The 54,650-nt window shown below is 47.5% G+C and carries 73 protein-coding genes (1 of these 73 running past the window's edge); 67 read left to right on the forward strand and 6 right to left on the reverse strand.

Translation table 11 applies throughout. The features are described 5' to 3' along the window. Positions 1–173: 173 nt before the first annotated feature. Complete coding sequence (locus tag MDMS009_RS15765) at positions 174–992, reverse strand: XRE family transcriptional regulator (RefSeq protein WP_008290350.1); 819 nt, start codon at positions 990–992, stop codon at positions 174–176. 105 nt (positions 993–1,097) lie between these two features. On the opposite strand from MDMS009_RS15765, the gene MDMS009_RS04955 reads away from it, so the two are divergent. Further along, positions 1,098–1,382, forward strand: coding sequence for a hypothetical protein (locus tag MDMS009_RS04955; protein ID WP_043887910.1), 285 nt, complete (start codon positions 1,098–1,100; stop codon positions 1,380–1,382). On the opposite strand, the gene MDMS009_RS04960 is transcribed toward MDMS009_RS04955, so the two are convergent. Then, positions 1,383–1,835 (reverse strand): hypothetical protein, encoded by a 453-nt coding sequence (locus MDMS009_RS04960; protein ID WP_008290335.1) that lies wholly within the window; start codon positions 1,833–1,835, stop codon positions 1,383–1,385. Between the two features lie 15 nt (positions 1,836–1,850). Here MDMS009_RS04960 and MDMS009_RS04965 point away from each other — a divergent pair, with 15 nt between their 5' ends. The 56 genes from MDMS009_RS04965 (at position 1,851) to rloA3 (ending at position 40,708) form a co-directional block, all read left to right on the forward strand. Beyond that, a complete protein-coding gene (locus tag MDMS009_RS04965; RefSeq protein ID WP_008290339.1) occupies positions 1,851–2,420 on the forward strand; it encodes a hypothetical protein in 570 nt (189 codons plus the stop codon). Beyond that, a complete protein-coding gene (locus MDMS009_RS04970) occupies positions 2,413–4,581 on the forward strand; it encodes a transposase domain-containing protein (RefSeq protein WP_008290354.1) in 2,169 nt (722 codons plus the stop codon). Before MDMS009_RS04965 ends, MDMS009_RS04970 begins: the two co-directional genes overlap by 8 nt. Positions 4,582–4,631: 50 nt before the next feature. Further along, positions 4,632–5,396 carry an AAA family ATPase gene (locus tag MDMS009_RS04975; protein WP_008290142.1) on the forward strand — a complete coding sequence of 255 codons (765 nt, stop codon included), beginning with the start codon at positions 4,632–4,634 and terminating at the stop codon, positions 5,394–5,396. Continuing rightward, positions 5,393–6,004 carry a hypothetical protein gene (locus MDMS009_RS04980; protein ID WP_008290358.1) on the forward strand — a complete coding sequence of 204 codons (612 nt, stop codon included), beginning with the start codon at positions 5,393–5,395 and terminating at the stop codon, positions 6,002–6,004. Before MDMS009_RS04975 ends, MDMS009_RS04980 begins: the two co-directional genes overlap by 4 nt. Then, positions 6,004–6,225, forward strand: coding sequence for a hypothetical protein (locus MDMS009_RS04985; RefSeq protein ID WP_008290147.1), 222 nt, complete (start codon positions 6,004–6,006; stop codon positions 6,223–6,225). The genes MDMS009_RS04980 and MDMS009_RS04985 overlap by 1 nt, the downstream gene beginning before the upstream one ends. Next, complete coding sequence (gene csrA, locus MDMS009_RS04990; RefSeq protein WP_043887800.1) at positions 6,225–6,404, forward strand: carbon storage regulator CsrA; 180 nt, start codon at positions 6,225–6,227, stop codon at positions 6,402–6,404. The genes MDMS009_RS04985 and csrA overlap by 1 nt, the downstream gene beginning before the upstream one ends. Next, positions 6,401–6,733, forward strand: a complete 333-nt coding sequence (locus MDMS009_RS04995) for a hypothetical protein (protein ID WP_043887799.1) — start codon at positions 6,401–6,403, stop codon at positions 6,731–6,733. The genes csrA and MDMS009_RS04995 overlap by 4 nt, the downstream gene beginning before the upstream one ends. 2 nt (positions 6,734–6,735) lie before the next feature. Beyond that, complete coding sequence (locus tag MDMS009_RS05000) at positions 6,736–7,005, forward strand: hypothetical protein (RefSeq protein ID WP_008290127.1); 270 nt, start codon at positions 6,736–6,738, stop codon at positions 7,003–7,005. 13 nt (positions 7,006–7,018) lie between these two features. Further along, a complete protein-coding gene (locus MDMS009_RS05005) occupies positions 7,019–7,636 on the forward strand; it encodes a DUF3164 family protein (protein ID WP_008290166.1) in 618 nt (205 codons plus the stop codon). A gap of 8 nt (positions 7,637–7,644) precedes the next feature. Beyond that, positions 7,645–7,869: a hypothetical protein gene (locus tag MDMS009_RS05010; protein ID WP_008290122.1), complete on the forward strand. Its 225-nt coding sequence runs from the start codon at positions 7,645–7,647 to the stop codon at positions 7,867–7,869. Positions 7,870–8,231: 362 nt separating this feature from the next. After that, positions 8,232–8,783 (forward strand): HD domain-containing protein, encoded by a 552-nt coding sequence (locus MDMS009_RS05015; RefSeq protein ID WP_237700449.1) that lies wholly within the window; start codon positions 8,232–8,234, stop codon positions 8,781–8,783. Further along, positions 8,780–9,388: a regulatory protein GemA gene (locus MDMS009_RS05020; RefSeq protein ID WP_008290338.1), complete on the forward strand. Its 609-nt coding sequence runs from the start codon at positions 8,780–8,782 to the stop codon at positions 9,386–9,388. The genes MDMS009_RS05015 and MDMS009_RS05020 overlap by 4 nt, the downstream gene beginning before the upstream one ends. A 16-nt stretch (positions 9,389–9,404) precedes the next feature. Next, a complete protein-coding gene (locus MDMS009_RS05025; protein WP_008290342.1) occupies positions 9,405–9,779 on the forward strand; it encodes a hypothetical protein in 375 nt (124 codons plus the stop codon). Next, positions 9,779–10,687 carry an AAA family ATPase gene (locus MDMS009_RS05030; protein ID WP_008290124.1) on the forward strand — a complete coding sequence of 303 codons (909 nt, stop codon included), beginning with the start codon at positions 9,779–9,781 and terminating at the stop codon, positions 10,685–10,687. The genes MDMS009_RS05025 and MDMS009_RS05030 overlap by 1 nt, the downstream gene beginning before the upstream one ends. A 75-nt stretch (positions 10,688–10,762) precedes the next feature. Then, the gene (locus tag MDMS009_RS05035; RefSeq protein ID WP_043887798.1) at positions 10,763–11,083 is read left to right on the forward strand and encodes a hypothetical protein; all 321 of its coding nucleotides are present in this window, start codon (positions 10,763–10,765) and stop codon (positions 11,081–11,083) included. A gap of 168 nt (positions 11,084–11,251) precedes the next feature. Continuing rightward, a complete protein-coding gene (locus MDMS009_RS05040; protein WP_008290134.1) occupies positions 11,252–11,797 on the forward strand; it encodes a glycoside hydrolase family 108 protein in 546 nt (181 codons plus the stop codon). Further along, entirely contained in the window at positions 11,784–12,362 is a 579-nt protein-coding gene (locus MDMS009_RS05045) for a 3TM-type holin (protein ID WP_008290135.1), read from the forward strand. Before MDMS009_RS05040 ends, MDMS009_RS05045 begins: the two co-directional genes overlap by 14 nt. A 2-nt stretch (positions 12,363–12,364) precedes the next feature. Next, complete coding sequence (locus MDMS009_RS05050) at positions 12,365–12,592, forward strand: TraR/DksA family transcriptional regulator (RefSeq protein ID WP_081443580.1); 228 nt, start codon at positions 12,365–12,367, stop codon at positions 12,590–12,592. Beyond that, positions 12,593–12,928: a DUF2730 family protein gene (locus MDMS009_RS05055; RefSeq protein WP_008290353.1), complete on the forward strand. Its 336-nt coding sequence runs from the start codon at positions 12,593–12,595 to the stop codon at positions 12,926–12,928. It abuts the gene before it with no gap. Then, positions 12,925–13,215 carry a VpaChn25_0724 family phage protein gene (locus tag MDMS009_RS05060; RefSeq protein ID WP_008290323.1) on the forward strand — a complete coding sequence of 97 codons (291 nt, stop codon included), beginning with the start codon at positions 12,925–12,927 and terminating at the stop codon, positions 13,213–13,215. The genes MDMS009_RS05055 and MDMS009_RS05060 overlap by 4 nt, the downstream gene beginning before the upstream one ends. Beyond that, the gene (locus MDMS009_RS16230; RefSeq protein WP_008290347.1) at positions 13,212–13,385 is read left to right on the forward strand and encodes a hypothetical protein; all 174 of its coding nucleotides are present in this window, start codon (positions 13,212–13,214) and stop codon (positions 13,383–13,385) included. Before MDMS009_RS05060 ends, MDMS009_RS16230 begins: the two co-directional genes overlap by 4 nt. Further along, a complete protein-coding gene (locus MDMS009_RS05065; RefSeq protein WP_008290117.1) occupies positions 13,385–13,933 on the forward strand; it encodes a DUF3486 family protein in 549 nt (182 codons plus the stop codon). Before MDMS009_RS16230 ends, MDMS009_RS05065 begins: the two co-directional genes overlap by 1 nt. A gap of 3 nt (positions 13,934–13,936) precedes the next feature. Then, positions 13,937–15,463, forward strand: a complete 1,527-nt coding sequence (locus tag MDMS009_RS05070) for a terminase large subunit domain-containing protein (protein WP_008290169.1) — start codon at positions 13,937–13,939, stop codon at positions 15,461–15,463. 2 nt (positions 15,464–15,465) lie between these two features. Beyond that, entirely contained in the window at positions 15,466–17,031 is a 1,566-nt protein-coding gene (locus MDMS009_RS05075) for a DUF935 domain-containing protein (protein WP_008290130.1), read from the forward strand. After that, a complete protein-coding gene (locus tag MDMS009_RS05080) occupies positions 17,024–17,320 on the forward strand; it encodes a Gp49 family protein (protein WP_008290712.1) in 297 nt (98 codons plus the stop codon). Before MDMS009_RS05075 ends, MDMS009_RS05080 begins: the two co-directional genes overlap by 8 nt. After that, complete coding sequence (locus MDMS009_RS05085; protein ID WP_008290145.1) at positions 17,321–18,538, forward strand: PBECR2 nuclease fold domain-containing protein; 1,218 nt, start codon at positions 17,321–17,323, stop codon at positions 18,536–18,538. 96 nt (positions 18,539–18,634) lie between these two features. After that, a complete protein-coding gene (locus MDMS009_RS05090) occupies positions 18,635–19,084 on the forward strand; it encodes a phage virion morphogenesis protein (RefSeq protein ID WP_008290150.1) in 450 nt (149 codons plus the stop codon). 230 nt (positions 19,085–19,314) lie between these two features. Beyond that, positions 19,315–19,767, forward strand: coding sequence for a hypothetical protein (locus tag MDMS009_RS05095; RefSeq protein WP_154646946.1), 453 nt, complete (start codon positions 19,315–19,317; stop codon positions 19,765–19,767). Then, a complete protein-coding gene (locus tag MDMS009_RS05100; protein WP_008290118.1) occupies positions 19,767–20,345 on the forward strand; it encodes a hypothetical protein in 579 nt (192 codons plus the stop codon). The genes MDMS009_RS05095 and MDMS009_RS05100 overlap by 1 nt, the downstream gene beginning before the upstream one ends. Positions 20,346–20,518: 173 nt before the next feature. Next, positions 20,519–21,613: a phage protease gene (locus MDMS009_RS05105; RefSeq protein WP_008290138.1), complete on the forward strand. Its 1,095-nt coding sequence runs from the start codon at positions 20,519–20,521 to the stop codon at positions 21,611–21,613. Then, a complete protein-coding gene (locus MDMS009_RS05110) occupies positions 21,613–22,014 on the forward strand; it encodes a hypothetical protein (protein ID WP_008290156.1) in 402 nt (133 codons plus the stop codon). The genes MDMS009_RS05105 and MDMS009_RS05110 overlap by 1 nt, the downstream gene beginning before the upstream one ends. A 37-nt stretch (positions 22,015–22,051) precedes the next feature. Beyond that, positions 22,052–23,122 carry a Mu-like prophage major head subunit gpT family protein gene (locus MDMS009_RS05115; RefSeq protein WP_008290173.1) on the forward strand — a complete coding sequence of 357 codons (1,071 nt, stop codon included), beginning with the start codon at positions 22,052–22,054 and terminating at the stop codon, positions 23,120–23,122. Between the two features lie 66 nt (positions 23,123–23,188). Next, entirely contained in the window at positions 23,189–23,611 is a 423-nt protein-coding gene (locus MDMS009_RS05120) for a hypothetical protein (RefSeq protein ID WP_008290141.1), read from the forward strand. A 15-nt stretch (positions 23,612–23,626) separates the two neighbouring features. Next, on the forward strand, positions 23,627–24,046 hold the full coding sequence (locus tag MDMS009_RS05125; protein WP_008290132.1) for a gp436 family protein: 420 nt from the start codon (positions 23,627–23,629) through the stop codon (positions 24,044–24,046). Next, complete coding sequence (locus MDMS009_RS05130) at positions 24,043–24,606, forward strand: phage protein Gp37 (protein ID WP_008290165.1); 564 nt, start codon at positions 24,043–24,045, stop codon at positions 24,604–24,606. Before MDMS009_RS05125 ends, MDMS009_RS05130 begins: the two co-directional genes overlap by 4 nt. A gap of 3 nt (positions 24,607–24,609) precedes the next feature. After that, positions 24,610–24,858 (forward strand): DUF2635 domain-containing protein, encoded by a 249-nt coding sequence (locus tag MDMS009_RS05135; RefSeq protein WP_008290139.1) that lies wholly within the window; start codon positions 24,610–24,612, stop codon positions 24,856–24,858. Between the two features lie 2 nt (positions 24,859–24,860). Next, the gene (locus MDMS009_RS05140) at positions 24,861–26,327 is read left to right on the forward strand and encodes a phage tail sheath subtilisin-like domain-containing protein (protein ID WP_008290164.1); all 1,467 of its coding nucleotides are present in this window, start codon (positions 24,861–24,863) and stop codon (positions 26,325–26,327) included. Between the two features lie 15 nt (positions 26,328–26,342). Next, the gene (locus tag MDMS009_RS05145; protein WP_008290154.1) at positions 26,343–26,693 is read left to right on the forward strand and encodes a phage tail tube protein; all 351 of its coding nucleotides are present in this window, start codon (positions 26,343–26,345) and stop codon (positions 26,691–26,693) included. A gap of 4 nt (positions 26,694–26,697) precedes the next feature. Further along, positions 26,698–27,078 (forward strand): phage tail assembly protein, encoded by a 381-nt coding sequence (locus MDMS009_RS05150; RefSeq protein WP_043887794.1) that lies wholly within the window; start codon positions 26,698–26,700, stop codon positions 27,076–27,078. An 81-nt stretch (positions 27,079–27,159) separates the two neighbouring features. Continuing rightward, the gene (locus tag MDMS009_RS05155; protein WP_008290161.1) at positions 27,160–28,932 is read left to right on the forward strand and encodes a phage tail tape measure protein; all 1,773 of its coding nucleotides are present in this window, start codon (positions 27,160–27,162) and stop codon (positions 28,930–28,932) included. Next, complete coding sequence (locus MDMS009_RS05160) at positions 28,932–30,059, forward strand: DNA circularization protein (RefSeq protein WP_008290153.1); 1,128 nt, start codon at positions 28,932–28,934, stop codon at positions 30,057–30,059. Before MDMS009_RS05155 ends, MDMS009_RS05160 begins: the two co-directional genes overlap by 1 nt. Then, on the forward strand, positions 30,052–31,074 hold the full coding sequence (locus MDMS009_RS05165; protein WP_008290121.1) for a phage baseplate assembly protein: 1,023 nt from the start codon (positions 30,052–30,054) through the stop codon (positions 31,072–31,074). Before MDMS009_RS05160 ends, MDMS009_RS05165 begins: the two co-directional genes overlap by 8 nt. Continuing rightward, positions 31,074–31,625, forward strand: coding sequence for a phage baseplate assembly protein V (locus tag MDMS009_RS05170; protein ID WP_008290167.1), 552 nt, complete (start codon positions 31,074–31,076; stop codon positions 31,623–31,625). The genes MDMS009_RS05165 and MDMS009_RS05170 overlap by 1 nt, the downstream gene beginning before the upstream one ends. Continuing rightward, positions 31,622–32,083, forward strand: a complete 462-nt coding sequence (locus tag MDMS009_RS05175) for a phage GP46 family protein (RefSeq protein WP_008290120.1) — start codon at positions 31,622–31,624, stop codon at positions 32,081–32,083. The genes MDMS009_RS05170 and MDMS009_RS05175 overlap by 4 nt, the downstream gene beginning before the upstream one ends. After that, on the forward strand, positions 32,073–33,137 hold the full coding sequence (locus tag MDMS009_RS05180) for a baseplate J/gp47 family protein (RefSeq protein WP_008290140.1): 1,065 nt from the start codon (positions 32,073–32,075) through the stop codon (positions 33,135–33,137). The genes MDMS009_RS05175 and MDMS009_RS05180 overlap by 11 nt, the downstream gene beginning before the upstream one ends. Then, on the forward strand, positions 33,128–33,715 hold the full coding sequence (locus MDMS009_RS05185; protein WP_008290129.1) for a YmfQ family protein: 588 nt from the start codon (positions 33,128–33,130) through the stop codon (positions 33,713–33,715). The genes MDMS009_RS05180 and MDMS009_RS05185 overlap by 10 nt, the downstream gene beginning before the upstream one ends. Positions 33,716–33,717: 2 nt before the next feature. Beyond that, the gene (locus MDMS009_RS15770; protein WP_008290149.1) at positions 33,718–34,665 is read left to right on the forward strand and encodes a hypothetical protein; all 948 of its coding nucleotides are present in this window, start codon (positions 33,718–33,720) and stop codon (positions 34,663–34,665) included. Continuing rightward, a complete protein-coding gene (locus MDMS009_RS05195) occupies positions 34,665–35,186 on the forward strand; it encodes a hypothetical protein (protein ID WP_008290664.1) in 522 nt (173 codons plus the stop codon). Before MDMS009_RS15770 ends, MDMS009_RS05195 begins: the two co-directional genes overlap by 1 nt. Beyond that, a complete protein-coding gene (locus MDMS009_RS05200; protein ID WP_008290144.1) occupies positions 35,186–35,548 on the forward strand; it encodes a hypothetical protein in 363 nt (120 codons plus the stop codon). Before MDMS009_RS05195 ends, MDMS009_RS05200 begins: the two co-directional genes overlap by 1 nt. 138 nt (positions 35,549–35,686) lie before the next feature. Further along, positions 35,687–35,881, forward strand: a complete 195-nt coding sequence (locus tag MDMS009_RS16705; protein WP_081443579.1) for a Com family DNA-binding transcriptional regulator — start codon at positions 35,687–35,689, stop codon at positions 35,879–35,881. Then, positions 35,847–36,608 carry a DNA adenine methylase gene (locus tag MDMS009_RS05205; protein ID WP_008290345.1) on the forward strand — a complete coding sequence of 254 codons (762 nt, stop codon included), beginning with the start codon at positions 35,847–35,849 and terminating at the stop codon, positions 36,606–36,608. Before MDMS009_RS16705 ends, MDMS009_RS05205 begins: the two co-directional genes overlap by 35 nt. A 31-nt stretch (positions 36,609–36,639) precedes the next feature. Next, positions 36,640–37,530, forward strand: a complete 891-nt coding sequence (locus tag MDMS009_RS05210) for a hypothetical protein (protein WP_008290170.1) — start codon at positions 36,640–36,642, stop codon at positions 37,528–37,530. Positions 37,531–37,565: 35 nt separating this feature from the next. Further along, on the forward strand, positions 37,566–37,781 hold the full coding sequence (locus MDMS009_RS05215) for a hypothetical protein (RefSeq protein WP_008290137.1): 216 nt from the start codon (positions 37,566–37,568) through the stop codon (positions 37,779–37,781). Between the two features lie 102 nt (positions 37,782–37,883). Then, a complete protein-coding gene (locus tag MDMS009_RS15775; protein ID WP_052298146.1) occupies positions 37,884–38,702 on the forward strand; it encodes a flagellar hook-length control protein FliK in 819 nt (272 codons plus the stop codon). Positions 38,703–38,785: 83 nt separating this feature from the next. After that, positions 38,786–39,943, forward strand: coding sequence for a methyl-accepting chemotaxis protein (locus MDMS009_RS05225; RefSeq protein WP_036311847.1), 1,158 nt, complete (start codon positions 38,786–38,788; stop codon positions 39,941–39,943). 198 nt (positions 39,944–40,141) lie between these two features. Beyond that, positions 40,142–40,708: a retropepsin-like aspartic peptidase RloA3 gene (gene rloA3 / locus MDMS009_RS05230; protein ID WP_008290701.1), complete on the forward strand. Its 567-nt coding sequence runs from the start codon at positions 40,142–40,144 to the stop codon at positions 40,706–40,708. 23 nt (positions 40,709–40,731) lie between these two features. Here the strand turns inward: rloA3 and pyrF are convergent, their stop codons facing one another. Beyond that, positions 40,732–41,427 (reverse strand): orotidine-5'-phosphate decarboxylase, encoded by a 696-nt coding sequence (gene pyrF, locus MDMS009_RS05235; RefSeq protein WP_008290690.1) that lies wholly within the window; start codon positions 41,425–41,427, stop codon positions 40,732–40,734. 122 nt (positions 41,428–41,549) lie between these two features. Here pyrF and tgt point away from each other — a divergent pair, with 122 nt between their 5' ends. The 4 genes from tgt to secF all read left to right on the forward strand — a co-directional run bounded on the left by tgt (position 41,550) and on the right by secF (position 45,943). Continuing rightward, positions 41,550–42,656, forward strand: coding sequence for a tRNA guanosine(34) transglycosylase Tgt (gene tgt / locus MDMS009_RS05240; RefSeq protein ID WP_008290709.1), 1,107 nt, complete (start codon positions 41,550–41,552; stop codon positions 42,654–42,656). An 80-nt stretch (positions 42,657–42,736) separates the two neighbouring features. After that, positions 42,737–43,075: a preprotein translocase subunit YajC gene (gene yajC / locus MDMS009_RS05245; RefSeq protein WP_008290704.1), complete on the forward strand. Its 339-nt coding sequence runs from the start codon at positions 42,737–42,739 to the stop codon at positions 43,073–43,075. A gap of 52 nt (positions 43,076–43,127) precedes the next feature. After that, the gene (secD, locus tag MDMS009_RS05250) at positions 43,128–44,981 is read left to right on the forward strand and encodes a protein translocase subunit SecD (RefSeq protein ID WP_043887956.1); all 1,854 of its coding nucleotides are present in this window, start codon (positions 43,128–43,130) and stop codon (positions 44,979–44,981) included. Positions 44,982–44,992: 11 nt separating this feature from the next. Beyond that, a complete protein-coding gene (gene secF, locus MDMS009_RS05255; protein ID WP_008290717.1) occupies positions 44,993–45,943 on the forward strand; it encodes a protein translocase subunit SecF in 951 nt (316 codons plus the stop codon). A gap of 30 nt (positions 45,944–45,973) precedes the next feature. Here secF and MDMS009_RS05260 read toward each other — a convergent pair whose 3' ends face one another. Further along, on the reverse strand, positions 45,974–46,228 hold the full coding sequence (locus MDMS009_RS05260; protein WP_008290697.1) for a hypothetical protein: 255 nt from the start codon (positions 46,226–46,228) through the stop codon (positions 45,974–45,976). A 280-nt stretch (positions 46,229–46,508) separates the two neighbouring features. Here MDMS009_RS05260 and MDMS009_RS05265 point away from each other — a divergent pair, with 280 nt between their 5' ends. The 6 genes from MDMS009_RS05265 (at position 46,509) to MDMS009_RS05290 (ending at position 52,611) form a co-directional block, all read left to right on the forward strand. Beyond that, positions 46,509–47,312 carry an ABC transporter substrate-binding protein gene (locus MDMS009_RS05265; RefSeq protein WP_008290698.1) on the forward strand — a complete coding sequence of 268 codons (804 nt, stop codon included), beginning with the start codon at positions 46,509–46,511 and terminating at the stop codon, positions 47,310–47,312. Positions 47,313–47,335: 23 nt separating this feature from the next. Next, positions 47,336–48,289: a PQQ-dependent catabolism-associated beta-propeller protein gene (locus MDMS009_RS05270; RefSeq protein WP_008290694.1), complete on the forward strand. Its 954-nt coding sequence runs from the start codon at positions 47,336–47,338 to the stop codon at positions 48,287–48,289. 115 nt (positions 48,290–48,404) lie between these two features. Beyond that, positions 48,405–48,917, forward strand: coding sequence for a hypothetical protein (locus tag MDMS009_RS05275; RefSeq protein ID WP_043887958.1), 513 nt, complete (start codon positions 48,405–48,407; stop codon positions 48,915–48,917). After that, positions 48,918–50,267 (forward strand): UDP-N-acetylmuramate:L-alanyl-gamma-D-glutamyl-meso-diaminopimelate ligase, encoded by a 1,350-nt coding sequence (gene mpl / locus MDMS009_RS05280; RefSeq protein WP_008290696.1) that lies wholly within the window; start codon positions 48,918–48,920, stop codon positions 50,265–50,267. Next, positions 50,264–50,872 (forward strand): UbiX family flavin prenyltransferase, encoded by a 609-nt coding sequence (locus MDMS009_RS05285; RefSeq protein WP_008290716.1) that lies wholly within the window; start codon positions 50,264–50,266, stop codon positions 50,870–50,872. Before mpl ends, MDMS009_RS05285 begins: the two co-directional genes overlap by 4 nt. Positions 50,873–50,940: 68 nt before the next feature. After that, a complete protein-coding gene (locus MDMS009_RS05290; RefSeq protein WP_008290710.1) occupies positions 50,941–52,611 on the forward strand; it encodes a formate--tetrahydrofolate ligase in 1,671 nt (556 codons plus the stop codon). A 2-nt stretch (positions 52,612–52,613) separates the two neighbouring features. On the opposite strand, the gene djlA is transcribed toward MDMS009_RS05290, so the two are convergent. After that, positions 52,614–53,432: a co-chaperone DjlA gene (gene djlA, locus MDMS009_RS05295; protein WP_008290693.1), complete on the reverse strand. Its 819-nt coding sequence runs from the start codon at positions 53,430–53,432 to the stop codon at positions 52,614–52,616. A 4-nt stretch (positions 53,433–53,436) separates the two neighbouring features. Beyond that, a protein-coding gene (gene ubiB / locus MDMS009_RS05300; protein WP_008290699.1) for a ubiquinone biosynthesis regulatory protein kinase UbiB crosses the window boundary here: on the reverse strand, positions 53,437–54,650 show its 3' portion. The gene runs 451 nt beyond the window's last position; the window shows 1,214 of its 1,665 coding nt (coding positions 452–1,665); its start codon lies beyond the right edge, outside the window; its stop codon occupies positions 53,437–53,439.

Consider the following 54,650-nt stretch of genomic DNA (forward strand, 5'->3'; position numbering starts at 1 on the left):
GACAGATGGATTAAGTAAGACGGGATATAACGGGATTTAATGGTTTTAAATGGGAAGAAGCTTTTAATAATGAGGGTTTGAGTAACATTTAAAGCTTATTTAATAATTAATTATGGATCGCGATCATTTTAAATATAGTAAACATTTAGACACATGAATTGCGATCAAGCTCATTAGTGACGACGACCACTCCAAACAACTCGCCCAATAATCGAAAGCTCGTTCTGCAAATCAAAATCCAGTGATATCTCAAAAGGCTCATAAGCTGGATTATCACTGGTAACCTTTAACCGCTGACTTGGTAGGCGCTGTAGCCGTTTAACTAGTAATGACTCACCCATTCTGATTACATAGATGCCGTCACGTTTAGCAACGTTGTCAGTGTGATCAACGAGTATAACGTCGCCTGGACGCAATGCAGGCTCCATGCTCTCACCTTCTACATAAATCAGATATAAATTAGCTGGGCTGCTGTGTAGCTCGTTATATATCCATTCTTTTTTGAATATAAGTGCATCAGTTTCCTCTTCCTCGTGAATGACATAACCGTTGCCAGCTGATGCTTTTACATCAAACAGTGGGATGTGGGCGAATGTTTCCATAATGCTACCAGTTCCTGCTGAATAGTCTTTGATGCTCGATCCCACTTCTTCGTTGGAAGTGGGATCGACTTGCCCCACTTTAGATTTTCGATCCCGCTTTTCATAAGTTTCTGATTCGTTTGAATTTCTATGTGTTGATGATGAATTATCATCAACATCTAAGTGGGATCGAGTTGGAAAGGTTTCGTTCCCCGTCAGCACGTAATACGAATTAAACCCAAGCCCTAATATTTTTTCTAAATAAATAGCATCAGGGCTACGTTCACCTTTTTCATATTTGGCTTGTGACTGCCTTGTGATTCCAACAAAGTCAGCAACATCCTGCTGGGTTAAGCGTAGACGCTTACGCTCCTCTAGTATTCTGCCGCCAATGTAAACTAATGATTCCATTACAAGCCCTTGACAATGTTATTTTATGTGTACATAATTTTTGCAGGTGTTATGTTTTGTTTGCATTTATGTAAACGCTTATATATTTAATTACGGATTGTAACAATGAACTACAAGCAAATACATCAAGCATTGAAAGCCAAAGGTCTTTCTTGGTTAGTCGCTGGTGAAGTAATTGGTTGCACTCATCAGCATGTAATGAATGTTTGTGCAAGACGAGCGGAAAGTTTAAGAGTTGCACGATCAATATCCGTGCTAATCGAGAAAGATATTGCAGCAGTTTTTCCGGATATTCCCCGCTATCAGTCTGATGTAAAAACTGATCGCCAAGCCAAAATTGATCAAGCAAAAGCGCGTCTGGCAGAAGCCGGTCTTGCTGAGAGCGCCTAATCATGGTTGATAACTATCCGCATCAAGAGCACTTACATCCGCAAAAAGCACGCGCCCACAAAGCAGTTCAAACCAACGGCGATTCCAGTTCGGCGGCACAAGGTAAGTATCGGCTGGATGAGTGCGCTTCAACGTCGCAATCAAACTTTTTAGTTGATAAAGACGGAATGCCAGTTTCTCCTGGGTTTGGTGATCCAGATCGCCAATCTGCTTACAAAGCGTCGCGGATGAAGGCGGCAATACGTTTTCAACAACTTGCCAAGCAACAGTCTCAGCGAGTTGTGGAAGTTCCTCTGAATTGTCCGGTTCACGTATGTCCGATTTGTCAACTTTCAATGCTTTTAAAAAAGCTGATAGCTCGGATAAAAGCATGGTCGATGAAATGATGATGAATCCATCATTCTGCCCGTGTAAATACGCGGCACTGACGGGTGCTGGTCTGGTTGTTTTCACTTTGTTATCTCCTGTTTGGTTAAAACGCAGAACCAGCCTATCCCGTGCAGTACTGCCGCAACAATCAATAAATTTGGAAGTGGTGTTGTGATGAGAATTCCAAAAAGTAAGGTGGCTTGGAAACGCATCCAGCCGAACAATATAAAAGACGCGCTGCGGCTTAATAAAGAGTACGCCAGACAGTTCAAAAGGCTAACTGTTCCAGCTATCGCTGAACTGATGGCTGTCAGTGAAGACCGCTTATACAAATGGCTCTCTACTGGTGATATGCCAGTCAGTTTTATCCCGGCATATGAGCATATCTGTGAGATGGATTATGTCACCCAATATCTGGGTTACCGAAGTAACAAGCTGATGATTCAAATCCCCACAGGGAAAAAAGTGGATGAACTAGGTTTAGCCGAACTACAGCAGCTTTCTGCAGATGCAATGAGTTTGCTAATCAAGTTTTATCGTGAGGGTGAGTCGGTAGATATCCTTACTTCAGCGCTCACTCGACTGTTAGCTGGCGTGGCATACCACAGAGAAAATGTTATCTCTCAGAGTCAGCCAGGTCTAGATTTTGAGGGCGGTGAAGATGACTGAACAAAACAGGGAATGGTTCACAGCAACTGAATTAGCAAACAAACCAGGTCTTCCAAAGTACAAGCGTGGCGTTAATCAGCAGGCCTCAAAACAAGGCTGGAATACAAGGCAAGTAAAAGTAAGAGGTGGATCAGCAAATGAATACCACCTTTCCAGCCTGCCAGTAGAAACTCAGGCCGCGTTGATAAAACAACACCTGCCGACCCCAGTTAAGAGCAGCTCGGAAAGCACTGAATTTAGCTACGATCCTCAAGCATTATGGCAGCACTATGACAACAAGCCACAAAAACAAAAGGACGCAGCTCAGAACAAACTCAACCTGCTTTTGCAGGTCATGGCTCTGACAGAAAACGGTGGCGCCACACTTAAGAATGCCTTCTTACTGGTGGCTGATCAAAACGACATTAGTGAACGCACCATGCAAGGCTGGTATCACGGTACCAAGAGCAAGAAAGGGGTGAAATTCTATGCTCGTCAAGACTGGTTAGCCGCGCTGGTACCCGGCTTTGTTGGCCGAACGGTCACAGCAGATATGGATACTGAGGCTTGGGAATTTTACAAAGCCGATTACCTTCGCCTGGAGCAGCCAGAGTTCGAAGCCTGTTACTACCGACTACAACGTACTGCAGCCGAACAAGGCTGGAAAATCCCCAGCAAAAAAACACTGGAACGTCGCATCAAAGCCATACCGCTGGCAACCCGCGTTTATCTACGTGAAGGTGAAGCCGGTTTGATCAAACTGTTTCCTGCCCAACAGCGAACAGTCCAAGAGCTACATGCGCTTGAGTGGATCAATGGTGATGGCTACCAACACAACGTGTTTGTTCTATTGCCAAATGGCGATGTAACGCGCATGAAAACGTGGTTCTGGCAGGACGTCTACAGCCGCAAAATACTGGCTTACCGCGTCGATGAATCAGAAAACACCGACTCAATCCGAGCCAGTTTTGGCGATGTTGTGGATCAGTTCGGCATACCCGAACACGTCACTATTGATAACACCCGCGCTGCAGCCAATAAATGGATGACCGGTGGCGTTAAAAACCGCTATCGCTTCACCGTAAAAGAAGATGATCCACTCGGCCTATTCCCTACGCTCGGTATCAAAGTGCACTGGACATCAGTGATTGGCGGCAAAGGACACGGTCAGGCTAAACCTGTCGAACGTGCCTTTGGTGTTGGTGGTCTTGGTGAATATCTGGACAAGCATCCTAAGTTTGAAGGTGCCTATACCGGCCCAAACCCAATGGCCAAGCCAGAAAACTACGCCAAAAAAGCGGTACCCATTGAAACGTTCCTAGCAGTACTGGAACAAGAAATCATTGCTTGGAATGCCAAACCGGCTCGACGCACTGAAATCTGCAACGGCACAAAAAGTTTTGATCAAGCTTTCACCGAAAGCTATCAAACCGCCGTTATCAAAACAGCTAACCAAGAACAACGTCGCATGTGGCTGCTGATGGCTGAAGCCATCAAAGTGCAGAAAGATGGATCATTTAATCTTGATGCCGGATCAGCCACAGGACAAGGCAAAAACCGCTACCACGCGCCAGCGTTGCTCGACTTTGCAGGCCAGAAGATTACCGTTCGTTTTGACCCTCAAGCGCTGCATGAAATCGTCTATGCCTACACCTTAGATAATCGCTATATCGGTGAGGCGCAATGTATTGAAGCTACTGGGTTTGGTGATACTGAAGCGGCTCGAAGCTTCAACAAGCATCGCACTCGCTTTATCAAGGCCACCAAGCTGGCAGCGAAAGCCGAAGTCGCGATGGATGCAATGGAAGTGGCAAGTCGCCTGCCTTTGCAGCCACAGCCTGAAGTCGCCAACCCGAAAGTGGTCAGACCACTTCGCCCAGCGCCAGAACTAGGCCGACACATACCGCAGCCACAACTAACTGACGAACAAAAACAGGATCTGGCTACATTCCAAGCCGAGTTCCAACAGCCACAAGAGCCTGCAGCACAAATCATAAGAAATGATGACCCCAGAGCGCGCTACAAGCGTTGGGTCAATTTAGACCGTCGGTTGCGAGAAGGGAGTCAACTCTCAGCAGCTGATCAGAAATTCTGGGCGATGTACCAGAAAGGCGATGAGTTCCGCTTTATGAGCGAGTTCAGCGCTGACTTTGAGAGCTTCGACGAAACTGTCGAGGCATAAAAAAACAAACCCGCTGGCAGGCGGGTAAGTAAAACGTGATGAGGTAAATAATGACAACAAATCAAAACGTGGTCAACTTGGGAGACAGAGTCGAAGCCTCTGTCACCACGGCACCACTGAAAAACGTCATGCTCTGTACACGATTGCTGGAACAAGCGATGAATCGCCCAGCACATCTACCAGGTATGGTCACTTTCTTTGGCCCGAGTGGCTGGGGTAAATCGTTTGCTGCAGCTTATGCAGCGAATAAATACCGCGCTTACTACGTTGAATGCAAAAGCACCTGGACAAAAAAAGCGCTGCTCCTTTCCATTCTCAAAGAAATGGGCATCCAGCCAGATAAGACCAACTATGACATGGTCGAGCAAATCAGTCAGCAGCTGGCGCTGAGTGGTCTGCCGCTCATCATCGATGAGATGGATCACATCGTCGAAAAGAAAGCCGTCGAAGTAGTGCGTGACATTTATGAAGGATCAAACGCTGCCATCCTGCTGATCGGTGAAGAGAAGCTCCCGACCAAGCTGCTCAAGTGGGAACGGTTCCACAATCGAATGCTGGCTTGGCAAGGCGCTCAACCTGCCGATCTGGAAGACACACGACAACTGTCCCAACTTTACTGCCCGGACATCACCATTGCTGATGACCTGCTCGAACGCATCCAGCGTGAAAGCATGGGCGTCGCCCGTCGAATCTGCGTCAATCTCAACCAAGTTCAGCAAGCCGCCTACTCAGCTGGTACCGACCAAATCGACGTCAAACTCTGGGGTAACCGTCCCCTCTATACCGGCGACGCACCCAGGAGGAAGGTTAAATGACACAGCCTGTTCATATCACAAGAGCAAACGGCAAGCTGTCAGGTAGAGATGCCTGCTGGCAAGCCATACGTGAATTGAAAGTGTTTTCTTTACTTGACCTGGAAGCACACACCAGTGATCACAAACAGCTGAATGAAGTGAATCGCCGAACAGCCAGAACCTACGTGATAGGGCTGGAAGGTGCTGGCTATCTGGAACGCACCACCAAGCGCATGGGCGGTGCCATTGTCTGGAGGCTGACTCGTGATGTCGGTGTGAATGCACCTCGCGTCAACCGCAAAGGTGACCACGTCACTGGTGGCGAGAGCCGTGAACAGATGTGGCGAACCATGCGAATTCTGAGTGATTTCAGTTGGCGTGATTTGGTGGCATCAGCCTCTACGGAAGAAACACCTATCGAACCGAACACTGCCAAGGATTACATCACCTTTCTGGCTAAGGCGAATTATCTCAAAGAGATAATCCCAGCCAACCATGGTGGTGGTCTGGCGCGATACAAACTATTACCCGCGATGAATACCGGTCCAAAGCCGCCGATGATTCAACGCATTAAACAAGTCTTTGATCCCAATTTAAACAAGGTCGTATGGCCAAAGGATGGTGAGTAATGGATGAAGCGACAGTAGACGTAATTCAACAATTAATGGCATGGCACCAGAAACGAGTTGATGAATTGCAGCTGATAGTGGATCAAAAAGGTGCCTCTATCAAAATCGGTGAAGAGATTGAAATAACCGATCCGGAGGTGCTCAAAGGCGTTCATTTAGGCGTGAAGATTAGTTTGTCACTGCTTGGCAAGTTACCCATTTCATTAAAGGAAGGTGAGTAATGCTGATTTTAACAAGACGTGTGGGCGAAGCCCTGATTATCGGTGATGACGTTGTCGTGAATGTGCTTGGTACCAAAGGTAATCAAGTCCGGATCGGGGTTGAAGCCCCAAAAGATGTCTCTGTTCATCGTGAAGAAATTTATAACCGCATTCAGAAAGAAAAGGATGACAACAAATGAGCGACTGGAAACAAGTACTCAAAACCGAATGTGAGAAAACATCACAAGCCAAGGTGGCCGCTGTTCTCAGACAGAATGATGGCTTTCCTTCACCAACCGTGATTAACCAGGTCATCAAGAGTAAATACCCCGGCAGAACTGACCGACTGCAAGCACTCATTGAAGGCAAGTTTATGTCCGGCAGTGTGCAATGCCCGGTGGTTGGTGCTATCCCCAGCGACCAATGCATTGAATACCAAAGCCGCCCGTATGCAGCAACAAACCCGACACGCATTCAACTTTATAGAGCCTGCCGTGGCGGCTGTGAACACAGCAAAATTGGAGCCTAATCATGAACAAGAATTTGGGTAACGACATCATCAGCAAAAAAGTAGAAGACGTTCGCCACTGCTTAGCAGAACTAGCACGACGTGGCCTCACCATTACCGATATCAACATCGGTGAAGCCAGAAAGCCGACCATCACCATCGTCGGCTACAACGACAGTCCAGGTGGACTTAAGGGCGGCACAAAAACCCGCATTAAAACCGGCCTACGTCGTCTCGAAACCTACGCCACAGAAGTCAGCGGCTGCCAGGTGCAGTGGAAAGTTGTGGCTTAAACAGGAGTAACCCATGAATACAGCTATCAATACAGAGCAACACAAGGTGAACGCACAAGGTCACCTTGTACCCATTAGCAAAATCAAACAAATCGATCTGGATCGTGATGATCTTATCGAAGAACTGTTTGGTAAGGCCGAGTTGCTGCGAGAGCAGATGGTCGCCTTCAAAGCTCAGGCGATGAATGACGTTTATGCCTTCGTCGAGCTTGTTGCAGAAAAATACGATGCCAAGCTCGGTGGCAAAAAAGGCAATATCAGCCTCACCAGCTATGACGGTAAACGCCAGATTCGCATTCAAATGGCCGAGCTGTTGCACTTCGATGAGCGTGCTGAAGCAGCTAAATCCCTGATTGATGAATGCATTCAAGAATGGTCAGAAGGCAGCAACGACAATATCAAAGCCCTGGTCGATCACGCCTTCAAAACCAACACTGAAGGCCAGCTTAGTGCTGCCCGAATCCTCGGACTGCTGCGGCTGGAGATTGACGATCACAAATGGAAGCAAGCCATGGAGGCGCTGAAAGATTCGATGCAAATCACTGGCTCCAGCGCCTATGTGCGTTTCTATTACCGCCCGACCACCGAGAGCAAGTTTCAGAATCTGGCTCTCGATATGGCTGCTCTGTGAGGTCTTCTATGGAAATGATTGTATTCGAAGACAGGGGCCAGGACTTTCTGGAGTGGGACATCGATGAAGATGGCGTCGTTGTTGATTCAAGACCATTTCAGGCTGGTATCTGGAGTGGCACGTTTGTATCAGACATAAAAGTTGGTGAGCGACCAACCGTCACCAGTCCCCGTGATGGGGTTCAACGACAGTTGAAGTATCGCGTCATCGATATTCAGCCTAAATCCGCTTAACCAACGGCGCGTCAGCAGACAGGTGGTGCCAGCAAAAAACTAACAGACTGCAGCTGAGACGGTGGGTTTTATAACCTTTCTCCCCGCCGGGCAACGCCGACTGATCCACGAGACGGATTACTTAGCCCCTTCGTTGGGGTTAAGGCAGTGAAAAATCCGGGAGATGATATGGATGAATTAAGGAACCCAATCTGTTTTGCACGTTGCATCTGGCGGTCGCTTAGTCGTGGTCGGTATATATCTGGTCACAAGTACAAAACAGCAAAAGAGGTTACACCGGAAAACATTCATATCCTCCGCTGTAAACATTGTGGCCATAACTCCATTGCATGGAGCTGGGGATCGTTAGAGGAATCCAAATAATGAACATGAAAGAAGCAAGCGAGATGCGACCAGACATACTCACTATCAGTGGTGAATACTTTAACTTTATGTGTCCTGAAGAGTCTGAGTTCGACATTTACGTTGCCGCTCATGGCCTATCAAACATTTGCCGCTTCGCTGGCCACACTAATAAGTTCTACAGCGTAGCCCAACATTCGGTTTATGTGTCTGAAATTGTACCGCCTGAAATGGCTTTGCACGGACTGCTGCATGATGCCGCAGAGGCGTTTGTTGGTGATGTGGCCAGACCACTGAAAAACCTCTTGCCCGATTATCGTGAAATAGAGAAGCGTGTTGAAAAAGCCGTGTTAGGCCGTTTTGGGTTAGACGCTGAGATGCCTGCAGAAGTGAAGCACGCAGACTTGGTCTTGTTAGCCACAGAGCAGCGTGACTTGATGGCACCACACGATGATGAATGGCCGTTAATTAAAGATATTGAGCCATTAAAAAAAGCCATTGAACCAGTGTCTCCCAGCACAGCGTTTTTAATGTTTGTTGGCCGTTATCTACAAATCGTGGGGCAGCTATGAGTTCAAGACAAAAGCTAATCCAGCTTGTTCATATCGGCGCTAGCCGCTTGTTTAAGGACGAAGAAGCTCGTCGCACATGGCAAGGAGACCATACCGGTGAACGTTCGTGCAGCAAGATGACGGACAAAGAATTGAAACATTTAGTCAATTTGCTACGTGATGCCAAAGCGATTAAACCACCTAAACGCGCAGGCAGAAAGCCATTCAATCGCAGCCCGTATATGGCAAAAATTGAAGCCTTACTGACCGATATGCAACTCAGTTGGGAATACGCTGAAACCATAGCCTGGCACGTCACCGGTGGTAAAGGCCATGCAACAACAGGCCGTCCTGGTATTGAACGTCTGGAGTGGGTGCACAAGCGTCAGCAGTTTGAAGCGATCATTGCCGCGTTATATCAGGAACAGAAAAAACGCAGCCTGCTGCAAACCGTTGAGTACCTACTGGATGCCATGAACCTGAGCGAAAGCTATGTCGAGAAGCTGGTAGCAGGCCGTGCGAATGCCAGCAAGTGGCGTCGTAATGTGCCGCTACTCAATGCCATCGTCGATCACCTTAATGACAAAGTCGCGTTTGAACGTGCCACTCAAGTAGCGCTGCCATAAGCAAGGTACCGAGCCAGTGAATTTACCTGATTATTTACCACCTGTAGCCAGAGAGATAGCCGATGTGATCGGTCTTGATGGACTGTTGCGTCTGGTGAAACAGTTCGGTGGTGTCACTATTCGAGTGCCGGGGCAAGGTGACCTAAAGCAAGTGCTTAGTCCAGATCAATACAAACAGTTCGTGCATACCTTCCGTAATGAGAAAATCGCCATCCCCAAGCTTCAAGCAAGGCTATACCAAGTGGATCTGGCAGAGACAAGCCGTCTGCTTGATCAAGGCTTTACCAAAGCAGAAGTCGCCCGGACACAAAAAATTACTGAACGCGCTGTCTACAAACGCCAGGCTAAACAGCGTCAACTTGAAAATGACAAACAACAGGATCTCTTTTAATGTTCGATTTTATCAATCCACTCACAACTGATGACTTCAACGATAGTGTTGAGTTTTTATACCCTAATTTTTTGCCTAAAAAACAAATCACTATGATCTATGCCGATGGCGGCATGGGTAAAAGCTGGTTGCTTTTCGGGCTGGCAAAATATGCCACTGAACACAACAGTGGTAGTGAGCAAGGCGCGATGAATGTGCTGTACATCGATGTCGATAACCCCATCAGTGTGCTGAAAGAGCGTGGCATCGAACATAAACTGATCGAAGCCTGCCCGAATCTAACCTACTCGCACCGCAGTAAGTTCAATGGTGAGCCACTCGAACTGCTGGATGAGCTTGAAAACAGAGCCTATGGCAACGCGTTTAAAAACATGCTGCTGATGCTGGACAGTCTCAGAGACTTTGGTGATATCAATAATGACCTGACAGCCATGCGGATCGGCAACAAGCTGAAAAAGATACGTGACGCCGGTGCCACCATTATTGTGTTGCATCACTCCACCAAGAACGGCAGCAACTATCAAGGATCAAACAACCTACGTAACAGCGTCGATAATATGTACCGTCTTATCAAAGCGGACTCGCCCGAAGGTGAAATTCGCTGGCTGCTCGAAGTTAAAAAAGAACGTGCTGCCATTGCCAATATCGCACTAAGAATAGAAGTGGCAGATCTGTTTTTAACCGAACTGGATCTCGACGAAGTCACACTCAACGATGAAGAAAGAGCGTTTATCGACAAGGTAAAAACCGTGCTGAAGGAGCAAGGTAGTTTGAATAAAACCAAGCTACTGGACGCCTGCGGTCACAAAAAAGATGATAAAACCGCCCGTGATAGACTAGATCGCTTTGACCGTATTCACTGGCAATCTGAGAAAATAAAAGGTGCTTACACCTATAGTTTGGTTTAACAACCACTACAACGCGAACAACCTATCTGCTAAGTTGTAGCGGTTGTATCGGTTGTTGATAAAAGGAACTTAAAAATGAAAAAACTCGCTTTTTGTATCTATGCGCTACTACTTTCTTCATCAGTTTTTGCAGCCGATGACTCACTCTTCCAGCCATGGTGTGATGCTTTCACTGCTCAGGGTATGGTGAGTTTGGCAGCGAATCGCATTTATGGCAGCCCCAGTACATTGAATGATGAGCAGTATGAGTCGCGTAGTAACTGGGTAAATAATAGCTACCGAATGGCAGCTGAGAGATTTGCAGCCCGTTCCGGGCAGAGTTTTGAAAAAGTAGATATGGATGCAATGTCAAACGGTTGGGTTCAACGGTGTCAGCTGAAAGACCAAGTCCAATGAATCTTATAGGTAAATTTCCAGCTTGGTTATAACTTCCAGCCAGTCTGAAAAAAATAACTCAAGATTGCCCAGACTTCTAAAACCTGCTTAACTAAATTGTAGTAACACCCCAGCGCCCTGAACTCATTCAGGGCGTTTTTGTTTGTGCCAGAAAGCATCATGCAACCCATGGACACAAACAAAACCTACCCAGAACTTTTCCTCAAAGCAGTCAATCATGTCTTGAAGATTGAAGGCGGCTATGTGGATGATCCAAACGATGCCGGTGGCGAAACCAACTACGGCATCAGCAAGCGTCAATACCCCCATCTTAATATCAGACTGCTGACATTAGATGATGCCATTGCACTCTATTTCCGTGACTACTGGCAAGCCTATGGCTGTGGCGATTTGCCACCAGTCATTGGTTGTTTCTTGTTTGACTCGGTAGTAAACCACCGGCCCAAAACAGCAATCAAATTCCTTCAATGCGCTTATCGCGTGGAAGTAGATGGTGTGATCGGTGATGAAACGCTTGGCGCTATCAGACGTTTCGCTAATAACGAAGACTACCTTACTAACAAGCTCACTCTCAGCCTTGCCTATCGGGCTGACTTCTATCATGACCTCGCCGTTGAAAACCCATCACAAGAACGCTTCATTATGGGCTGGATGCGCCGTCTGTTTGTGTTGCAGCAATTTATCAATACAGAGGTGACTCATGGAGCCGATTAGCATTGCTTTAGGATTAGCGCAATTCGTGCCGGGGCTAACCCGGCTTTTAATGGGGGATAGGGCTGGTAACGTCGCTGATAAGGTTGTTAAAGCAGCCAATGCAGTAACGGGCGCAGGTAACGCTGATGAAGCCTTAGCCAAAATAAAGCATGATCCAGAGCTTCAACTAAAACTGCAAAAAGAAATGAACGTTATCGTTCTCGCCGAACTAGAAGCCGAGAACAAGCAGTTGGCCACCATCAACGCCACCATGCGAACCGAGTACACCTCTGGCGATTCATTCGTCCGTCGCTGGAGACCTTTCTTCGGTTACACCATTGCCGTGACATGGTTTGTACAAATGTCTGCTTTGGGCATTGTGATCGTTATTTCACCGAATGACGCTCCTGCTGTTATCAATGCCATGGTCAACCTATCTGGTATGTGGGCAATCGCGCTTGCTGTGCTGGGTGTCTCAGTGAAAAAGCGTTCTGATGATAAACAAGTGTCAGCCGGACAAACGCCACCTCCGGGCGTATTTCAGAATCTATCTACTCTTTTAAGCCGTAACAAGGAAAGTAAATAAGCATGGTGGACGTGTTCGACCGCGCCCAGGAGCGCGAACAAAAAGACAGGGATATCGCGATTCAGACGGTGCTTCGAAGTAGCAGAGAAACAGAACAACCTGATGAAGAAAACGGTATTCGCTATTGCTTGGATTGTGGTGAGCCGATTCCAAATAAAAGACTGGAAGCAAGACCAGACGCGGTGCGCTGTGTGGACTGTCAAAACATTAAGGCTAAGCGGGAGCGATAAATGGAATTAGATTACACCGCATACAGGTTTTGGTTTGATGTGTTTCTGGCTTTTTTGTTTGCAGGTAATTGGGTTTACACCTGGCTAATCAATCGCCATCGCGTGAATAAAACAGAGATTAAAGAAGTGAGCCAGCAGATAGTTAAAGTAGTTAGCCGAATGGATATCGTTGAAGAGCGAATGAATGGTGCACCAACGCATACCGACCTTAGCAATATCTACAATCGCATGAATGGAATGAGTGAAAACATCAGCGAAATGACTGGCTCTTTGAAAGCCATGACAACCCAGCTAACGCTAATCAATGACTATCTGTTACGAGGAGATAAGCGGTGAGCTTTAATCAAATACTCACAGAATCTATTCGTCTTGCCTTATTGCAGGCATTGGAGCAAGACCCTGGCTACTCGCATAACGAAAACATCTTGCAAATGATTTTGGCCAGTGTTGGTCATGATGTGTCTGCTGATCGTGTTCGTACCGAATTGCGCTGGCTGGAAGAGCAAGGTCTGCTGGCGATTACAACGGTTGGTGAATTGTTGATTGCCAAGGTGACTCAGCGTGGCGTCGATGTTGCGCTGGGGCGGAGCCGAATTGATGGTATTGGGAGAGCGCGACCATGATTAGAAAATTAAAGAACTGGCTGTTACAGCAAGATATAAAGAGCTTCGGCAAAGAAGTGTTAAAGAGTGTGGTTATTTTTTGCTACATCATTGCCGCTGGTTATTTCTTTGGTGTTGGGATGTCACATTCTTATTCACCCATCACCATCAGCGTAGAGACGACTGAATAATGGCTCGCGCCTCATCCATTGAGCAATTGCCAGCCGATATTCTGGAGCAGCTGCAAACCCTGTTGCGAGATCCGCGAGTCTCACAACTGGATGCCACAGCACAAATCAATGCCATCCTTGAACAGCTCGGCACTGATGATCGCGTCAGCAAGTCTGCGGTCAATCGATATGCCGTCAAGATGAAAGATGTCGGAGCCAAACTACAGCAATCACGCGAACTGGCCAGCATGTGGATCGGCAAGCTGGGCGCTGCACCGCAAGGCCAGGTTGGTAAGTTAGTCAATGAAATCATCCGCACGATGGCGTTTGATTCAGCAATGCATATGGCTGAAGGTGATACCCCTGTAGAGCCAAAAATGCTGGCTCAATTGGCACTCGCTGTTCAGCGACTGGAGTCAGCGGCCAATATGAATGAAGAGCGAGAGAAAGCCATCAGAGCCGAAGCCGCTAACGAAGCTGCAGCGACAGCTGAAAAGTCTATGGTCAGCCAAGGCATGAGCCAAAAAGCAATTGATTCAATCAAGACAGAAATACTGGGGCTGGGTTAAGCGATGGGCGCTGCTTTAGCCATATACAAAGATTACGATCCGAATGATGTCCTGCTGCCATATCAAAAGAACTGGATGGCAGATGACAGTATTCTTAAGCTTGCTGAAAAGTCACGACGTACAGGTTTAACTTGGGCTGAAGCAGCCGATCAAGTATTAGCCGCCTCATCGTCAAAGGCTGCGGGCGGTACCAACTGCTACTACGTTGGTTCTAATAAAGAGATGGCCGTAGAGTTTATTGATGCTTGTTCGATGTGGGCTAAGTCATTCAATAAGGCTGCCTCAGCCATTGAAGAGGAAATCTTTGAAGATGAAGACAAAGATATTCTCACCTTCACTATTCGCTTTGCCAGCGGCTTTAAGATTCAGGCACTCAGCTCACGACCCAGCAATATGCGTGGTCGTCAGGGTAATGTCTGCATTGATGAGGCGGCATTCCATGATGCACTTGATGAGCTTTTAAAAGCTGCGTTAGCTCTGACGATGTGGGGCAGCAAAATTCGAATCATCTCTACGCATAATGGCGTAGAAAACCTGTTCAATGAACTCATCGAAGACAGTCGATCTGGAAAAAAAGATTACAGCGTTCATCGAATCACACTGGATGATGCGTGTGAAATGGGTCTCTATAAACGCATCTGCCAAATTCAGAAAATTCAATGGACACAAGAAGGCGAAGACGAATGGAAAGCTGGGCTTCGTAAAAATACTGCCAGTACCGAAGATGCCGAAGAAGAATATGACTGCGTCCCCAAACAAGGCGGTGGCACCTATATCAGCCGCGCCCTACGTGAGTCCCGCATGCATGATGTGCCGGTGCTGCGCTATTCCGGTACCGCCGAGTTCAACCTGTGGCCAGAGCATCTTCGCCAGGCAGAAATGCTGGCCTGGTGTGAGGTTAATTTAAAGCCGCTTTTAGACCAGTTAAATCCCAATTTACGCCACGTTTTAGGCGAAGATTTTGGTCGCTCCGGTGACTTAACCGTGCTGACACCGATGACCATCAGTCAGCAGCTCAGGCGCGTAGTGCCATTTATGGTTGAACTGCACAACGTGCCGTTCAAGCAGCAAGAGCAGGTGCTGTTTTATATCTGTGATCGTTTGCCTCGATTCAGTGCGGCCAAGCTGGATGCCCGTGGTAATGGTCAGTATCTGGCAGAGCAAGCCAAGTACCGCTATGGCGTCAATGTGGTCGAAGAAGTGATGCTTAGCCAAAGCTGGTACCTGGATAATATGCCCAAGTTCAAAGCTGCGTTTGAGGACGACACCATTCTTATCCCGCGTGATGCCGATGTCGCAGACGATATCGGTGCGCTGCAAGTGATTAAAGGTGTACCGAAATTGCCCGATGGTAAAACCGATGCTGCCAAAAGCCGACACGGTGACGCAGCGATTAGTTTGGTCATGGCGCATGCTGCCAGCTTTGATTTGGCTTCACCGATTGAGTGGACAGCAGCCCCCAGCAAAACCGAACGCGACAACCCCGACAACGACTACAGCAGCCTGATGCAAAAAGGCGGTGGATGGTAACAATGGAACAAGTAAGAACAAGTCAAATCGTAGATGCCGCTGGTAAGCCAGTACAGGTGCGAGAAGCACTGAGTGAAGAGCAAACATCCAAGCTCGGCTTTATCAGTAAAGAGTTTGAGAACCATCCTTCAGGTGGTTTAACACCACGCAAGTTAGCCAGCATTCTGCAAGCAGCTGAACAAGGCAATCTGGTCGAACAGGCCGACCTGTTTGAAGATATGGAAGAAAAAGATGCCCATGTCTTTGCGGAAATGAGTAAGCGAAAACGGGCGTTGATGGGTGTCGATTGGGATGTGGTCGCACCGCGTAATGCCGATAAAAAAGAAGAAGCGCTTGCCGAAGAGGTCAAAGAGTGGCTGCTTGACATGGAAGACTTCGAAGATCACCTTTTCGATATCGGTGATGCGATTGGCAAAGGCTATTCGATGCTGGAACTCGGTTGGCATAAGCTGGGTAAAACGCTGTTACCAACGCTAGAGCATCAATCAGCACGCCTATTTACCATCGATGAAAATGATCGCAAAAAGATTCTGCTGCGTAACAGTGGTGGCAGAGGTGATGAATTGTGGCCGTTTGGCTGGGTAACGCATGTTCATAAAGCCAAGTCTGGCAGCATTGCCCGTGGCGGTTTGCATCGTATCCTCGCATGGCCATACCTGTTTAAAAACTACAGCATTCGGGATCTGGCCGAGTTTCTGGAAGTCTATGGCATACCAATGCGACTCGGCACTTACCCCAGCGGTGCCAGTGATGAAGAAAAAAATACCTTGCTTCGCGCCGTCATTGGTATCGGCCACAGTGCTGCAGGCATCATGCCCGATGGTATGGATGTCGATTTTAAAGAGGCCGCCAAGGGAGCCAGCGACCCATACCAGTTTATGATCAACTGGTGCGAGTCGGTTCAGTCTAAAGCGATTCTCGGTGGCACCTTAACCAGTACGGCACAAAATACCGGTCTGGGTTCTAACCTGGGTGATATCCATAATGAAGTGCGTCATGATCTGCTGGTCAGTGACGTGCGGCAAATTGCTGGCACCTTAAACCGTGACCTACTTTGGCCAATGGTTGCACTCAATATTCCCGGTGCCGATCCACGCCGTGGCCCACGTATCAAGTTCATCTCTGAGGAAGGTGAAGAACTTAACGAACGCGCCGAACGCGATAAGCTTTTGTTCGATATGGGCTACCGGCTTAACCAAGAAAAACTGACGGAGATCTATGGTGAAGGCTATGAACCGGTTCCAACTAACACCCCTGAACAAAATGATGCTGCACGCCCGAATGCCGCCGCTACCGCTGCAGCCAAAGCCGGTGATAATGAAACAGAGTTAGATGGTGTTGTGAATCAACTGGCAACACAAGCACAGTCACCGTTAGACGACCTTTATAACCGTATTAAATCCTTATTAGAGGAAGTGGATGATAACGGTGGCACGCTAGAAGACTTTCAGGATCGCCTGGTCGAAGCATTCGGTTTTCTTGACCCGGAAGAACTTGCTGACGTGATTCAAATGGCGCTGGCCACCGCTGAGCTGGCTGGGCGTTATGAGGTGTCTGAAAATGACTGAAATAGAAAATGAAATTCAAAAGAAAGAACTTAACGCTCCAAGGTTAACTCCAGATATGCTTCAGGCTGTAATCAAGTCAGAGCAGTATCACGTATTTGAAGGAAGCCAATTAACTGTCTGCTGCTTAACTTTACAAAATGGCTTTACTGTAACAGGTGAATCAGCTTGCGCTAGTCCAGAAAACTTCGACGCTGAAATAGGTGAGAAGATAGCCTATGAGAATGCCAAAAATAAAATCTGGCAACTGGAAGGTTATCTGCTGAAGCAAAAATTGCATGAAGCTGGCTAAATGAACATCAATTACGGCTCCATGCCTTTCAATAAAGCGGTTGATGCGTTTCGTGACAAGCTGAACCTGCCGACGGCATCCTGGACAGATATCTATGAGGGCCAGCATGCCCGTGCCTTTGTCATTGCCGGGGCGATGAAAGAAGACCTGCTTAACGATTTTCGTTCATCAATGGACAAAGTGATTACTGAAGGCATGAGCCTGAAGGACTTTCGCAAAGACTTTGATCAGATAGTCAGCAAGCACGGCTGGGGCTATAACGGTGGTCGCAACTGGCGCAGCCGGGTTATCTACGAGACCAATCTGTATCAAAGCCATAACGCTGGTCGATATGCCCAGATGCAGCAAGTCAAACACACTCGACCATTCTGGCAGTACATACACAATGATGCTGTCGAGCATCCACGGCCAGAGCATGTAGCCTGGGACGGATTAATCCTTGATGCCGACGACCCATTCTGGCAGACCCATTACCCCCAGAACGGCTGGGGTTGCAAGTGTCGGGTCAGAACACTCAGCAAACGCGATATGGATAAGCTCGGTAAAACTGGCCCGGATAACGCTCCTGCAGTAGAACTGGAAGATAAAGTGGTCGGTGTCCGAGGCCCGTCGCCTCGTACCGTAAGCGTACCCAAAGGTGTTGATCCGGGCTTCGCCTATAATCCAGGCAGAGCCGCTTTTGGTGAGCAGCTGGCTGATGATGTGATGGCGCAATACACAAAAACACGCACTCAGTGGACAACGCTCACACCACAAGGCTGGGCTGAAGCTGGCAGAGAACAACAGATACCTTTCACCAAGTCGCCGGTGAAGTTGGGATCACGCTTAAATAAAAAAGCAGAAGTATATGAGCAGCTGCAAAAACAAGTGGGTGAAGAGAAACTCTACACCCCCGGAGGCTTACCGTTTCTGCTCAACAGCAAGGCATTATCAGAACATATTGATCCCGCCCGTGCTGAGTTCCTGCCGTTACTGGACGACTTGCTGACCAATCCTTATGAAGTCTGGTTATCGTTCCAGCAACACAACGGCACTGGCAAAGTGGTGCTGCGCTCTCGCATTGTCAAAGCCTACGATATCGGTAAAGGCCGGTACCTGGTCGCGGTGGCCAATGTGAGAAAGGGGTTACTGGAAAGCTGGACGTTTATCCCGACATCACGCCGTAATTACCTGAACAGTCAGCGTAAGGGGTATCTGGTGTATGGGGATGAAGAATGATGGGGCCACTTTTCCTGACGCACCAGGTTGGCGGGTTTTTGATGCTATGGGCGTACGCGCCAGCATCGCAACCGATAAACATAGTATAGGTGAATAATGGCAGGCGCATCAATCAGTATCGACTATAGCTTCCCGGATAAAGCCATCGCCGCCCGGCTACGCGCCCTGGTCGATGCCGGTGAAGACTTGGAACCCGCCTTTATCGATATCGGTGAAGGTTTACTTAACAGCACCCATGATCGATGGGATCAGCAAGTCGATCCTGAAAGTAACCCATGGGAGCCACTCGATCCGAAATATCAGGCACGTAAAAAGAAAAACGCCGACAAGGTGCTGGTGCTAGAAGGATTCATGCGTGACACGCTAGCCTATAACACCAGCAGCCAGAGTATGGAAATGGGTACCAACCTTATCCAGGGCGCGACCCATCAGTTCGGTGATGAAGACCGAGGTATTCCCGCCAGGCCCTACTTGGGTGTGTCAGAAGACGATGAACAAATGATAATTGATACCCTTTACGAACACTTTCAAGATGCACTACGTTGAATCTCTGTGTGCCGTTCTAAGCTGTTTTAACTGTTGATGTGCGGTCAGTATTGGAATATAAAAGTATTAAACGATTGTGCGGGAATTTAAACGGGGTTAAGCGGTCTTTAATAGTGTTGCTATTGCTTGGATATGTAAAACTGTGACAATATGCCTTATTATGGATAACTACTAATAGGGAGTAACCCTGATGCTGATGGTTTGATTGGTGTCGGGTTTTTTTGTGCCTGATGGCAGACAAATATCAATCAAGAACAGACTTACTCGTTGAAAATGCATCGCTTCGGGGAAGTATCGCAACAATGCGAGCTGCTGAGTGGTCAAAAACTATAAGGTGGTTTATTGCTGGGTCAGCATTGGTTTTAGGGCTATATCTTTTATCGCCAGTTGCAATTTCATGGGCTGGTAAAACAACAAAAGCTGATATTGGCATTAACGCGAAAATCCACGCTGAAATTAACAAGGATGAAAAGTCAGCTGAAGAGAGTAGTTATCTAGTTGGCTTGCTCGGTGGTCTCTTTGGTGTGTTCGGGATTTTATATGGTAGAGGTCAGTCAAGACATAGAAAAAATGTGGTTGAACGCTATCAACCATATAAAGAGATGTATGAAAAAGAAGTGGACAGTAAGAGAACATCTAGTGACTTAACGCCAAGAGGCGAAACAAGACCGGAGGATGTGTGATGGATTCACAATTGAATGATTCAATATTACTGATCGCGTTATTTATTGGGATTTGGTACGCCTGGTTTGTTGAGTATAGAAGCTATTTGAACGACTCTACTCGTCAGCGCCTTTTTGATATACGTGATCAATTATTCAATGCCGCTGAAGCGGGAGAAATTGATTTTGATAATGAATTGTATTGCATTACACGCACGACTTTGAATGGGGTGATTAGATACACCCATCAGTTAAGTGCGATGCATTTTATCCTGACGTTATTTTTGGGCCGGAATGATATTAAAAATAGTCCTCAGTTAAAACGTTATCAAGAGCGTTGGGAGGATGCTTTCTTAAAAACAGAGTCAGAGCATCAAAAGAAACTGATATTAAAAGCCCAAAAAGAAATGCACCTTACTGTCTTTTATCACATTGTCAGAGGTTCACTCTTTTTAAGGGCGGTACTATATATGACGGCATTGCTCCTAATTCTAAAAAATCGCAAGATTGATAATGCTGTCACGTCAAAAAGTGTACGTAGTAAATGGACAATGCTGGATGCTGAAGCTAATTGCATAGGTCAAGCGGTTGCATCTTAACTTCTGATTGTTGCCGTTTTTATGCGTAGACGGTATCTTCAATAACAACAAATATTTAATGCCCTGAACTGTTTCAGGGCATTTTTTTTGCCCCGCATTCGTAGAGTGGCACCTGTTCTTGAAATAAACGACGAACAGGAGACTCGCCATGACATCATTCCCTCAAGGTCGCTATGCATAACGTAGCGCTTGCAATCTGCTCACTACTGGTCGGCACTGATGGTGCCGTCCAGTTATTTCCTGCTGGCAAGTTCGATGCCCCTCGCGGTGCGATGGCAGGGAGTGGCCCTTGGTATCTTGATGATGTTTCTGCAGCTGCACTTATTAATCGCGTTCAATCACGCAAGAACGACATCGTTTTCGATTACGAACACCAAACTTTGTTGGCTGCTAAAAATGGTCAGCCTGCACCCGCTGCCGGTTGGGGTAAGCCTGCCGCGTTGAGTTGGGTGCCTGATAAAGGTCTCATGTTGTCTAGTCCTGAATGGACACCAAAAGCCAACGGCTTCATCACCAACAAAGAATATAAATATATTTCACCCGTTTTCACCTATGACCCCAAAACAGGTCATGTCTTGGATTTACTTCATGTCGCGTTAACCAATAACCCAGCCATTGATGGAATGGATGATGTATTGGCAGCGGCTTCCCTTCTCCCGCAACCAAAACAAGAGGACGCTTCTATGAACGAGGAGACTTTAAAGCTGTTACGCCAATTATTTGGCCTTGCAGCTGATGCCGATGAATCAGCGGTGACTGCAGCTCTGACTGCTATGAATAAGCAGGTTACCAACATGGCAACCACATTGGAGCTGAAAGACACTTCAGGGCTTGCTGCGCTGACAGCGGTTAGCAATGCTCTCGGTGAGCTAAAGAAAAAAGCCGATAGCGCTGATGAAGCTGTTGCTGCTGCCACTGCGGCTACCCCCGACACCGCTATGGCTGTTATTAAAGAGCAAGGCGAAGAAATTGCTGCTCTGACAGCGCGCCTGGATGGCAATGACAAGGACGCCATGATTGCCGCAGCCAAAGCAGATGGCAAGCTCACTCCCGCCATGGAGCTGTGGGCTAAAGACCAGCCGGTTGATGTGCTGAAGTCCTACCTTAAATCAGCCGCCCCCATTGCCGCCCTGACAGGTAAACAAACCACCACACAGCAAGTCGATGACGACGGCAACCCCGTTCTGTCTGATGCGCAGTTGGCGGTTTGTACGCAATTGGGTGTCGAGCCAGCCGAATACGCCAAATCACTCAAAGGAGATAAGTAATGGCCGCATTAACCAAAGACCGTAATACCCCGCAACGGTTAGGTGAAGTTCACAACCATCCAGTGGCGGCATCAAGTGTCATCTTTGCTGGCTCTATTGTTGTGCTTGATTCATCTGGCAATGCTGAGGCTGGTTCAACGGCAACCGGTTTGAAAGCCGTAGGCCGTGCAGACCAGCACGTTGATAACGGTGCTGGCTCTGCCGGTGATAAAGCCATTGATGTACGCAAAGGCACGTTCTTGTTTGCAAACGATGGCTCGATTGACCGCACCGATATCGAAGCCACCGCTTACATCGTCGATGACCAGACAGTGGCTAACACTGACGACACCGGCTCCCGTAGTGCTGCAGGCAAGATTGTCGACGTTGATGTTGACGGCGTCTGGGTCAAATTCGACTAAGACTTCACTGGTTTAGCTAATTAATAAGGATGACACCATGAAAAAACTGATTCTCTTGCCGATGGCCATCGTCGGCGCTCTCGTAATGATGACCTCCGCGATGGCGGCTGACTGGTCATTGCCAGCCAGCCTAATGACCGGCCCTGCCTCATTGAATACGGCCATGATGGGTGATGCAATGCCAATGCTGGCGTTTGGCGGCATCATCATTAACAAACAGGCTATTCAAGATATTTTTATTGGCCTGAAAACCGTCTTCCATAACGCACTCAAAGCCCGAACCAGTAACTGGCAACTGACTGCGATGGAGGTCATGTCTAGCACCAAGACCGAAGACTACGCCTGGTTAGAACGTTTCCCGAAAATGCGTAAATGGGTGGGTGAAAAGCATGTCAAAGCCTTGAAAGCCGGTAAATACACTGCCACCAATGAAGATTGGGAAACGACCATCGCGGTTGATCGTAACGATATCGAAGATGACACCTTGGGTATCTACAACACCCAAGCCAATATGGCGGGTGACTCAGCGGGTGAACTGCACGACATCATCTTGGACGATCTGAAAAACAACGCCTTTATTAATGAAGGTCTTGATGGTCAGTACTTCTATGACACCGATCATGAAGTGAATGAAGATTCGGTATCGAACAAACTGACAGTGGCATTGAGCGCGGCAACATCAGCGGCTGCAGCGGCGTCTTACGGTGCGGCACGTACTGCAATGATGAAGTTCACCGATGACGAAGGCATGCCATTGCGTCTGGTACCCGACTTGCTCGAAGTGCCACCGGCTTTGGAAGCTGTCGCACGTAAATTGGTCGAAGCCGACAAGCTCGACGATGACAGCCCGAACCCCTACAAAGGCACAGCCAAAATTGAAGTCAATCCGGGGTTAACGTCTGATACTGTCTGGTTCCTCCACCACACCCGCAACGCTGTGAAGCCTTTCATTATCCAGATGCGTAAGAAGCCTGTCTTCGTCAGCCAGACGGATATGGAAAACGATGATGTATTCAATAAGCGTGAATACAAGTTTGGTGCCGAAGCGCGAGCGACTGGCGTGTATGGCTTCTGGCAACTGTCTGTCGGTTCCACCGGCGGCGCGTAGTTAATCAGCCTTTAAGACAACTTTATCAGGGCGGTTTTCCGCCCTGATAACCAAGATAAGGAACGCATGATGGAAAACTTACTACAACTGCTACGTGAGAAGGCATTCGACAAAAAGCCTACCGTCGAAGAACTGAAAAAGTTTGATGGTCTGGACAGCATTACAGCCAAAGAGCGTGATGAAGCCTGGAAAGTCATTCAGGACGAAAAGCAGGCTCAGTCTAAAACGAATTCAGAAGCTGATGATAATGGGGGTGGCGGTGACTCAGACAAAAACAGCACAACCACAACAACCACTACAACCGACAGTGACCCTGATTCTAAACCAAGCACCAAACAGAACGCTTTACCACACTACCGTGTGACCGTGATGCGGGATGGGTTTCGTCGTTTAGGTCGTGCCTGGTCAGGCAGTGATGATGTCGAGCTGAGCGAAGAAGAGGTCGCCATCCTGGAAGCCGATCCGATGTTCAGCGTTGTCGAGCTATAAGCGGATATCTCAACGATGCCTTACTGCACACAACAAGACCTGGTCACCCGATATGGAGAGGATGAACTGATCCAGCTTACGGATAAGCAAAACACGGGTCAGCTGGACACGGACGTCATTAATTTAGCCATTGCCGACTCAGACAGCATGATTGATGGTTATCTGGGTGGCCGTTACAGCCTGCCGATTGACCCGCTGCCAAGGTCATTGGTGCGTATTGCTTGCGAAATTACACGCTATTACTTGTACGAAAATCTAGCGCCCGATGAAGTAAAAGACCGGTACAACGAAGCAGTCAAGTCACTCAAAAGCATCGCCCGTGGCGAATTGAGCATTGGTATCAGTACAGAAGGTGCCAAACCTCTCAGCCAAAACACAGTGAAAATCAACACCGGTGGCAATGTCTTTAACCGTAAAGATAAGAGCTTTATATGAACAGCATTAGCACCGTTGAAGATCACATCATTGAAAAAGCACAGGCGTTATTTGGCAATACATTAAGCGCTGCTGAAGTGTTACCCAGCGCGTTGAACTTGGCAGTACTGAAACAGTTGGTTGCCTCAAACAGAACGCCGGGCGTTTACACCACGTTTCTCGGTGGTCAAGGCAACTCACGCGGTAGCCTCAATGGCCGTTTTGATGTGTATGTCATCACCCGTCACGTTGGTAACCACAGCGCCCGGCGTCGAGGTGACACAACCACCATTGGTGCTTATGACATTTTAGCGGCACTGATTCCTAAGCTGCATGAATCGACGATTGCAGGGGTCGGTTCACTGGCGCTGAAGAATGTCAGGAATCTGTTTTCAATGCAGCTGGAGCAAAGCTTCAAAGCCACGATGTATGCCGTCACTTTTGAGTTGCCAAATATGCCATTTCCTAATGACTTTGACCCATCAACGTTGGCTGATTTTGTCACCTTTCATGCTGAACATTCATTGGTCGACGGCGACGACGAACCCGACGCTATTGACCACATAACATTGGAGCAATAAACCATGCCAGACCGAATTTTTATCAAACCCGCCAAGCAGGCTGTCAATGTGCGAAAGCTACGCGGCGGTCTGTTAAATCAGCACGGTGAATACGTGCCACGTGAAGTGTATTACCTGAAGCGGATAAAAGACGGTGATGCGATTGAGCTAACCAGTGACGCCGACATTAAAAAAGCGTTGGCCAAGGCTAAAACGGATGCCAAAAAAGCCGTTGCTGCCAAACCCACAGATTCAACTGATAAGGATGCATAAGCATGGCTATTTCTTTTGATACGATTCCTGAAAAATTACGTCTACCGTTTACAGCCATTGAGTTCAGTAATCGGTTGGCAGGTAATGCCAATATTGATTTTAAAATGCTGGTTATCGGTCAGCGACTGTCAACCGGCACGATTCCAGCGGGGCAAGCAGTTCGTGCCAATAGCCCTGAAGAATTGGAAGCGTATTTTGGTCGAGGCTCTATGTTGGCTGAAATGGGCAAGGCACAAATCAATGCCGATCAGTTTACTGAAAAGTGGTTCTTGGCTTTAGATGATGCATCAGGCGGTGAACAAGCAACCGGGTCAATCACCGTTACTGGCCCGGCCACGCGAGGAGGCACAGTCTTTCTTTACATCGCAGGCTATCGCTTACTCATTGGTGTTGACGCTGCTGACACGGATGAAGATATTGCCAGCGCTATCGTTGCAGCCATTACGGCAGAGACGACCTTACCGGTAACAGCCGAAGTTAATGGTGCAGAGTCGACTGAGGTCGATATCACTTGTAAGTGGAAAGGTGAAACCGGCAACGATATTGATATGCGACTCAATTTCTACGATGAAGCCTTGCCTGATGGTGTCGGCCTCACCTTTGTGGCCATGTCTGGCGGTACCGGTAATCCTGATCTTACTGATGTGTTCACTGCTATTGGTGATGAATGGTACAACTGGCTTGCAGTGCCTTATACCGATACAGCCAACTTAGTGGTGCTAGAAGCCGAAGCAGAAAGTCGCTGGGGGCCAATGCGTGCCATCGGCTTTCGGGCATTTACTGCGTTTAAAGGCACCCACTCAGAAACCGGGACTTTTGGCAGTGGACGAAATGGCCCACACGTCACCTGCATGGGTACCAATGACTCACCGACTCCGCCTTATCTATGGGCTGGCGTCAATTGTGTTGTCGCTGCCGCTTCCTTGCAAATTGACCCGGCACGTCAGCTAAGAACGCTGGCATTGCCTGGTATTAAGCCACCGAAAAAAGAACTGCGTTGGGATGGTACCGAGCGTAATCAGCTGCTGTTCGATGGTATTGCTACTTACAGTGTTGATCGTGGTGGATTGGTACGAATTGAACGTCAAATCAGTATGTATCAAACCAATGCGTCCGGCTTTGCTGATGACAGTTATCTCAACATCAACACGGCAGAAACATTAGAACGCATCCGCTTTGAGCAACGGGCAATGGTGTCTCAAAAATTCCCGCGTCACAAGCTGGCGGATGATGATTTTGATATTCCAGCCGGTCAGGCGGTGGTGACGCCTAATGCCATGGAAGATGAGTTTTTAGCCTTGTATACCGTCTTTATGGATCGCGGCTGGTGCCAGGATTATGAAGGTTATAAAGCCACAATCATCGCTGAAATTCATGATGACGATCCAGACCGTCTGGATATGTATGACTCACCAAAACTCATCAATAACCTACGTGTCACGGCTGTGCACACTGAATATCGTCGTTAAATTTAGGAGTAAGCAATGAGCGAACAAGTCACAGGAAAAGTAAAAGTCAGAATTGACGGCGGTGTTATTGAGTCAGAAAACGAAGCCACGTTAGATCCGGGTGGTGTTTCAAGAGAACCGTCGAGCCATGGTGGCAAAACCTATTTCACCGAATCAGATTCACCACCGAACCTGAAGTTTAAAATCCTGCTCACGTCAACGGTTGACGTGACAGAGGTGAATAAGTGGAAAAACAAAACCGTCACGTTTATCACTGATACCGGCCAACGTTATTTAATGCGTAACGCCTTCACTGTGAATGTGATTGAGCATGGCATGACCAGTGCGGATGTCGAGATGTCAGGCGATATGGCGGAGAAGGTATAAACGCATGGCCACGATAACAATTTCACTCGAACACGGCGTCAAAATGGGCGATAAAACCCACACTACAGTCTTGCTGCGAGAGTTAACCCCTGGAGACATCATTGATGCGGGGCTAGCGTCTGAACGTGTCACGGCATCAGATGATGGCTATGTGTTTGCTGTCAGTCCGACATTGATGGGGCTTCATACCTTGGCGAAGCAGATTGAATCTATTGGTGATTATGACGGCATTGTTGATATTGATGACCTGCGTAAATTTCACCGTGAAGATTTTGAGCTGCTTCAGTTTCATGCAGAACGATTAGACCAGGCAGTGCTGGAGTCTGTCATGCAGCGGGGGAAGCATGATGCGTCTGGCGGAGAACCTGAACTGGCAGACGATTAAGTTCAGCCAGTACAGCCAGACGCCTCTTAACTACACATTAAATAGACCTTTAAGACTCTTTTATACGCAGCTAATGAAACGATGAGCCAAAACGACTTAACAACCAGCATCAACATCAACGCCGGAGGTAACTTCGGCCGCCAGATGCGTGTTAATGAAGACCGTTGGAAACGCTTTAGCAAAACAGGCCAACGTCAAATGGGCGTGTTGCGTAGAAGTGTCAGCAGCTTTGGTAACGGGCTTGATAAGTTAGGCAATCGTTACACCGCACTATTGACCGGTGCCGCTGGTGCCGGAACAGCCAAGTTTTTAGTCTCGCTTGAGCGTCGCTTCACTCGGCTAGGCATTCAAGCCAATATCGGTGCTGAAGCAATCGATGAACTGAAAAAGAAAATCTATGAAACGGCACAATCACCCGACATCAGAGTTGACCCAAGTCAAATCACCAGCGCGATTGAATCTATTGTCGAGAAAACCGGTGACCTGGACTTTGCTGAAGCCAATATCCGCAACATTGGTTTAGCCATCCAGGCAACCGGTGCAGAAGGCACATCGATTGGTGAAGTGCTAGGTGAGTTCCAGAAAATGGGCATCGTCTTGGAAAAAGACGTGCTTACGGCACTCGACACACTCAATGTGCAAGGTAAAGAAGGCGCGTTCACCTTGCAAAATATTGCGGCATTAGGCCCTCGTGTTGTCACCGCTTACACCTCGATGGGGCGGCAAGGTATTCCTGCTATTCGTGAGATGGGTGCGGCATTGCAGGTTATCCGTCAGGGTACCGGCTCATCAGAGATGGCAGCGACGGCTTTTGAAGCCTTAATGCGGACACTGAGTGATGCTAAGAAAATAGACATGCTCAAAAGCGGCGGCATCAAAATATTTGATGCTGAAGCTTTAAGTCGTGGCGAAGAAGTGTTGCGACCAATCAATGAAATCATGGTCGACATTATCAAAAAAACACAAGGCAAAAAAACACTGTTAAGCACCGTGTTTGATGCAGAAGCCATGCGTGCATTCAATTCTTCCACTGCCGAGTTCCAGCGCACTGGTGGGCTGGAAAGCTTAGATAAATTCATGAATGTCCACGCTGATGGCACCACCACATTAGAAGACTCGACCAGAGCAGCAAATGATGCCGCAGGCGCTATGCGAAACCTCTACACTGCCTGGCAACAATTTGCTGACTCAAACCTGACTACCTACATTCAATCATTGGCGGACACGATCAATGACATTGATAAAGAAACACTGGATATGCTCATCAAAGGTGCAGCAGGTCTGGTTGCAGTCGGTGGCACAGCTATCCTAGCGAGGAAACTCTATAAAGGTGGCAAGGGTATCTCCGACTTTGTTAAAGGCAGCAAAGCTAAATCCGCCATGGGTGGTGCACTAGGCGGGATGGATGGGGTAACGCCTGTTTATGTTGTCAATATGCGCGGCGGCATGGATCCAACGGGTATGGATCCAAAAAAGAAACCAAAAGTAAAAAAACCTAATCGTAGGCAAATGCTTAGAGCAGCGCCAAATATGAAAACAATAGCAGCGATGGGTGCCGGAGCGATGGGTACTGCTGGTTTAGCAGTTGGCGCTGCTGGTTTGGCAGGTTACGGAGCCGGTAAGGTTATTTATGATAATGCATTAGAAGGCACTGAGTTTGCTGACGCATTAGGCCGTTCGATTGCTAAAGCCTTGGCTTTGTTTGGTAATGATAATGCTCAGGCCGCATTAAGTGCGGAAAAACGCAGCCAACTGCAAATTGAAGTCACCGATAAGCGTGTCCAGGTCAAAAATATCCAAAGCGATGACATGGATATTAATGTCGATACTGGCCCTACAGTGGGGAATCTGTAATGGCCGAACAAGTATTGACATGGCGCGAGCAACTTCAACAATCCTCATTCCGTGGCGTTGAGTTTTATGTTGATGACCATACGCTCGAATTTGGTCGCCGTGTCCAGTTGCATGATTATCCCTTTAAAGATGATGCCTATGCCGAAGACTTAGGCGGCAAAGATGCTGTGTACTCCTTTCCTGCTTTTGTAGTGGGTGAAGATTACAGGCAGCAGCGTGACAAACTGATTGAGGCTTTAAACAAAAAAGGCTCTGGCACCTTAGTTCATCGTTACCTCGGACGTGTCCGTGTGCAGGCTGGCCCCAGCAGTTTGCGTGAAACCAATAAAGAAGGTGGTATTGCCCGATTTACTCTGACTTTTTACAAAGCTGAGTCACGCGCCAAGCCAACATCAAAAGTTGACACGCAACAACGCGTCAATGCAGCGGCCAAAAACGCACAAGCTGTAGTGAAGCAACAATTTACATCGGCATACAGCGTTACCGGCTTTCCAGGTTGGGTGAAAGAACAGGCGAAAACCGTCTTATCCGATATCGAGTCACGCTTTTCCGGATTAGGTGTTATCGATGCCACCATTGCCGATTTTGTTGGTTTGCCCGATGCCTTAGCGGGGCAGGTGATTGGCAGTGTCGGCAGTCTTTCTGCCATGACTCAGTTTCGTAAACTGTTCAGCTTTGGTAGCGAATCAGCCGCCGTGCCAACCACCACGCCAAGTCGTGTTCAGCAAGCCTCAAATCAGCAGGCAATCATTAACCTGGTACAACAATCATCACAAATTGAAGCGGCCAGAGTGGCTAGTACCCGTGATTATGACTCGGCTCAAGATGCGATTGCCGCACGTGATGAACTGTCTGAGGTATTAGATGAGCAAATGCAAGCGGCAGACGATGAGACCTATATCGCACTGCAAGATTTACGGGCTTCCATGGTTCAAGACCTGACAGAACGTGCCGCCAACCTCAAGCAAGTTCGTCGCTATACACCACAAGCGACATTGCCCTCATTAGTGATTGCGCATCAGCTCTACCAAGACGCTGATCGTGCAACCGATATCGTCTCTCGCAATAACATCGGTCACCCCGGATTTGTACCCGGTGGTCAGACTTTGGAGGTGTTGGATGCATGATGTCGCCTTGAAAGTGAATGGTCTGGACTGGTATGGCTGGGAAGAGGTTCGGATCAATCGTTCAATTGTTCAAATTGCGAATGAGTTTAATCTCAAGCTGACTGATAAATGGTCTGAAAACAGCGCGCCACGCCCTATTAACGATGGCGATTCCTGCAAGGTGACGATTGATGATCACACGGTCATCACTGGCTATATTGATGAAGTTGATCATAGCTATGATGACAGCACTAATGGCATTCAAGTAGCAGGGCGTGATGCAACCGGTGACCTGGTTGATTGTAGCGCGCCATCGTTTCAGTGGGCTGGTCGTAACCAATTAGAGGGTGCGTCAGTACTCTGTGAGCCATACGGTATTCCGGTGTCCTCAACGGTTGATACCAGCAAACCGTTTGCCACAATGAAATCAGATGAAGGTGAAAGCACCTTTGAAGTGCTCGATACCGTCGCTAAAATCAGAGCAGTACTGCTAGTGTCTGATGGTTTGGGTGGCCTAAAAATCACACGTTCCGGAACCCGACGCCTGAAAGGCAGTTTAGAAACCGGTGTCAACATTAAAGCCGGTAGTCGTAAACGCTCATCACGCGAACGCTTTAGTCACTACACGGTTAAAGGCCAAACCAGCAGTGCCTGGATAGATACGGTATCGGTGTCAGCTACCGTGGCAGATAAAGCCGTTACTCGTCATCGACCTAAAATTATTCTAGCTGAAGATGCCTTAGATGCCGCTGGCTGCAAAGCCAGAGCCACATGGCATAGAAATATTTCTGCAGCGAAAGCTCAGACATTTAATTACACGATGCTGAGCTGGTATTTAGACGATGAATTGATCGAACCCAATTGCCTTATCGCAGTGAAAGACCACTACCTGAATGTCAATCGTGACCTATTGATCGTAGGCATCACCTATATAGTTGATGATAAAGGGCTGCGCGCTGAGCTGATCCTTGGTTTGCCTGAAGCGTTTGAACTACAAGCCCTGCCAGAGCCAAACGATGAAGGCGGTGTCTGGTAATGCGTCGCTTACAGAAATTACTGTCACCATTAAAACGTGGCCTGCAACAAATGCTACGTGTCGGTGCCTTGCTTAAAGTCAATGACGCACCACCGATTCAAATGGTGCAGATCGAAACCTTATCTGGTGAGGTGATTGAGGTGCCTCGCATTCAAGATTACGGCATAACATCCGTGCCACTACCCGGAGCAAAAGGTGTCGTCGCGGCTATTGGCGGTAAAACCAATGGCTATGTTTGCATCAAGATGGATGATAAGCGCTATCGTCAAGTCAGTCTCAAGCCGGGCGAAGTTGCACTCTACGATAGTCAAGGACAACTCGTTCACCTCAAGCAGGGTGGCCTGATGGAGTTGATTGCCAACACACAAATCACGGCCAAAGTGCCGGTTTTTCGTATCGAAGGCCAACTGAACGTCACCGGCGACATTATCGATCACGTCGATAGCGATGGTCTGACCATGGCGAGCATGCGTTCTACTTATAACGGCCACAATCATAATGGCGATAGTGGCGGCACCACCAGTAACCCTAATCAGAGTATGACACCATGATGGATTTTGTTATCAAAATGGTGAATAAAAATGGTCGTCCACGCTTTGTGCTGGAAACCGATCCATTAAAAATTACCTACGTCGCGATACTGGAAACAGCCGTCATCGTGGCGCTTTTCACTGACAGACAAGCCGACTCAGATGACGTCATCCCCGATGGCACCAATGATAAACGTGGCTGGTGGGGCGATGCCTTGGCGTCTGTTTCTGGTGACTTGATCGGCTCACGGCTTTGGTTGTTACAACGTGAAAAGCAAACCGAGCCTGTGCGAAAAGCCGCTGAAGACTATGCCGATGAAGCCTTGCAGCATCTCATTGATGATGAAGTGGTTGATTCCGTGCAAGTCACAGCCAGTTACCCACGCGCTGAATGGTTAGCCTTAGATATCGACATCGAAACAGCAGACGGCCAGCTTTTAAATTTCAATTATGCCTGGGAGGCTTTCAATGGCGTTTAAACGTCCTTCATTGGCAGAATTACATGCCCGTTTAACGGCGAATATTGATAGCAGAACCGATGGTCAGCCACGTCTGCGCCGTTCACCGTTTAATATCTTTGCCACGGTCATGGCGGGTGGCATGCATGAGATGTATGGCTATCAAGCCTATAAAGCGAAGCAGTTATTGCCTGATAGCGCCGATGAAGCGCACTTTGGTCGTCTCGCATCAATTGAAGGCACCGAGCGAAACCCATTCGAATACGCGATCGGCCAATGTGAAGTCACCGGCACCAATGGCGCTGTTATCGAAGCCGGTAAAACTCTAAAACGTGCTGATGCGGTTGAATACACAGTCGATGATGAAGTCACTATTGTCGGTGGTGAAGCCGTTATTTCAGTCACAGCCGTTTTGCCAGGCGCTGAAGCCAATGCCATCGCTGGCGTTGCCTTAACCTTTGTCGATACCCTTGCCGGTATTAATGGCCAAGCCATCGTTGACGCAGACGGTATTAACAATGGTACCGACATCGAGCAGCTTGAAAGTTGGCGTCAACGTCATATCGAAAACATCCAGCAACCGGCTCAAGGTGGCGCGGCACATGACTACATTAGATGGTCAAAACAAGTGCCAGGTGTTACCCGTGCATGGCAATATCCGGGTGAGATGGGTGAAGGCACTGTCACCGTTCGTTTCGTGAGAGATAACGATGACAGCATCATCCCTGATGCGACTGAAGTGGAAGCGGTGTATGACTATATTTTTGAACAGCACCCTGTTACAGCCGGGATCTATGTTGTTGCCCCCATCCCTGTCGCTTTAGATTTAACTATCGCGTTGACACCGAATACCACGGTTGTCAAAGCAGCCGTTGAATCCGAAATAGCCGACTTACTTTCGCGAGAAGCGATTCCAGAAGATGGTAATGGCAAAGGCACTATCAAAGTCAGCCATATCCGAGAAGCGATTAGTATCGCTGCTGGTGAGACCGATCATGTTTTAGTTAGCCCGACAGAAGACGTCACGCTAACGCTAGGCCAAATTCTCGTGCCAGGTGATATCACATGGCAATAAAAACCCAGCAATACCTCACTATGCTGATGGCCTTAATGCCTCGCGGCCTGCTTTGGGACGATCTGCAACACGATCCTGACTTTATCGGCTTGTTCGAATCAACCGCTGAAGAGCTTGCCATCCTTCACGCCCGTGAAGATGACCTGTTAGACGAAGCAGACCCGCGTACCACCTATGAAATGCTTAATGAGTGGGAAGCCGCTTACGCGCTGCCCGATCCGTGCGTAGATGACGTGCAAACCCTTCAGCAGCGACTGGCTAGCCTATACGCCAAAGTGACCAATAAAGGGGGGCAAAGCATCCCGTATTTTATAGCCATTGCAGAATCGATTGGCTATCAAGTCACTATCACCGAGTTTTCGCGCTGGACAGTCGCAGACCGAGTCAATAAACCGCTTTATGGGCAGTCTTGGCAGTTTGCATGGCAGGTCAATGCGCCTGAAGAAACGATTAGCTATTGGAGAGTGAATGGCCGCGTCGATGAGCCATTAGCATCATGGGGCAATAAGCGCCTCGAATGCACACTCCATAGATTAAAACCCGATCACACCACACTCATTTTTTCCTACGGAGGATAATAATGGAACCACGTAATTATGAAGCGGATGCTTCAGCATCACCTCCTGATGCCCCAGCAGTACCGTCAGTTGGTTATCCAACAAATGGTGATCCTACATCCGGTACACCAGCGACATGGCCCGGCGCGCATTGGTTCTACAAAATGGGCGAGTCACTACGCAACGTCATCACTAATGCAGGCCTCACACCTGATGATGGTGATTTAAACCTGCTGCAGAAAGCCATCGTCAAGCTGGTCTCAGCCACCAACCACGTTGTACGGCTGGAAGATGTCACCTTTGGTCCATCAGTAGCCGATGGCGATGCCGTGTACTGGGACACTGCCAACAGCCGCTATGACCGTGCCATTGCCGACGGTACCGACAAACAGAAGATGGTCGGCTTTGCGGATGTCACCAACAGCCTGGTCGAAGCGTTTGGTCGTTCGGCGCTGTTCTCCGGCCTGACGGTGGGTGACAAGTATTATCTGTCTGGCAGTACGGAGGGGGAAATTACTGCAACTGCGCCATCCGAAAAGGTGGTCGTCGGTCTGGCTAAATCAGCCACCGTGATGTTTGTTGATATTGACCCGATTGCCGGTACGCCTATTCAGGATCAGACGACATGGAATACGGGAACCGATACGACTGAGAGTATTATCAGCCCCGACAAGCTTGATGCCAAAATCAAAACGATGGCTATTGGCGAGGGGCAGGTCTGGCAAGACGTTTTTGTCAGTCGTTCAGAGGGTGTTACTTATACAAACACTACTGGTAGATCTATTCAACTGGCGATAGTTCTAAGCGCTGGCAGTGGGCCTCGTAATTTCCTTGTTGACGGTGAAGTTATCTGCACTATCGCAGGTGATTCTGATGAACAATACGTTAATTTGATTATTCCGAACGGTAGCACATATCAAGCCGGAGCTGGAGTTCTTTCGGGATTTGATGTTTGGTGGGAGCTTAGATAATGAAATATTTTAAAGACGAAAATAATAATGTCTTTGCATTTGAATCCGATGGCTCACAAGATCATTTAATTAAGTCTGGCATGACTGAAATTGATGAGTCAGAAATTCAATCTGTCATAGATTCAAAACTAATAATCGATGATCGGCTTGCTAATAAGCATTCTGAGATTGTTCAGAAATTCAAACTAGCCATGGCTCCAGTCACGAGTCTTTATACGGCTGAAGAAATTGCTAGCTTCCCAACGCAAGAGCCAGAAGCAATAGCTTGGCAGTCGGACAATGCCGCGCCGACGCCACTGATTGACTTCATTGTTGCAGAGAGAGCCAGCGTTGATAAAGCAACCCTAGTCGGACGAATCATTAGCAATGCGTCCAATTATAAAAGTGTGGCTGGCCCAGCTATTGGAAAAAAGCAGGACTATGAAGACTTGCTCTATGCACTTCAAACACAGCACGAAGATGAGCAGCAGCCGGATGTGATTCAAGCTGATATTGACGCGATTGTTGTGGATTACAGCTAATGCCTAAGCAATCAAAAATATCCTGGTCAGACCTGACACCGGAACAAAAAATCAGTTTTGGAAATGGCTGTGGCCCTGACTGGCTACCCGAACCAGTTGCTAAGCTGTTATTTGGCTGGTTCTTCGAGGCGAGTTGCCGTCATCACGATTTTAACTACCAACGTGGTGGTGGTGATAAGGATCGTCTCTCAGCTGACCGAGGCTTTTTTAAAGCCATGCTGCGAGATGTCAAGCGGCTGCATTGGTCATTACAATTGCCAGCAGCTATAGAAGCTGTTGGGTTCTATGGTCTGGTTCGCTTCTTTGGCCGTTTTCATTTTGAAGATGGCCAATACAAATCGCTAGACCAAATACTGAAGTAAAGGAAGAGACAGCGACTCGGCAGTGCGCCAACACTGCCGAGCCGTCAACCCACAGGCACATACCCTGTGAGCCAACCAAGGCCATCCCGCCGCGTCGACGCAGCCGGGCCAGCCTAGCACAAACAGATAGAGGCTCACATGAAAGAAGTTAGATGTGGTGGCTGCAGCCGGTTACTGGCTAAAGCTGAATACGTACAAATCGAAATCAAGTGTCCGCGATGTAAGACACTCAACAACCTGAAGGCCATTGAGCCTCTTAATCCAGCACCAGCGAGTGCCAGACCAATAGAGGAAAAACATGGCCAAACCAATTATCCCGTGGATGGGCGGTAAAACCCGACTCGCAAAAGACATCCTGCCCCTGTTTCCGGAACATCAATGCTACGTCGAAGTCTTTGCTGGTGGCGCAGCGCTCTTTTACAAAAAGGAACCATCCAAAGTCGAAGTGCTTAATGACATCAATGGTGAGCTGACCAACCTTTACCGGGTTGTTCAGCACCACCTTGAAGAATTCGTCCGGCAGTTCAAGTGGGCCTTATCCAGCAGACAACTGTTTGAATGGGAAAAAGCCAAAACACCCGAAACGCTCACCGATATCCAGCGTGCAGCCAGGTTCTACTATCTGCAAAAGCTTGCCTTCGGTGGCAAGGTCGACGGCCAGAGCTATGGCACCGCCACTACCAGTCCGCCACGGCTCAATCTACTCCGCATCGAGGAGGATCTGAGCGCCGCTCACCTTCGCCTGGCCAGAACCAACGTCGAGAACCTAGACTGGCAGCGCTGCATTCAGAAATATGATCGACCAGGCACACTGTTCTATCTGGATCCACCGTACTATGAAACCGCAGGTTACGGTCAAGACTTTGGTTTAGAACAATACGAAACCATGGCAGAACTGGCCCAAACTATCCAAGGCAAAATGCTCATCAGCATCAACGACCACGACACTATTAAAAAGGTCTTTAAAGGCCTCTCAAATAAGCCTTTAAATATCAATTACACGGTAGGTGGAAATCACAATAAAAAAGCATCCCGTGAGCTGCTAATATGGAATTGGTGATAATTAACAAATGGAGTCACATTCTTAAGCGATGATTACACTAAATACCGAGAAAGGCTTAATCCGTGTTGATTCATGGGGAGATATTCAAGACTTAGCTGGTTTTGAGGAAAACCTCGATCCATCAGACCATAAATTAAAGGAGATTCTAGGTAATTATACTTTTACTGAAAAAATTCGTTGTGGTTTATCAACTTGTCATTCGCCTCATAACAAAGGCTATATTGTCTCAACTGAAGATGGCTATACCACTAACATCGGCCAGTTATGTGGTGCCAGTTACTTCGGTGTTGAATTCAACACTCTATCGAAACGCTTCGACCGTTTTGTTACTGAATCTGAAAACCGTGCCACATTAAGAGAGTTTGATATTGATTCTGTTCAACAACAGGTTTCGGAACTAAAGGCTCAGGAAAAAGGTGCCAATTGGGCTAATTCTAAACTTAGCCCGTTTAAACAGAATAAATTTCCTACCATATCTAAAGCCTTGTCTAGCATGATCAAGACACGGAGTAATCAACTTATAATTACCGTGAAAGCTACTGTGCAAGAGGTTGAAGCTATTGAGGCTGCTCAAAATGTAACCCTTGAAAGGCCTCATTATGTTGAACGTCCTGTTGCTGAAATTGCTGGCTTAGAGGCTTTGTATGATGAGAACGACATCAGAGAGTTGGTGGTTATTCAGCTTGAAAGCAATCTCAATCAATTGAGAGATGCCGATATAAATCAGCTCAGTTATCAAGATTTAGAGAAATGGGCGAAGTGGGTTAGAGAGGTTGACTCTTTAGTCAGTAAAGCCACACAAATCATTCTCTTTGCCAGAGTGTTTCTCACTAGAGAGAACTTAAAACCACTTGATCGTTTAGGTGGCAGTTATGATGAATCTTCTGCATTTACTTCTTATATAAAGCAGCTTAAATAGATCATTAATTACCTATAGTTAGTTTGGAGTTTGTTATGTCTGGTTTTGTTTCTGTTGAGGTCGAAGGGAAGCTCTATGAGTCTGAGTACCATGAAGTTGGTGGTGTGGTTCGGGTTTATGGTGATCTAGGTGACCCTCATAAGCCAGAGGTCGAGTTCACCACTCTTGGAGGTATGAAGCCAGACCAAGTCGCTAGGATTTTGCTGAGACGTTTGGTTAAGCGAGGAGTAGTTTCGCCAACTGACGATTAAACTACAGATCGCAATTCATGTGGCGAGAGATCGCAATTCATGTGGCGGCCTACATCCAGCGATGTAAAACAGTCGAGTACAGCTCAAAGTCAGGATAAATCCATGACCGCTCTGCCTGCGAGCCTTGATAAGCTGCTGACCGAGGAGGCCAAATCAACACCTAAAGGTCAACCAAACCTTGCTGCTGTGCTAGAGACGAAAGACAAAGCCGGTGCCGATGCAAAACCTACCGTGTTACGTGCTGACATCTTTGATGCTTTGCAACGAAAAAATAGTGATAAAGATGTGGCGATGAATTTACGTAATGTTATTGCTGCACAGATGCAAGAACAGTCAGACAAGCCTGATATGACAAAAGCCTTATTGGCTGCTGAACGTGCTGGTCAGGAAGCGAAGGCGGCCTCTCCCGGTACCGCCTTTTCGACGCTGACTGCTGCATCCGCATCAACATCAGGTACAATCCAGACTGCTATATCTGCTCAAGGGGTGAGTTTGCCGGTACAGCCAACGCTACAAAACCCTGCTTGGTCGCAAGTGATGAGTAGTCGTGTGGTCTGGATGGCGAAGGAAGGTGTGCATCAAGCAGAGCTGCGTATGACACCGGCTAATTTGGGGCCGGTAGAAGTAAGGCTGCAAGTGCAAAATGATCAAGCCAGTGTGACCTTTTTGGCACAGCATTCTGCGACGCGTGATGCCCTTGAACAAGCCTTGCCAAGACTACGCGAGAGCTTTGCTGAGGCAGGGATTGAGTTGGGTCATACTGAGGTTGGTGAGCAACAACATCAAGACAGTGAAACTGAACATGCAGATGATGCGCATATTTTTACTCAAGCTAGCGGTGCGGGTGACGATATAGAGAATGAACAGGAAGAACAGCAACCATTAGGTGAGACCTCGGCGGGTCTCAGTCTATATGCCTAATTGAAAACTATTATTAAAACTATAAATAAAAGCCGGGAGAGACGGACGTGTTTAAACTTGAAAACTTCTCTTTAAGAAAAAGAATGTACATCGTGGCCGGGCTGGGTATTTCAGCACTGGTCATGCTAGCTATTCTCGAGTGGTATATGTTGAATACCGGTGTATCTGCTCAAGATCAGTTATTAGCAGTGATTGGGTTTGTCGTTGTTGGTAGTGCTTTCATTATGTATATGGCCCATGTCATAGGCCGCTTTGGCGACCGCCGTGCGACCACCTTAGTAGAAGCGATACAAAACATTAAAAAAGGGGATCTAACGCATAAAGTGGTGATCCCTGGTAAGAGTGACTTTAGTTGGATGGCGTTTGAGTTAGACAGCGCTCGCAAAAACGTAGCTAATCTAGTTCATACCATGGTTGGTGGTGTGTCTCAGCTTGATACCGCGACCCAGAACATGGAAGCGATCAGTAAAGAAACGGTCGATGGTGTGCTTAAACAGCAAACAGAAACCACGCAAGTGGCGACGGCTATGAATGAAATGGCAGCCTCAGTGCAAGAAGTTGCGCGTACTGCTTCTAGCGCTGCGGATGCAGCGCGTAATGCTGATAACGAAGCCAAAGCTGGCAAGCAAGTTGTATTAGAAACAATGGAAGCGATTGACTCGTTAGCGAGCGAGGTAGAAAAAGCGGCTGATCAACTGAGTAGTCTGGAAGCAGACATCGGTAATATCGGTGCGATTGTCGATGTTATCCGTGGCATTACCGAGCAAACCAATTTGTTAGCGTTGAACGCTGCGATTGAAGCGGCACGTGCCGGTGAGCATGGTCGAGGTTTTGCTGTGGTGGCGGATGAAGTCAGAACACTTGCGGCACGCACACAATCATCGACGCATGAAATTGAAGAGATGGTTGAACGTTTACAACAGGGTGCACAATCAGCCGTCAAAGTGATGAATGACGGCCGTGAGCGTGCCCGCGACAGTGTTGAGAAAGCCTCAAGTGCTGGTGCTGCGCTGGATACTATCACCGCGATGATTTCAACGATGGATGAAATGAGCGCACAGATTTCCAGTGCTGCAAATGAACAATCCTCGGTTGCTGAAGATATTAATCGCGGTATTGTTAATATCAGTCAGGTTGCCGAGCATACAGCGGAAGGCGCGCGAGAGTCTTCGGTCGCTGTTGATACATTGAGTAGCTTGTCGTCACAACTGCAAGAAGCGGCAGGTAAATTTAAAGTCTAAGCACATCGTGAACAAAAGCATCATCAAAGCCCGCTACTCGCGGGCTTTTTTTTGCCCGTAAGATCAGGCTCAGCAGCTATTTTTTATAAGGCGTAGTATGAATTACATAAAACTGTGCGCTAGTTGGCACGCCTACAAGGAACCTATCAGTAACATCGCAAACTAAAAAAACGACGTGATTAATAGGAGAAGGCTCTGATGCTGCAACGATGCTGTCGACGATCTACTGTTCTAGTTTTACTGCTCTGTTTTGGTTTTAGTCATACCGCGCTGGCGGAACAGAGTTTTGGCTGGATAGAAAAAATCAAAATACAGCCATGGAATGTACAGGCTAAAGCCAAACTGGATAGTGGCGCACTAACGTCGTCAATGCATGCCGCGGATGTCGAACTGAGTCAACGTGATGGCAAAAAGTGGGTAACCTTTACCGTTCAACTGCAAGACACTGATACCGGTGAATATATTGAAAAACGTGTTGAACGACCGCTGTTACGCGAGTTTACGGTGAAAGGTGCAGGGGGACGTGATAAACGACCGGTTGTGTTAATGAATGTTTGTATCGGTAATACCATTTACGAAGAGCAATTTAGTCTGCGTAATCGGGACAATATGCTTTATCCGATTTTACTTGGCCGCCGAACAATTCAGCACTTGGGGCCTATTGATGTGACCCGTACCTTCACAACTGAATCAAATTGCGATTCTGATGCGCGTGTGCTGGGTTATCAAGATGTTGCGAATGATGAGAATATTGGCCTCAATTGAGGCCAAACTCAAGGAGAACTTAGCTAGTCTTCTAAGCTCCGCTCGATATCCAGCAATGCCTGCATTGAATCCGTCGCCGCAGTAATGGGACGTCCGATAACGAGGTAGTGGCTGCCCGCAGCAAGGGCTTGTTGAGGTGTCATGGTGCGATGTTGATCGCCACGGTCACTCCCTGCCGGTCGAATACCTGGTGTAATAAGCTGAAAGTCCTGACCTAATTGCTCGCGGAGCGGTGTTGCTTCTTGCGCTGAACAGACAACACCGTCAAGACCACTGTTCTTAGCTAGCGTGGCAAGCCTGACGACGGTATCTGTCATGGTGCCTTGCAAGCCAATTTGATCAAAAGTCTGTTTATCCATACTGGTGAGTAAGGTCACGCCAATAAGAATGGGGCTGTCGCTTGTATTACCTACAGCTTCTTTAGCGGCTGACATCATGGCACCGCCACCCAGAGTATGTACATTGAGCATCCATACGCCGAGATCAGCGGCGGCTGCACAGGCTTTGGCAACGGTGTTAGGAATATCGTGGTATTTCAGATCCAAGAAGACATCAAATCCACGCTTCACTAGCGCATCAACCACCTGGGGGCCTGAACGGGTGAATAATTCTTTACCCACTTTGACTCGTGCACGTTTGGGATCGATCTGATCAGCCATAGTGAGGGCTGCTTCAGCGTTCGCATAATCAAGCGCAACAATGATTTTCGGATCTGACATTCAAGGCTCCAACTCTGTTAAACAGGCATGATCCTACCGTAACGTCGTCGATGATGGGGCGTTTTCGCAGTAAATAGACAGAAAATGGTATCCTGTGCGGCGATTTTTATGAGAATGAAACCATGAAGTTTGATTTGCTTGCGCAAGATGGGCATGCCCGCCGAGGTCGTTTGACCTTTGACCGTGGAACAATAGAAACACCGGCTTTTATGCCTGTGGGTACCTATGGGTCAGTTAAGTCGATGACTCCGGAAGAAGTAGCCGATACCGGCGCAGAAATTATTCTCGGTAATACATTTCATCTGATGTTACGTCCTGGCACAGAGATTATTGCTGCACACGGCGACTTGCATGATTTTATGCGCTGGCAAGGGCCCATTCTGACCGACTCAGGCGGCTTTCAAGTGTTCAGCCTTGGTGAGTTACGTAAAATTACCGAAGAAGGTGTGCATTTTCGCTCTCCTGTTAATGGTAATAAAGTGTTTCTGGGGCCAGAAGAATCAATGGCAGTGCAACGGGAACTAGGCAGTGACATCGTGATGATCTTTGACGAATGTACGCCATACCCGGCAGATGAACGCACGGCGGCGAAGTCGATGGCGTTATCCTTGCGTTGGGCCAAACGCAGCAAGGAAGCCCATGCTGATAATCCTTCTGCTTTGTTCGGTATTGTTCAAGGCGGAATGCATGAGTCTTTGCGCGATGAATCATTGGCTGGTCTCACCGATATCGGTTTTGATGGCTACGCCATCGGCGGTCTATCTGTGGGCGAGCCAAAAGAAGATATGTTGCGGATACTCGATCATCTCGCTACTAAGATGCCGACGGATAAACCTCATTATTTGATGGGGGTAGGTCGACCGGAAGATTTGGTTGAAGCTGTGATGCTGGGTGTTGATATGTTTGATTGCGTGATGCCCACCCGCAATGCGCGTAACGGTCACCTATTTGTACATCAGGGCGTGATTAAAATCCGCAATAGTCGCTTTAAACATGATACCGGTCCGTTAGATCCATACTGCGATTGTTATACCTGTCAGAATTACAGTCGCGCCTATCTGCATCACCTAGACAGAACAGGCGAGATGTTAGGGCCACGACTCAATACCATTCACAATCTGCATTACTACCAAACGCTAATGCAAGGACTGAGGCAGGCGATTGAAAACCAGAGCTTGGCACAGTTCCGTAAAGAATTTTATGCCTTACGTGAAACACCGATAAGCTGAATCGCTGTCCATTGCTATCGGTAACCTTGATGGCTGTGGCATAATCGGTTTCTTTTTTCTTCTTAATTTGAGGATTTACGATGGACTTTTTCATTTCTGCTGCCTACGCAGGCGCTGCTGAATCACAAGCGGCTGCAGGCTCGCCCGGAATACTTGATTTTGCATTCCCTATTATTTTGCTGGTCTTGTTCTATGTCATGTTGATTAGACCGCAACAAAAACGTGCTAAAGAGCACCGCACGATGCAATCAGCACTGGCTAAAGGTGACGAAGTAGTAACAGACGGTGGTTTGATGGGGAAAATTCTTGAAATTACGGATAACGCCATCACTGTACAAATAGCAGAAAGCGTTGAAGTGAAAGTTCGCCGTGAATCAATCAACGCTGTGCTGCCAAAAGGCACATTGAAAAAACTGTAATCGTGTTTAATACCGTCGTGAGATGGCTTGAAATAACCCTCAGGAAATACAAATGAACCGATATCCACTGTGGAAGAACTTACTGGTCCTGATTGTCCTTATTGTTGCCGGTATTTACGCTATGCCGAACTTGTTTGGCGATGATCCGGCAGTGCAAATTTCAGCAGGACGGGCTTCTACAGTGGACTTGGCACTAGTAGATAAAGCTGAAACAGCATTGAAAGAGGCTGGCATCGAGTATAAAGGTGCTGAGCTGGAAGATGAAAAGCTACTTATCAGACTGACCTCAGCAGACAGCCAACTCAAAGCTAAAGAGGTGCTAAACCAAGCTTTGCAGGATGATTTCATCATTGCACTGAACTTGGCTCCGAACACACCCGAGTGGTTATCCTCACTCGGTGCTGAGCCGATGAATCTTGGGCTGGATTTACGCGGCGGTGTGCATTTCTTGATGGAAGTGGATATGAATGCCGCGGTTAAACAGGCGCTTGATGGCTATGCCAGTGATATCAGACTGACATTGCGCGATGAGAAAATCCGATACAAGCAAATCAAGATTGATGATCAAGAGGTATTGGTTTTATTTCGTAGTGCAGCCGATCGTGACAACGCTGAAACGTTAATAAGCCGTGAGATGGATGCATTGCAGGTTGCCGTTGAAGAGGGTAAGGCTGATCCAACGTTGAGTTTAAAGCTTACTGAAGTCACTTTACGTGAAACTAAAACGCTGGCACTGCAACAAAATATCACCACCTTACGTAACCGTATTAACGAGCTGGGTGTTGCTGAGCCAACCGTTCAGCAGCAAGGTAGTAACCGTATTGTGGTGCAATTACCCGGTGTTCAAGATACGGCACAGGCGAAGAAAATTCTGGGCGCAACCGCGACACTTGAATTCAGATTGGTCGATTTTGAGCATGATGTACAAGATGCGCTAAATGGCCGCGTTCCAGCGAATTCAGAATTGTATTACCATCGTGATGGTCGCCCTTACTTATTAAACAAGCGCGTCATGTTAACCGGTGAGCATGTGATCAATGCACGCTCTACGCTGGATGCGCAATCAGGTTCACCTGCAGTATCTGTGACTTTAGACGGCAAAGGGGCTCGTGCGTTTAGCAACGTGACGCGTGACAATATCGGTAACCCGATGGCCGTCGTGTTTATTGAGTCAAAATCAGAAACCCGTGAGGTTGATGGTGAACTTATCAAAGTTCGTCGTCAGGTGCCTGAAATAATTAATGTCGCCACTATTCGTGATCAGTTAAGCAAAAAATTTCAGATTACCGGCTTGGATAGCACAACCGAAGCACGTGATTTAGCCTTGCTACTTCGTGCTGGTGCGTTGGCTGCCCCGATTGACATTGTTGAAGAACGTACAGTGGGTCCAAGCCTCGGTCAGGACAATATTGATCAAGGTTTTGCCTCCGTCATGATTGGTTTTGCCTTTGTCCTGGTGTTTATGGTGGTCTGGTATCGCGTATTTGGTTTAGTGGCCAATATCGCACTGGCGGCTAACTTAATCTTTATTGTTGCCCTGCTATCCATGCTCCAGGCAACGCTAACCTTACCGGGTATTGCCGGTATTGTGCTTACCGTAGGTATGGCGGTTGATGCCAATGTGTTGATATTTGAACGTATACGTGAAGAGTTGCGGATCGGTAATAGTCCTCAATCCAGTATCAGTGCTGGTTATGGCAAAGCATTCTCGACAATTGCTGACGCCAACATCACTACCTTAATTGCCGCTATCGTGCTATTCGGTTTCGGTACAGGGTCAATCAAAGGTTTTGCTGTGACCTTGTCACTGGGCATTATCACTTCAATGTTTACCGCGATTATGGGCACTCGTGCCGTGGTTAATTTGGTTTACGGTCGTCAGCACAAACCCAAGCTGTCAATTTAGGATACTCAGACATGCAGTTTTTAAAGAACGAAACAAACATTCAGTTTATGTCGAAACGTCGTTTGGCGGCGATTTTTTCGGCAATTCTGATTATTGCTTCAATCACCTCATTGGCCGTACAAGGTTTGAATTTCGGTATCGACTTTACTGGCGGCACCATGATTGAACTGGGCTACCAAGAACAAGTCGATCTGAATCAGCTACGCAGTGATTTGACAGAAGGTGGTTATCCTGATGCGACCGTACAAAACTTCGGTTCAATACATGATGTGTTGATTCGTTTGCCTGTGATTGAAACACAAAACATGGCGCAGCTTAGCAATGAGGTTGTGTCGATGTTGCAAGCGAAGAATGAGACGGAAATTGATGTGCGCCGGGTTGAGTTTGTAGGACCGCAGGTCGGCGAAGAGCTCACGGAACAAGGTGGCTTGGCCATGTTGTATGCCTTATTTGGCATTCTGATTTATGTATCACTGCGTTTTGAATACCGTTTCGCCATTGGGTCGGTCGTGGCTTTGATTCACGATGTGGTGCTTACCCTGGGCTTCTTTTCCTTAACGCGCATTGAGTTTGACCTGACCGTGCTGGCGGCAATCTTGGCCATCATCGGTTATTCGCTTAACGATACCATTGTTGTGTTTGACCGAATTCGTGAAACCTTCTTGCGAATGCGTAAGGGTAGTTCAGAAGAGATTGTTAATCGCGCCTTGAACGACACCCTGAGTCGAACCATGATGACCTCTTTGACCACCTTATTGGTTGTTTTGGCCTTGTTTAGCTTTGGTGGTGAAGTGATTCATGCTTTCTCAATTGCTTTATTACTCGGTATCATTATTGGTACATATTCATCTATCTATATAGCGAGCAATACCATCCTTGCAATGGGAGTCAGTAAAGAAGATCTGTTGCCGCCCGTTAAAGATGATGACGAGAATGCGAACCCTGATGGTAGTCAGGTGTAACTAAAAAAAGCCCGCTTTAAGCGGGCTTTTTTATGAATGAAAGTTGAGGTCGTTAAACCGGAGCTCTTTGCTGATAGTGATGGGCCGGTGTTTAAGTCGACGTCTTCGTTCAATAGGAATGACGTCGGCGCGCCGCTCTGCCGATTCACGTCGCTCAGCCTCTACTACTGTTTCAATCGTCAGAATTCTGAGCCCGCTACAATCGCTGCGAAAGCTCATAAAAGTGGCAAGTTCTTCCAGCCCTTCAAGCGTTCGCTGACAATTAAGTTCCTGTTGTTTATCCATAATTAGACGTTACCTGCTTCATTACTGAACGTATCGGCAGCTATCGGTTGTACTTGAATTAAAACAATCGATTTAATAGTGGTTTATTTCAACCAGTTATGGGTGTCACACAACAAATAGGAAAAATTCCTAGAGTATAAGTGACTGAAATGTTGTCACAATGACCTTAATAGGCACATTGCATGTATTTGCGATGAAATCAAAATTGAGGAATTTGCTGATTTGTTGTGTCAGCAAAACCTGTATTGTTTAATCGCAGATCATAATGACGGAGAGTTAGATGAAAAAAATGAAACAACTGGGGTTGTTACTGTTGTTTATCTGGCCACAGTTCGTGTTGGCTAATGTGATTGAAGTGACATTACACTATGTAGGCCCAACCGATGGTCAAATATGGGCTGGCGTACAGCAGGGGCTGACAGAAGCTAATTTACAAGGTCAGTTCTTAGGGCAAAATTATGCGGTTCAAGCGACAACGATCGATGAGTTGAAAACGATACCAACAGAGCAAGTAACGGCGATTCTATTGGCAACCGATGCCAACACGGTACTTGACGTTGCAGGGCTGCAACAGTTTGCACAAACACCTGTATTTAATCTTGCCTCTGCTGCTAATGAATTGCGAGAGGCATGCTTAGGCAATGTGTTGAACATTCCGCTTAGCGAACAAATGAAACAGGATGCCATTGCTCAGTGGCAAGTTAAAAATGAAGATACCCCTGTTCACGCGCAAGGATGGCATGAGGATTTTGTTAAATTTGCCGCATCACAGCTAAACACCCGATTTACCCGTAATCATCAGAGCAAAATGGATGATGATGCATGGGCTGGCTGGGCGGCAATCAAAATGCTGTCAGACAGTGTGGCGAGAACCCAAAATACTGATGGTGATGCCATGCTTAAATTTTTGAAAAATGATTTATCTTTTGACGGTCAAAAAGGGTATACAGCCACGTTTCGTAATAGTGGTCAGTTACGCCAAATTGTATTACTGGTAGATGAAGATAATAATATTGTCGCCGAAGCCCCATTAAGAGGGGTCGCAGGCGGATTGGATAGTCTCGGCTTGGTTAGCTGCCGTTAGTTGAAACGAAATTGAGAGTGATTATGAAATTAAAATATGCATTACTGACAAGCTTGCTTATAAGCTGCTCAACTTTATGGGCAGAACCATCTAACCGCGTTTTTATAAGTAATGAGAAAGATGACACTGTGAGTGTCATTGATCTAAAAACTAACGAGGTGGTTAGTACCATTGATATTGGTGAGCGTCCGCGTGGTATTGGTTTATCACCTGATCAAACACAACTCTACGTTGCAATAAGTGAAGAAGATGCGATTGCTGTTGTCGATGTGGCCACATTGGGCATTATCAAAAAACTGCAATCAGGCGATGATCCGGAAACGTTCGATGTCGCTCCCAATGGCCATATCTATTTATCTAATGAAGACGATGCACAGGCTAGCGTCATTGATACCAAAACCGGAGACATTATTGAAGTTATTCCGGTTGGTATCGAACCGGAAGGTGTAGCCGTTTCACCCGACGGTAGCTTAGTGATGGTTACCAGTGAATCAACCAATATGATTCATGTGATTGATACCGCTCAACACAAAGTGGTGAAAAATATTTTGGTAGCGGCACGTCCTCGTGGTTTAGCATTTAGCAGTGACGGTTCCCTTGCCTACGCGAGCAGTGAAGTGGGTAATGAAGTTGCCATTATTGACACCAAAACCTTGTCAATAATCAAACATTCCGCGATTGATGTACCTAATTCGAAACCAATGGATATTGCTGTCAGCCCAGACGATAAAACCATCTATGTGACTACGGGCCGTGGCAACTCAGTCGCTGTTATGGATGCTAAGACACTTGAGCTAAAAGCCAATGTCCCGGTGGGTAAGCGTGTATGGGGTGTTGATATCACGCGTGATGGTCAGTTTCTCTACACTGCAGACGGGGTTAGCAGTACAGTCTCAGTGGTGGATACGAGCAGCCTGAAAACAATTAAAACCATCGATGTAGGTAAATTCCCTTGGGGCGTTGTCATTGATGACTAGTTGAGGTCATTGCAGCAAACATAACCCGGTCATGGCAACATGGCCGGGTTTTTTATTATCTGCAATATTAGATTAAATACTTTGTTCACCGTGGTGGACACGTTATTATGCCAGCATGATTTTATTGCAACGTTTCTTCCAAATCTGTCTCTTTAGAGCGGGCCCGGCGGATGTGCCAACATCTCATAGCTTTCTGAAAATTGTTTGTTTGATTTACTTTTCGGTGGGCGTGCTGGTTAGCCGAGTGGATCATAACTGGCCACTGAGTCTGGCGGGCAGCGCTGCTGATACCCTGCTTTTATTATGCGTTTCCTGGGTCTTACTATATTTCAGGGGCATGACCAGTCGATTTGTGCAGACAGCAACCGCGATGGCTGGTACCGGCAGTATCATGGGCGTTATTGGCCTGCCGATTTTCTGGTTATTTAGACAGGTAGAACCACAGGGTCAGTTGACCAGTGTGGTGTTGTTATTCGTCTTGATCCTTATTATCTGGAGTCTGTTTGTGACAGCCCATATTTTTCGAAATGCGCTTGAGATTCGTCCGGGAATGGCGGCGATAGTGACAGTGCTTTACACCATAGTTTCTTTGGTTGTGGTTGGCCTTGCCTTGTCAGGAGCAGCGTAAATGCATATCCATATTTTAGGGATTTGTGGCACCTTTATGGGCGGACTTGCTTTGTTGGCAAGAGAGCTTGGTATGACGGTCAGCGGTAGTGATGCCAATGTCTATCCACCGATGAGTGACCAACTTGCTGCCGCCGGTATTAATGTTTCAGAAGGCTATGAGCCGAAATACCTGCAACCAGAGCCTGATTTGGTGGTGATGGGCAATGCGATGACGCGGGGGAATCCTGCTGTTGAGTATGTCCTGAACAAAGGCTTGCCATACGTATCGGGACCGCAATGGTTATCTCAGCATGTATTGCAAGGTCGTTGGGTGTTGGCGGTATCGGGTACACATGGTAAAACCACTACCAGTAGTTTGCTGGCCTGGATTTTAGAACATGCGGGCATGTCACCTGGCTTTTTGATTGGTGGTGTACCTGATAACTTTGGCGAAACCGCCCGCTTAGGTAAGACGCCATTTTTTGTTATTGAAGCCGACGAATACGACACCGCATTTTTTGATAAACGCTCCAAGTTTGTCCATTACCTAGCGCGCACATTGGTGATTAATAATCTAGAATTTGATCATGCTGATATTTTTGACGATTTAGCTGCGATTCAGAAACAATTTCATCACCTTATCCGAACCGTGCCGAGCGAAGGCTTAATTATTTCACCTCAGGAAAAAGCCATTGAACAGGTGCTTGCGATGGGCTGTTGGACGCCAAGGCAAAGCTTAGGCAATGAGTCAGACTGGCAGGCGACTTTATTAAAAAATGACGGTAGTGAGTTTGAAGTCAGCTTTGCGGGTAAAACGGGAACAGTGAATTGGTCAATGCTAGGCCAGCATAACGTGAATAATGCACTGGCGGCGATTGCTGCAGCGCATCATGTAGGGGTCACTGTCGCACATGCTTGTGAGGCGTTGTCAGCATTCGCCGGTGTTAAACGTCGTCTGGAGCTGAGAGGCGAAGTCGATAATATTCGCGTTTACGATGATTTTGCACATCACCCGACTGCTATTGCGACGACGATTGCCGGGCTAAGAGCGAAGATCGGAAACAAGAAATTAGTGGCAGTGCTGGAACCGCGATCGAATACGATGAAAATGGGTGTGCATCAGGACGCTTTGGCGCAATCATTGATTCAGGCTGATCGTGTTCTACTGTTGCAAGATAGCGATCTAAAGTGGTCGTTAAAACAAGTAACCGATGAATTAGGAGACCACGTGTCTGTATTTGACTCTATCGATACGATCGTGAAAACCCTGCAAACAGAAGCACAGCAAGGTGATGAAATCGTGGTGATGAGCAATGGCGGTTTTGGCGGTATCCATCAGCGCATTTTAGATGCTTTGGAGCAGCGATGATTGATTCAAAACAAATTGCATTAGCCATTACAGGTGCCTCTGGTGCTCCCTATGCAAAACGTCTTATCGAAGTATTGCTTGCATCGGATATGACTGTTCATCTTATGGTGTCAGCGGCGGGGCGTATAGTTTTAGCCGATGAACTCAACTGGAAATTACCAGCAAGGGCAAGCGATATTCACGCGATGCTAGTAGCTGAGTTTCAGTGTCGGCCTGAGCAGTTACAGGTCTACGGCGAACAACAATGGTCCGCGCCATTAGCCAGTGGTTCTCACCGGGTGCCGACGATGATTGTTTGTCCCTGTACGATGGGGACCTTGTCGGCTATCGCATGTGGTCAAAGCGATAACCTGATTAATCGTGCCGCTGATGTGATGATGAAAGAAAGTCGTAAGTTGATTGTGGTACCAAGAGAGGCACCGTTTTCAGCAATACACTTAGAAAATATGCTCAAGCTAGCGCGACTTGGTGTCTGTATTTTACCGCCGAATCCCGGTTTTTATTTTAATCCCACAGATATCGGTCAGATTGTAGACTTCGTGGTAGCCCGCATTCTTGACCAAGCAGATATTGAGCATCAACTGACACCTCGCTGGGGCGAATAAACCCCGGCTCGGATTAATAACTAACTCGCGTATAATGCTCGGGTGATTTAAAGCCGTTCAGGAAAACCATGTCAGATATTCAAATTGCCCAACAGGCGACCATGCAGGAAGTGTCTCAGCTCGCTGAACAGCGTCTGGGATTAGCGCCACAACATCTTGAGCCCTACGGTCGATATAAAGCGAAAGTGTCACTTGATGTGATGACTGAGATGGCAGACCGTCCTGATGGTAAATTGATTCTGGTCACCGCGATTAGCCCCACCCCCGCCGGTGAGGGTAAAACCACCACCACGATAGGCCTTAGTGATGCGTTAAATCGTATTGGTAAACAATCCTTAGTGTGCGTACGCGAACCATCAATGGGTCCTTGTTTCGGACTCAAGGGTGGTGCCGCAGGTGGTGGGTATGCGCAGGTTGTGCCGATGGAAGATATTAATCTTCACTTCACCGGTGACTTTCATGCGATAGCATCGGCACATAACTTGTTAGCTGCGATGATTGATAACCACATTCATCACGGCAACGAGTTACAGCTTGATGCGCGGAAAATTGCTTGGCAGCGTGTTGTTGATATGAATGATCGTGCGCTGCGAGATATTGTTGTGGGCATGGGCGGCACGGCTAATGGTTTCTTGCGCCAAGATCGTTTTGATATCGTTGTAGCTTCAGAAGTTATGGCTATTTTCTGCCTGTCCAATTCCTTGCATGAACTCAAGCAGCGTTTGGGTGATATTCTGATTGGATATTCAACGGATGGCACCCCACGATATGCCCATGAAATTAAGGCGCATGGAGCCATGGCAGCCTTATTAAAAGAGGCGCTGAAACCCAATCTGGTACAGACCTTGGAAAATAACCCGGCTTTTGTACATGGTGGACCGTTCGCTAACATCGCACATGGATGTAACTCGGTTGTGTCGACCAAAATGGCTTTAAAACTCAGTGACTATGTAGTGACAGAAGCAGGGTTTGGCGCTGACTTGGGGGCTGAGAAGTTTATCAATATCAAATGCCGCAAAGCAGGTATCAAGCCCGATATGGCGGTGGTCGTTGCTACTGTAAAAGCCTTGAAATACCACGGTGGTCTGGCGTTAAAAGAGTTAGCTGAAGAAAACCTTGGTGCTTTGCAAGCTGGTTTAGCCAACTTACAAAAACATTTAGATAACTTGCAACAAGAGTTTGGCCTGCGTTGCGTCGTGGCGATTAACCATTTTGTTCAAGACAGTGATGAAGAAATTGCACTGATTGAGAATGCCGTCAAACAAATGGGTGCCGAAGCCATTCTAGCCAGACACTGGGCAGAAGGTGGAGCTGGTGCGGAAGCATTAGCGCATAAAGTGGTCGCCATGCTTGAGCAGGATAGCACCGCTTGCGACTTCCTATACCCCGATGAAATGGGCTTATGGGATAAAATAGGCGAAGTGGCAAAACGACTCTATGGTGCAGATCAGGTTGTTGCTGAAAAGAAAGTTCTGGACAAAATCGCCATGCTCAATGAACAACATGGTTCGATGCCAGTGTGTATGGCTAAGACACCGTATTCATTCAGTAGCGATGCCGCTTTGCGTGGAGCGGCTTCAAATCATACGCTGACAGTACGTGATGTCAGGCTTTCCCACGGTGCAGGTTTTGTGGTGGTGTTATGTGGCGATGTGATGACCATGCCTGGATTACCTAAGCGGCCAGCCGCAGAGCGAATTGATATTGATGACGACGGAACAATTACAGGCTTGTTCTAAGGCTATTTGATGCCGCGTTGTCGCTTGATGAGATCATAGGCCACCTGAATTTCCTTGGCTTGTTCGGTGGCAACCGCAATCATATCTTCGGGGACACCTTGTCCGGTTAACTTGTCGGGATGATACTGACTCATCAGTTTCCGATAAGCGCGTTTGATTTCCTGATTGCTATTATCAGCTGTGACGCCAAGCGCCTTGTAGGCATCAGCGATATCTGTGGCAGATGAACGTTGCTGCGAACTGCCTTGCTGCCCAGAAAAGTGTGCTTGGCCCAACACCATATCCAGAATACGGTTGAACTCGGCGGTTGAATAACCAAGTTGATTAGCAACCTGCTGGAGAATCGCTTTTTCTGCAGGGTCCAGCTGGCCATCCGCTAACGCCATCACCGTTAAGTAAACCAGCAATACTTGTCGCAAGTTGACGCTGTTGCCACAGTGCTGCATAAATTGCTGGATCGTCGGGTTTATATCAAATGCTGGATCGCTACCGCGTTTGAATTGACGAATCGCTTCCTGACGGTGTTCTGCCGACATGCCCATTTTCTGGATAAAGGCTTCAACATGATCAATCTCATGCTGTGAGATCCGACCATCTGCTTTTGCCAGCTTGCCCATAAGCACAAACACGGTTTCTAGAAAAATGGCTTGGCGCTGTTTGGCTTTAAAAGGGTTGGTGGTAAAACTGAAATTTGGCCGCCGGCCAGTAATAGTGGTGTAAATGATGCCGATAATGGCGGCAAATATGCCCAAAATAATAATGCCGATACTCATAGTGCTCAGCACAATAATGCCAAGGATGATTGCTATAAACCTAAACATAAAATTAGCTTCGATTAGTCAGACTGAAATAAAGAAGGACACCGCCCCAAATGCCAAAGATCCAGCTCAGCAGGGGTAAGCTGCCCAGCATGGTTGGCGCATAACCATCGAGGCCTTTAATTACCGCCGCGCCAATCAAAAAGGCTGCACCGCTGGTTGCCGCGGCAGTGCGATAACTGGCTTGTCGGATTTCTTTTTGCAATTGATGAAGATCTTTTGATGACAAGTTCATATGTAACTTGCCTTGCTGAGCTTGTTGACTCAGATCGTGCAACATACGTGGCATTTGCGGCAATGTTTCGGCCCAGTGAGGGGCTTCCTGCTGCAATGTCTTCATGGCCGCTTTCCAGCCCAACTTTTCTTTCATCCAGTTTTCTAGGATCGGTTTAGCGCTTTGCCACAAATCCAGTTCCGGGTATAAATCACGCCCGAGGCCTTCGATATTAAGCAATGTCTTCTGTAATAAGACCAGCTGCGGTTGAACTTCCATATTAAAGCGCCTAGCCGTTTGAAACAGACGCAGTAATAACTGACCAAACGAGATATCTTTCAGTGGTCTCGCAAAAATAGGTTCACATACACTGCGAATTGCTGCTTCAAATTCGTCCAGTCGGGTGTTGGCTGGTACCCAGCCAGATTGAATATGTAGCTCAGCAACACGACGGTAATCATGGTTGAAGAAAGCAAGAAAGTTCTCTGCCAGATAACGTTGGTCATCGGGAGATAATGTGCCCATAATGCCAAAATCCACCGCAATATAACGTGGATTGTCGGGATCCTCGATATCCACCATAATATTGCCAGGGTGCATATCTGCATGGAAAAAACTGTGCTTGAACACTTGCGTGAAAAAGATTTCGACCCCGATTTCTGCCAGTCTTGCCAGGTTCACCTGTTTCGCTTTGAGGCCTGCAATATCGCTGATAGGTGCGCCATAAATACGCTCTTGAACCAGTAAACTGGGTTTTGTCAGGTTCCAGTAGACCTTGGGAACATATAGCAGTGTGGTGCCTTCAAAGTTGCGTTGTAACTGCGATGCTGACGAGGCCTCACGCAACATATCGAGTTCATCAAACAGGTTTTTTTCTAGTTCGGCAACAATCTCACGGGGACGCAGACGTTTGCCTTCTGACCAATAACGTTCAGCAAAGCTTGCTAAGGTATAAAGCAGGTCAATATCACGTTTGATAAGTGGTTCAATACCGGGGCGAACCAATT

Origin of the sequence: Methylophaga thiooxydans DMS010 (assembly GCF_000156355.1) — a bacterium.
GTDB classification, from domain to species: Bacteria; Pseudomonadota; Gammaproteobacteria; order Nitrosococcales; family Methylophagaceae; genus Methylophaga; species Methylophaga thiooxydans.

Coding starts and splice junctions, on each gene's coding strand:
- MDMS009_RS15765 (WP_008290350.1), bottom strand. CDS start 992: ATGGAATCATTAGTTTACATTGGCGGCAGAATACTAGAGGAGCGTAAG.
- MDMS009_RS04955 (WP_043887910.1), top strand. CDS start 1,098: ATGAACTACAAGCAAATACATCAAGCATTGAAAGCCAAAGGTCTTTCT.
- MDMS009_RS04970 (WP_008290354.1), top strand. CDS start 2,413: ATGACTGAACAAAACAGGGAATGGTTCACAGCAACTGAATTAGCAAAC.
- MDMS009_RS04975 (WP_008290142.1), top strand. CDS start 4,632: ATGACAACAAATCAAAACGTGGTCAACTTGGGAGACAGAGTCGAAGCC.
- MDMS009_RS04980 (WP_008290358.1), top strand. CDS start 5,393: ATGACACAGCCTGTTCATATCACAAGAGCAAACGGCAAGCTGTCAGGT.
- MDMS009_RS04985 (WP_008290147.1), top strand. CDS start 6,004: ATGGATGAAGCGACAGTAGACGTAATTCAACAATTAATGGCATGGCAC.
- csrA (WP_043887800.1), top strand. CDS start 6,225: ATGCTGATTTTAACAAGACGTGTGGGCGAAGCCCTGATTATCGGTGAT.
- MDMS009_RS04995 (WP_043887799.1), top strand. CDS start 6,401: ATGAGCGACTGGAAACAAGTACTCAAAACCGAATGTGAGAAAACATCA.
- MDMS009_RS05000 (WP_008290127.1), top strand. CDS start 6,736: ATGAACAAGAATTTGGGTAACGACATCATCAGCAAAAAAGTAGAAGAC.
- MDMS009_RS05005 (WP_008290166.1), top strand. CDS start 7,019: ATGAATACAGCTATCAATACAGAGCAACACAAGGTGAACGCACAAGGT.
- MDMS009_RS05010 (WP_008290122.1), top strand. CDS start 7,645: ATGGAAATGATTGTATTCGAAGACAGGGGCCAGGACTTTCTGGAGTGG.
- MDMS009_RS05015 (WP_237700449.1), top strand. CDS start 8,232: ATGAACATGAAAGAAGCAAGCGAGATGCGACCAGACATACTCACTATC.
- MDMS009_RS05020 (WP_008290338.1), top strand. CDS start 8,780: ATGAGTTCAAGACAAAAGCTAATCCAGCTTGTTCATATCGGCGCTAGC.
- MDMS009_RS05030 (WP_008290124.1), top strand. CDS start 9,779: ATGTTCGATTTTATCAATCCACTCACAACTGATGACTTCAACGATAGT.
- MDMS009_RS05035 (WP_043887798.1), top strand. CDS start 10,763: ATGAAAAAACTCGCTTTTTGTATCTATGCGCTACTACTTTCTTCATCA.
- MDMS009_RS05040 (WP_008290134.1), top strand. CDS start 11,252: ATGGACACAAACAAAACCTACCCAGAACTTTTCCTCAAAGCAGTCAAT.
- MDMS009_RS05045 (WP_008290135.1), top strand. CDS start 11,784: ATGGAGCCGATTAGCATTGCTTTAGGATTAGCGCAATTCGTGCCGGGG.
- MDMS009_RS05050 (WP_081443580.1), top strand. CDS start 12,365: ATGGTGGACGTGTTCGACCGCGCCCAGGAGCGCGAACAAAAAGACAGG.
- MDMS009_RS05055 (WP_008290353.1), top strand. CDS start 12,593: ATGGAATTAGATTACACCGCATACAGGTTTTGGTTTGATGTGTTTCTG.
- MDMS009_RS16230 (WP_008290347.1), top strand. CDS start 13,212: ATGATTAGAAAATTAAAGAACTGGCTGTTACAGCAAGATATAAAGAGC.
- MDMS009_RS05065 (WP_008290117.1), top strand. CDS start 13,385: ATGGCTCGCGCCTCATCCATTGAGCAATTGCCAGCCGATATTCTGGAG.
- MDMS009_RS05070 (WP_008290169.1), top strand. CDS start 13,937: ATGGGCGCTGCTTTAGCCATATACAAAGATTACGATCCGAATGATGTC.
- MDMS009_RS05075 (WP_008290130.1), top strand. CDS start 15,466: ATGGAACAAGTAAGAACAAGTCAAATCGTAGATGCCGCTGGTAAGCCA.
- MDMS009_RS05080 (WP_008290712.1), top strand. CDS start 17,024: ATGACTGAAATAGAAAATGAAATTCAAAAGAAAGAACTTAACGCTCCA.
- MDMS009_RS05085 (WP_008290145.1), top strand. CDS start 17,321: ATGAACATCAATTACGGCTCCATGCCTTTCAATAAAGCGGTTGATGCG.
- MDMS009_RS05090 (WP_008290150.1), top strand. CDS start 18,635: ATGGCAGGCGCATCAATCAGTATCGACTATAGCTTCCCGGATAAAGCC.
- MDMS009_RS05095 (WP_154646946.1), top strand. CDS start 19,315: ATGGCAGACAAATATCAATCAAGAACAGACTTACTCGTTGAAAATGCA.
- MDMS009_RS05100 (WP_008290118.1), top strand. CDS start 19,767: ATGGATTCACAATTGAATGATTCAATATTACTGATCGCGTTATTTATT.
- MDMS009_RS05105 (WP_008290138.1), top strand. CDS start 20,519: ATGCATAACGTAGCGCTTGCAATCTGCTCACTACTGGTCGGCACTGAT.
- MDMS009_RS05110 (WP_008290156.1), top strand. CDS start 21,613: ATGGCCGCATTAACCAAAGACCGTAATACCCCGCAACGGTTAGGTGAA.
- MDMS009_RS05115 (WP_008290173.1), top strand. CDS start 22,052: ATGAAAAAACTGATTCTCTTGCCGATGGCCATCGTCGGCGCTCTCGTA.
- MDMS009_RS05120 (WP_008290141.1), top strand. CDS start 23,189: ATGATGGAAAACTTACTACAACTGCTACGTGAGAAGGCATTCGACAAA.
- MDMS009_RS05125 (WP_008290132.1), top strand. CDS start 23,627: ATGCCTTACTGCACACAACAAGACCTGGTCACCCGATATGGAGAGGAT.
- MDMS009_RS05130 (WP_008290165.1), top strand. CDS start 24,043: ATGAACAGCATTAGCACCGTTGAAGATCACATCATTGAAAAAGCACAG.
- MDMS009_RS05135 (WP_008290139.1), top strand. CDS start 24,610: ATGCCAGACCGAATTTTTATCAAACCCGCCAAGCAGGCTGTCAATGTG.
- MDMS009_RS05140 (WP_008290164.1), top strand. CDS start 24,861: ATGGCTATTTCTTTTGATACGATTCCTGAAAAATTACGTCTACCGTTT.
- MDMS009_RS05145 (WP_008290154.1), top strand. CDS start 26,343: ATGAGCGAACAAGTCACAGGAAAAGTAAAAGTCAGAATTGACGGCGGT.
- MDMS009_RS05150 (WP_043887794.1), top strand. CDS start 26,698: ATGGCCACGATAACAATTTCACTCGAACACGGCGTCAAAATGGGCGAT.
- MDMS009_RS05155 (WP_008290161.1), top strand. CDS start 27,160: ATGAGCCAAAACGACTTAACAACCAGCATCAACATCAACGCCGGAGGT.
- MDMS009_RS05160 (WP_008290153.1), top strand. CDS start 28,932: ATGGCCGAACAAGTATTGACATGGCGCGAGCAACTTCAACAATCCTCA.
- MDMS009_RS05165 (WP_008290121.1), top strand. CDS start 30,052: ATGCATGATGTCGCCTTGAAAGTGAATGGTCTGGACTGGTATGGCTGG.
- MDMS009_RS05170 (WP_008290167.1), top strand. CDS start 31,074: ATGCGTCGCTTACAGAAATTACTGTCACCATTAAAACGTGGCCTGCAA.
- MDMS009_RS05175 (WP_008290120.1), top strand. CDS start 31,622: ATGATGGATTTTGTTATCAAAATGGTGAATAAAAATGGTCGTCCACGC.
- MDMS009_RS05180 (WP_008290140.1), top strand. CDS start 32,073: ATGGCGTTTAAACGTCCTTCATTGGCAGAATTACATGCCCGTTTAACG.
- MDMS009_RS05185 (WP_008290129.1), top strand. CDS start 33,128: ATGGCAATAAAAACCCAGCAATACCTCACTATGCTGATGGCCTTAATG.
- MDMS009_RS15770 (WP_008290149.1), top strand. CDS start 33,718: ATGGAACCACGTAATTATGAAGCGGATGCTTCAGCATCACCTCCTGAT.
- MDMS009_RS05195 (WP_008290664.1), top strand. CDS start 34,665: ATGAAATATTTTAAAGACGAAAATAATAATGTCTTTGCATTTGAATCC.
- MDMS009_RS05200 (WP_008290144.1), top strand. CDS start 35,186: ATGCCTAAGCAATCAAAAATATCCTGGTCAGACCTGACACCGGAACAA.
- MDMS009_RS16705 (WP_081443579.1), top strand. CDS start 35,687: ATGAAAGAAGTTAGATGTGGTGGCTGCAGCCGGTTACTGGCTAAAGCT.
- MDMS009_RS05205 (WP_008290345.1), top strand. CDS start 35,847: ATGGCCAAACCAATTATCCCGTGGATGGGCGGTAAAACCCGACTCGCA.
- MDMS009_RS05210 (WP_008290170.1), top strand. CDS start 36,640: ATGATTACACTAAATACCGAGAAAGGCTTAATCCGTGTTGATTCATGG.
- MDMS009_RS05215 (WP_008290137.1), top strand. CDS start 37,566: ATGTCTGGTTTTGTTTCTGTTGAGGTCGAAGGGAAGCTCTATGAGTCT.
- MDMS009_RS15775 (WP_052298146.1), top strand. CDS start 37,884: ATGACCGCTCTGCCTGCGAGCCTTGATAAGCTGCTGACCGAGGAGGCC.
- MDMS009_RS05225 (WP_036311847.1), top strand. CDS start 38,786: ATGTACATCGTGGCCGGGCTGGGTATTTCAGCACTGGTCATGCTAGCT.
- rloA3 (WP_008290701.1), top strand. CDS start 40,142: ATGCTGCAACGATGCTGTCGACGATCTACTGTTCTAGTTTTACTGCTC.
- pyrF (WP_008290690.1), bottom strand. CDS start 41,427: ATGTCAGATCCGAAAATCATTGTTGCGCTTGATTATGCGAACGCTGAA.
- tgt (WP_008290709.1), top strand. CDS start 41,550: ATGAAGTTTGATTTGCTTGCGCAAGATGGGCATGCCCGCCGAGGTCGT.
- yajC (WP_008290704.1), top strand. CDS start 42,737: ATGGACTTTTTCATTTCTGCTGCCTACGCAGGCGCTGCTGAATCACAA.
- secD (WP_043887956.1), top strand. CDS start 43,128: ATGAACCGATATCCACTGTGGAAGAACTTACTGGTCCTGATTGTCCTT.
- secF (WP_008290717.1), top strand. CDS start 44,993: ATGCAGTTTTTAAAGAACGAAACAAACATTCAGTTTATGTCGAAACGT.
- MDMS009_RS05260 (WP_008290697.1), bottom strand. CDS start 46,228: ATGGATAAACAACAGGAACTTAATTGTCAGCGAACGCTTGAAGGGCTG.
- MDMS009_RS05265 (WP_008290698.1), top strand. CDS start 46,509: ATGAAAAAAATGAAACAACTGGGGTTGTTACTGTTGTTTATCTGGCCA.
- MDMS009_RS05270 (WP_008290694.1), top strand. CDS start 47,336: ATGAAATTAAAATATGCATTACTGACAAGCTTGCTTATAAGCTGCTCA.
- MDMS009_RS05275 (WP_043887958.1), top strand. CDS start 48,405: ATGATTTTATTGCAACGTTTCTTCCAAATCTGTCTCTTTAGAGCGGGC.
- mpl (WP_008290696.1), top strand. CDS start 48,918: ATGCATATCCATATTTTAGGGATTTGTGGCACCTTTATGGGCGGACTT.
- MDMS009_RS05285 (WP_008290716.1), top strand. CDS start 50,264: ATGATTGATTCAAAACAAATTGCATTAGCCATTACAGGTGCCTCTGGT.
- MDMS009_RS05290 (WP_008290710.1), top strand. CDS start 50,941: ATGTCAGATATTCAAATTGCCCAACAGGCGACCATGCAGGAAGTGTCT.
- djlA (WP_008290693.1), bottom strand. CDS start 53,432: ATGTTTAGGTTTATAGCAATCATCCTTGGCATTATTGTGCTGAGCACT.